This is a genomic window from Paraburkholderia nodosa, from assembly GCF_001718195.1.
GTDB lineage: Bacteria > Pseudomonadota > Gammaproteobacteria > Burkholderiales > Burkholderiaceae > Paraburkholderia > Paraburkholderia nodosa_A.
Genome location: NZ_MCNV01000044.1, coordinates 1 through 40,842 on the forward strand (window position 1 = coordinate 1; position 40,842 = coordinate 40,842).

Annotated in this window: 40 protein-coding genes and 1 pseudogene; 12 read left to right on the forward strand and 29 right to left on the reverse strand. The window is 65.5% G+C overall.

Annotated elements, in window-relative coordinates; genetic code table 11:
- Positions 1-271 (forward strand): transposase (locus BFD71_RS36850; protein WP_141710666.1); only part of this gene is annotated, 271 nt, incomplete at its 5' end.
- Between the two features lie 63 nt (positions 272-334).
- On the opposite strand, the gene gap is transcribed toward BFD71_RS36850, so the two are convergent.
- The gene (gene gap / locus BFD71_RS36855) at positions 335-1,345 is read right to left on the reverse strand and encodes a type I glyceraldehyde-3-phosphate dehydrogenase (protein WP_069269122.1); all 1,011 of its coding nucleotides are present in this window, start codon (positions 1,343-1,345) and stop codon (positions 335-337) included.
- Between the two features lie 137 nt (positions 1,346-1,482).
- On the reverse strand, positions 1,483-3,525 hold the full coding sequence (gene tkt, locus BFD71_RS36860) for a transketolase (protein WP_069269123.1): 2,043 nt from the start codon (positions 3,523-3,525) through the stop codon (positions 1,483-1,485).
- Between the two features lie 379 nt (positions 3,526-3,904).
- On the opposite strand from tkt, the gene speE reads away from it, so the two are divergent.
- From speE to BFD71_RS36875, 3 genes are all read left to right on the forward strand, one after another.
- Positions 3,905-4,768 (forward strand): polyamine aminopropyltransferase, encoded by an 864-nt coding sequence (speE, locus tag BFD71_RS36865; RefSeq protein ID WP_069269124.1) that lies wholly within the window; start codon positions 3,905-3,907, stop codon positions 4,766-4,768.
- A gap of 106 nt (positions 4,769-4,874) precedes the next feature.
- Positions 4,875-5,303 (forward strand): VOC family protein, encoded by a 429-nt coding sequence (locus tag BFD71_RS36870; protein ID WP_069269125.1) that lies wholly within the window; start codon positions 4,875-4,877, stop codon positions 5,301-5,303.
- 4 nt (positions 5,304-5,307) lie between these two features.
- On the forward strand, positions 5,308-6,048 hold the full coding sequence (locus tag BFD71_RS36875) for a 16S rRNA (uracil(1498)-N(3))-methyltransferase (protein ID WP_069269126.1): 741 nt from the start codon (positions 5,308-5,310) through the stop codon (positions 6,046-6,048).
- Between the two features lie 86 nt (positions 6,049-6,134).
- Here the strand turns inward: BFD71_RS36875 and BFD71_RS36880 are convergent, their stop codons facing one another.
- The 3 genes from BFD71_RS36880 to BFD71_RS36890 all read right to left on the reverse strand — a co-directional run bounded on the left by BFD71_RS36880 (position 6,135) and on the right by BFD71_RS36890 (position 9,696).
- Positions 6,135-6,692 (reverse strand): barstar family protein, encoded by a 558-nt coding sequence (locus BFD71_RS36880; RefSeq protein ID WP_069269127.1) that lies wholly within the window; start codon positions 6,690-6,692, stop codon positions 6,135-6,137.
- A 7-nt stretch (positions 6,693-6,699) separates the two neighbouring features.
- Complete coding sequence (locus tag BFD71_RS42980) at positions 6,700-7,131, reverse strand: ribonuclease (RefSeq protein WP_083245699.1); 432 nt, start codon at positions 7,129-7,131, stop codon at positions 6,700-6,702.
- 270 nt (positions 7,132-7,401) lie between these two features.
- Positions 7,402-9,696: an NADP-dependent malic enzyme gene (locus BFD71_RS36890; RefSeq protein ID WP_069269128.1), complete on the reverse strand. Its 2,295-nt coding sequence runs from the start codon at positions 9,694-9,696 to the stop codon at positions 7,402-7,404.
- 189 nt (positions 9,697-9,885) lie between these two features.
- Between BFD71_RS36890 and thiL the strand changes: the two genes are divergently transcribed.
- The 6 genes from thiL to BFD71_RS36920 are packed head-to-tail and all read left to right on the forward strand — an operon-like array spanning position 9,886 to position 15,051.
- A complete protein-coding gene (gene thiL / locus BFD71_RS36895) occupies positions 9,886-10,875 on the forward strand; it encodes a thiamine-phosphate kinase (protein ID WP_069269129.1) in 990 nt (329 codons plus the stop codon).
- On the forward strand, positions 10,865-11,449 hold the full coding sequence (locus BFD71_RS36900) for a phosphatidylglycerophosphatase A family protein (RefSeq protein WP_069269130.1): 585 nt from the start codon (positions 10,865-10,867) through the stop codon (positions 11,447-11,449). The genes thiL and BFD71_RS36900 overlap by 11 nt, the downstream gene beginning before the upstream one ends.
- 34 nt (positions 11,450-11,483) lie before the next feature.
- The gene (locus BFD71_RS36905; RefSeq protein ID WP_069269131.1) at positions 11,484-11,984 is read left to right on the forward strand and encodes a CinA family protein; all 501 of its coding nucleotides are present in this window, start codon (positions 11,484-11,486) and stop codon (positions 11,982-11,984) included.
- Positions 11,985-12,039: 55 nt separating this feature from the next.
- A complete protein-coding gene (locus BFD71_RS36910; protein WP_069269132.1) occupies positions 12,040-12,588 on the forward strand; it encodes a cupin domain-containing protein in 549 nt (182 codons plus the stop codon).
- A 29-nt stretch (positions 12,589-12,617) separates the two neighbouring features.
- Positions 12,618-14,060, forward strand: a complete 1,443-nt coding sequence (locus BFD71_RS41860; RefSeq protein ID WP_069269133.1) for a hypothetical protein — start codon at positions 12,618-12,620, stop codon at positions 14,058-14,060.
- Entirely contained in the window at positions 13,993-15,051 is a 1,059-nt protein-coding gene (locus BFD71_RS36920) for a response regulator (protein ID WP_069269134.1), read from the forward strand. Before BFD71_RS41860 ends, BFD71_RS36920 begins: the two co-directional genes overlap by 68 nt.
- 98 nt (positions 15,052-15,149) lie before the next feature.
- On the opposite strand, the gene pyrF is transcribed toward BFD71_RS36920, so the two are convergent.
- From pyrF to BFD71_RS36990, 14 genes are all read right to left on the reverse strand, one after another.
- Entirely contained in the window at positions 15,150-15,965 is an 816-nt protein-coding gene (gene pyrF, locus BFD71_RS36925) for an orotidine-5'-phosphate decarboxylase (RefSeq protein ID WP_069269135.1), read from the reverse strand.
- 173 nt (positions 15,966-16,138) lie between these two features.
- Positions 16,139-17,215 (reverse strand): aldose 1-epimerase, encoded by a 1,077-nt coding sequence (locus tag BFD71_RS36930; protein WP_256095085.1) that lies wholly within the window; start codon positions 17,213-17,215, stop codon positions 16,139-16,141.
- 405 nt (positions 17,216-17,620) lie between these two features.
- A complete protein-coding gene (locus tag BFD71_RS36935) occupies positions 17,621-18,541 on the reverse strand; it encodes an SMP-30/gluconolactonase/LRE family protein (protein ID WP_069269137.1) in 921 nt (306 codons plus the stop codon).
- Entirely contained in the window at positions 18,538-19,350 is an 813-nt protein-coding gene (locus BFD71_RS36940) for an SDR family NAD(P)-dependent oxidoreductase (RefSeq protein WP_069269138.1), read from the reverse strand. Before BFD71_RS36940 ends, BFD71_RS36935 begins: the two co-directional genes overlap by 4 nt.
- A 33-nt stretch (positions 19,351-19,383) precedes the next feature.
- Positions 19,384-20,412 (reverse strand): L-arabinose ABC transporter permease AraH, encoded by a 1,029-nt coding sequence (araH, locus tag BFD71_RS36945; RefSeq protein WP_069269139.1) that lies wholly within the window; start codon positions 20,410-20,412, stop codon positions 19,384-19,386.
- 23 nt (positions 20,413-20,435) lie between these two features.
- A complete protein-coding gene (gene araG, locus BFD71_RS36950; RefSeq protein ID WP_069269140.1) occupies positions 20,436-21,947 on the reverse strand; it encodes an L-arabinose ABC transporter ATP-binding protein AraG in 1,512 nt (503 codons plus the stop codon).
- A 105-nt stretch (positions 21,948-22,052) separates the two neighbouring features.
- Positions 22,053-23,054 (reverse strand): arabinose ABC transporter substrate-binding protein, encoded by a 1,002-nt coding sequence (locus BFD71_RS36955; protein ID WP_069269141.1) that lies wholly within the window; start codon positions 23,052-23,054, stop codon positions 22,053-22,055.
- Between the two features lie 152 nt (positions 23,055-23,206).
- Positions 23,207-23,986, reverse strand: coding sequence for an SDR family oxidoreductase (locus tag BFD71_RS36960; RefSeq protein ID WP_069269142.1), 780 nt, complete (start codon positions 23,984-23,986; stop codon positions 23,207-23,209).
- Positions 23,983-24,660: a 2-dehydro-3-deoxy-6-phosphogalactonate aldolase gene (locus BFD71_RS36965; protein ID WP_069269143.1), complete on the reverse strand. Its 678-nt coding sequence runs from the start codon at positions 24,658-24,660 to the stop codon at positions 23,983-23,985. Before BFD71_RS36965 ends, BFD71_RS36960 begins: the two co-directional genes overlap by 4 nt.
- Positions 24,661-24,749: 89 nt before the next feature.
- On the reverse strand, positions 24,750-25,775 hold the full coding sequence (locus BFD71_RS36970; protein WP_069269144.1) for a 2-dehydro-3-deoxygalactonokinase: 1,026 nt from the start codon (positions 25,773-25,775) through the stop codon (positions 24,750-24,752).
- Positions 25,772-26,719: an IclR family transcriptional regulator gene (locus BFD71_RS36975; protein WP_069269145.1), complete on the reverse strand. Its 948-nt coding sequence runs from the start codon at positions 26,717-26,719 to the stop codon at positions 25,772-25,774. The genes BFD71_RS36970 and BFD71_RS36975 overlap by 4 nt, the downstream gene beginning before the upstream one ends.
- 499 nt (positions 26,720-27,218) lie before the next feature.
- Complete coding sequence (locus tag BFD71_RS36980) at positions 27,219-27,608, reverse strand: RidA family protein (protein WP_069269146.1); 390 nt, start codon at positions 27,606-27,608, stop codon at positions 27,219-27,221.
- Between the two features lie 84 nt (positions 27,609-27,692).
- Entirely contained in the window at positions 27,693-29,174 is a 1,482-nt protein-coding gene (locus tag BFD71_RS36985) for an N-acyl-D-amino-acid deacylase family protein (protein ID WP_069269147.1), read from the reverse strand.
- 34 nt (positions 29,175-29,208) lie between these two features.
- Entirely contained in the window at positions 29,209-30,141 is a 933-nt protein-coding gene (locus BFD71_RS36990) for a MurR/RpiR family transcriptional regulator (protein WP_069269148.1), read from the reverse strand.
- Between the two features lie 127 nt (positions 30,142-30,268).
- On the opposite strand from BFD71_RS36990, the gene BFD71_RS36995 reads away from it, so the two are divergent.
- Positions 30,269-31,549 carry an amino acid deaminase gene (locus BFD71_RS36995; RefSeq protein WP_069269149.1) on the forward strand — a complete coding sequence of 427 codons (1,281 nt, stop codon included), beginning with the start codon at positions 30,269-30,271 and terminating at the stop codon, positions 31,547-31,549.
- 22 nt (positions 31,550-31,571) lie between these two features.
- On the opposite strand, the gene BFD71_RS37000 is transcribed toward BFD71_RS36995, so the two are convergent.
- Both BFD71_RS37000 and BFD71_RS37005 read right to left on the reverse strand, forming a co-directional pair.
- Positions 31,572-32,048: a MarR family winged helix-turn-helix transcriptional regulator gene (locus tag BFD71_RS37000; protein WP_069269150.1), complete on the reverse strand. Its 477-nt coding sequence runs from the start codon at positions 32,046-32,048 to the stop codon at positions 31,572-31,574.
- A gap of 74 nt (positions 32,049-32,122) precedes the next feature.
- On the reverse strand, positions 32,123-33,718 hold the full coding sequence (locus BFD71_RS37005) for an MDR family MFS transporter (protein ID WP_069269151.1): 1,596 nt from the start codon (positions 33,716-33,718) through the stop codon (positions 32,123-32,125).
- Between the two features lie 123 nt (positions 33,719-33,841).
- Here BFD71_RS37005 and BFD71_RS37010 point away from each other — a divergent pair, with 123 nt between their 5' ends.
- Positions 33,842-34,717, forward strand: a complete 876-nt coding sequence (locus tag BFD71_RS37010; protein WP_069269152.1) for an EcsC family protein — start codon at positions 33,842-33,844, stop codon at positions 34,715-34,717.
- Here BFD71_RS37010 and BFD71_RS37015 read toward each other — a convergent pair.
- From BFD71_RS37015 to BFD71_RS41865, 8 genes and pseudogenes are all read right to left on the reverse strand, one after another.
- Positions 34,687-35,655 carry an alpha/beta hydrolase gene (locus BFD71_RS37015; RefSeq protein ID WP_069269153.1) on the reverse strand — a complete coding sequence of 323 codons (969 nt, stop codon included), beginning with the start codon at positions 35,653-35,655 and terminating at the stop codon, positions 34,687-34,689. The genes BFD71_RS37010 and BFD71_RS37015 overlap by 31 nt on opposite strands.
- Positions 35,656-35,798: 143 nt before the next feature.
- Entirely contained in the window at positions 35,799-36,233 is a 435-nt protein-coding gene (locus tag BFD71_RS37020; RefSeq protein ID WP_069269154.1) for a CHRD domain-containing protein, read from the reverse strand.
- Positions 36,234-36,817: 584 nt separating this feature from the next.
- Positions 36,818-37,468: a hypothetical protein gene (locus tag BFD71_RS37025; protein WP_256095086.1), complete on the reverse strand. Its 651-nt coding sequence runs from the start codon at positions 37,466-37,468 to the stop codon at positions 36,818-36,820.
- 477 nt (positions 37,469-37,945) lie between these two features.
- Positions 37,946-38,431 (reverse strand): ASCH domain-containing protein, encoded by a 486-nt coding sequence (locus BFD71_RS37030; protein WP_069269156.1) that lies wholly within the window; start codon positions 38,429-38,431, stop codon positions 37,946-37,948.
- Between the two features lie 17 nt (positions 38,432-38,448).
- Complete coding sequence (locus BFD71_RS37035) at positions 38,449-38,877, reverse strand: GNAT family N-acetyltransferase (RefSeq protein ID WP_069269157.1); 429 nt, start codon at positions 38,875-38,877, stop codon at positions 38,449-38,451.
- 207 nt (positions 38,878-39,084) lie between these two features.
- Positions 39,085-39,594 (reverse strand): GNAT family N-acetyltransferase, encoded by a 510-nt coding sequence (locus tag BFD71_RS37040; RefSeq protein WP_069269158.1) that lies wholly within the window; start codon positions 39,592-39,594, stop codon positions 39,085-39,087.
- A 130-nt stretch (positions 39,595-39,724) separates the two neighbouring features.
- Positions 39,725-40,201, reverse strand: a complete 477-nt coding sequence (locus tag BFD71_RS37045; RefSeq protein ID WP_069269159.1) for a GNAT family N-acetyltransferase — start codon at positions 40,199-40,201, stop codon at positions 39,725-39,727.
- Between the two features lie 475 nt (positions 40,202-40,676).
- A pseudogene (locus tag BFD71_RS41865) lies at positions 40,677-40,842 on the reverse strand (IS5/IS1182 family transposase); the annotation flags it as partial.

Below are 40,842 nucleotides of genomic sequence, written 5' to 3' on the forward strand. Positions count from 1 at the left end.
CGGGGTAGCGCCCTTCAACCGCGACTCGGGAGCGTTTCGCGGCAAACGAATGATCTTCGGCGGACGTGCCGCTGTCAGGCGCATGTTGTACATGGCGACGTTAGCGGCCGTACGCTTCAACCCGGTCATTGGGGCCTTCTACCATCGGCTCGTCGCCACCGGCAAGCCGAACAAGGTTGTTCTGGTTGCCTGCATGAGAAAGCTGCTGACTATCCTCAACGCCATCGCAAAAACAGGAAAGCCGTGGGATGAATCCATCCACACGGCTTGACAGGTAAGACAGTTGCTCATTACCGCCCCGAGGGGCGGTCTTTTCATGCAGCGTCGAGCGTGCTTACTTCGCGTTCGCGAGCGCCACAGCCGTGTCCAGCATGCGGTTCGAGAAGCCCCACTCGTTGTCGTACCAGCTCGACACCTTCACGAGACGGCCCGAGACCTTCGTGAGCGTGGCGTCGAACGTCGACGACGCCGGGTTGTGGTTGAAGTCGATCGACACCAGCGGTGCGTCGTTGTAGCCCAGGATGCCCTTGAGCGCGCCTTCCGACGCTTCCTTCATGATGGCGTTGACTTCTTCGACCGTCGTGTCGCGCTTGGCGATGAACGACAGGTCGACGATCGACACGTTGATGGTCGGGACGCGGATCGCGTAGCCGTCCAGCTTGCCGTTCAGTTCCGGCAGCACGAGGCCGACAGCCGAAGCCGCGCCCGTCTTCGTCGGGATCTGGCTGTGCGTGGCCGAGCGCGCGCGGCGCAGGTCTTCGTGGTACACGTCGGTCAGAACCTGGTCGTTCGTGTACGCGTGGATCGTCGTCATCAGGCCGGTTTCGAGGCCGATCTTGTCGTTCAGCGGCTTGACGAGCGGTGCCAGGCAGTTGGTCGTGCACGATGCGTTCGAGATGACCGTGTGTTCGGCCTTCAGCACGTTGTGGTTCACGCCGTAGACGATGGTCGCGTCGACGTCCTTACCGCCCGGCGCCGAGATGATCACCTTCTTCGCGCCGCCCTTCAGGTGCGCGCTGGCCTTTTCCTTGGTCGTGAAGAAGCCCGTGCACTCCATCACGACGTCGACGCCCAGCTCGCCCCACGGCAGTTCGGCCGGGTTGCGGTTGGCCAGCACGCGGATACGGTCGCCGTTGACGACGAGGTAGTCGCCGTCGACCTTCACTTCACCCGGGAACTTGCCGTGTGCCGTGTCGTACTGCGTCAGATGCGCATTGGTCTTCGCGTCACCCAGGTCGTTGATCGCAACGATCTGGATGTCGTGCTTCTTGCCGTTCTCGTAGAACGCGCGAAGCGTGTTACGGCCGATGCGGCCGTAGCCATTGATAGCGACGCGAATGGTCATGGTTTATCTCCTAAGGGCTGAAAAATTCTGAAACCAGCGCTGCGCTGGCGCCGACTCCGGGCTGCGGCGGCCCGGCGGGACGCTCAAGGCAGCGGGCCCGCCAGATCTTGCCGATCAGGCGGGCCCGTTACGCATGCTTAGTTGTCGAGCGCGGCCTTGGCCGTCGCGACGACATGATCGACCGTGAAGCCGAAGTGCTTGAACAGCACGCCAGCCGGGGCCGATTCGCCGAACGTGTCGATGCCGACCACGCCGCCTTCAAGGCCCACGTACTTGCGCCAGAAGTCGGTCACACCGGCTTCGATCGCGACGCGGCGCACGCCCTTGGGCAGCACGCGCTCACGGTAGTCGGCGTCCTGCTTGTCGAACACGTTGGTCGACGGCATGGACACCACGCGGGCGCCGATACCTTCGCGCTGCAGCGCTTCGACGGCCTTCATCGCCAGTTCGACTTCCGAGCCCGTGGCGATCAGGATGATCTTGCGGCTCGGGATGTCGTCGTTCCAGTCCTTGAGGACGTAGCCGCCCTTGGCGATGTTCGCGATTTGCGCGTCCGTGCGCTCGTTGAACTGCAGGTTCTGACGGCTGAAGATCAGCGACGAAGGACCGTGATGCGAGATCGATTCGGTCCAGGCCACCGCGGTTTCCACGGTGTCGGCCGGACGCCAGAGCGTCATGTTCGGGATCAGGCGCAGGCTTGCGACCTGTTCGATCGACTGGTGCGTCGGGCCGTCTTCGCCGAGACCGATCGAGTCGTGCGTGAAAACGAAGATCGACGGGCATTTCATCAGCGCGGCCACGCGCAGCGCGTTGCGGCTGTAGTCCGAGAACGTGAGGAACGTGCCGCCGAACGCCTTGTAGCCGCCGTGCAGGTTAAGGCCGTTGAGCGCCGCGCTCATGCCGAACTCGCGCACGCCGTAGTTGATGTGGTTGCCCCACTGGATGCCGGTCTCGCCGGCCTTGGCAGCGCGCACGGGCTTCGAAGCCTTCCAGTTGGTGAGGTTCGAGCCGGTCAGGTCGGCCGAGCCGCCCAGCAGTTCGGGCAGTGCGGCGGCGAGGCCTTCGATGGCCTGCTGCGAAGCCTTGCGCGTGGCAACCGTTTCCTTGCGCGAATCCGCGCCGGCGACGATCGCGGCGGCTTTCTGCGCCCAGTCCGCGGGCAGCTTGTGCGCCATGCGGCGCTCGAACTCGGCGGCTTCGGTCGGGTACTTCGACTTGTACGCGGCGAACTGCTCGTTCCATGCCGCTTCGAACTTCGCACCGGCGTCCTTCGCGTCCCAGTCTGCGTAGACTTCCTGCGGCAGCGTGAACGGCTCCCACTTCCAGCCCGCCGCTTCGCGCCACTTGGCGATTTCTTCGGCGCCAAGCGCCGCGCCGTGCACGTCGTGGCCGCCCTGCTTGGTGGGCGCACCCTTGCCGATGATGGTCTTGCAGCAGATCAGCGTGGGCTTGTCCGAGGCCTTGGCCTTCTGGATAGCCGCGTCGACCGCGTCCACGTCATGGCCGTCCACGTGCGGGATCACGTTCCAGCCGTAGGCTTCGAAGCGCTCCGGCGTGTTGTCGTGGAACCAGTTGACGACGTCGCCGTCGATCGAAATGCCGTTGTCGTCGTACAGCGCGATCAGCTTGTTCAGCTTGAGCGTGCCGGCGAGCGAGCAGGCTTCGTGCGAGATGCCTTCCATCAGGCAGCCGTCGCCGAGGAACACATACGTGTGGTGATCGACGATCTTCGCGTCGGCCTTGTTGAATTCCGCAGCGAGCAGCGCTTCGGCCAGCGCCATGCCGACCGAGTTCGCCAGCCCCTGGCCGAGCGGGCCCGTGGTCGTCTCGACACCCGGCGTGATGCCGAACTCGGGGTGACCCGGCGTCTTCGAGTGCAGCTGACGGAAGTTCTTCAGTTCCGCCATCGGCAGGTCGTAGCCCGTCAGGTGCAGCAGCGAGTACAACAGCATCGAGCCGTGGCCGTTCGACAGCACGAAGCGATCGCGGTCACTCCAGAGCGGGTTCGTCGGGTTATGGCGCAGATGGCGCGACCACAGTGCAACGGCGATCTCGGCCATGCCCATGGGCATGCCGGGGTGACCGGAGTTCGCTTGCTGAACGGCGTCCATGGACAGCGCACGAATGGCGTTGGCCATCAACTGGGTGGTAGCGGGGGAGGCGGAGGACGAGGTCGTCATGTCGAGTCCGGAAGTGTGCAAAAAGCGGCGTGGGCGGCGCAGGTCGCGAACAGCGCAAATTGCGAGGGCAAACTGCGGCGCACACAGCAGCGCGGGAGTCCGGAAGCTCGGCAAATCGCCCGCTCAGGCGCACATGCGGCGCCAGGAGACGCGAAACGGCCGGAGCAAACGGAGAGGGCTGCAAAGCGGAATATTCTAGCAGATCATGGGGATGAACCCTGGCCGTAAGGCGCGCGGTATGCGCCGCACGCGCAGTCGTCCTCGCGTTGGCCTCTCGCGCGGCCCAGGTCCGGTTCACACCCCTATAATGGCTCTGTTGGCCCTATTTACTGCGGGATTTTCGCGTGCTCAGGCGCAACGGCAACACACCTCGACTTCCGTGACCGACTCCCTCCTCTTCCATCCTGCGGCAGACGCGCTCTACGGTTTTCCTGGCGCGCGCCGCCTCGCCGCGGCCGATACGCCGTGGCAGCGCATCGAGGTCTGGGACACGCCGCAACTGGGCTGCCTGTTCACGCTGGACGGCCGCCCGATGACCTCCGCCGGCGACGAGTTCATCTATCACGAATGCATGACGCACCCGGCCGCGCTCACACATCCCGCGCCGCGCGCGGCGCTCGTGCTGGGCGGCGGCGACGGCGGCGCGGCGCGCCAGTTGTTGCGCCACCCGGACATCGAGCGCATCGTCGTGGCCGAACTGGACCCGGACGTCGTGCGCCTGACGGGCGACTATCTGCCCGAGGTGCGCGGCGACGCCTTCGAAGATCCACGGGTGGAACTCGTGATCGGCGACGCGGCCGCGTTTGTCGCCTCCGCGCAGGCGCGCTTCGACCTCGTCGTATTCGATCTGACTCCGCCTGACTCGCCGGCTGCGGGCCTCTATACCCCGACGTTCTATGCGGCGCTCAAGCGCGTGATGAGCGCCGACGCGCTCGTCTCGCTCCATCTGGGCTCGCCGTTCCATCATGCGCAGCGCGTGGGCGCGCTGCTCGGCGGACTGCGCGCGGCCTTCGCCGTCGTGCGACCGCTTGCCGCCTACGTGCCGCTCTACGGTTCACTGTGGCTCATGGCGATCGCGAGCGACACGCTCGACCCCGCCGGAGTCGACGAGACCACGTTGCAGGCGCGCGCCGCCGGGCGGCAACTCGAAGGCTTGCGCTACTACGACCCGCGACTGCACGTGGCGCTGTTAAAGGGTTCATGCACGGCCCGCGATAAACTAGGCAAATTCCTGCCGCTCTAGGGCTCCTGCCCGTGGAGAACGGCCGGTCCCATAGCGCTTTTGTCCCGCGCGCCCTCGCCCGGAGCGGCACGGCGCATCATCCGAACCGCGAATCTGGAGAGACTCGATGACCGCACCCCGTCCTGCCGGCGTGCCATGGCTGACCCCGTATCTGACAGTACGCGACGCGCGCGCGTCGATGGACTTCTATCGGGCAGCACTCGGTTTTGCGGTACGCGACAGCGTGGAGGACGACGGCGCGATCATGCACGTGGAAATGACTTACCACGATCAGTTGATCGTCATGTTCGCGCCGGAGGGCGCGTTCGGCTCGACCGCGCGCACGCCCAAAAGCGCACAGACTGTCGCGCCGCAATCTTTTTATCTGTATGTCGACGATGTCGACGCGGTTTATGCGCGGGCGCTCGAAGCCGGCGCGAAATCGCTGAGCGAGCCGCAGGACCAGTTCTGGGGGGACCGTTTCGCGCAGGTCGAAGACCTCGACGGTTACCGCTGGGCGCTTGCTCGGCACTTGTCCCGATTCAATGAGAAATAGTTCTATGCCCCGCTTTTTCGTCGGCAGCGCCCTGCAATCCGACGAGGTTGTCACCCTTCCCGACGAAGTCACGCGTCATGTCCAGGTGCTGCGCCTGCAGCCCGGCGACACCATCGTGTTGTTCAACGGTCTTGGCGGCGAGTACAGCGCCGAGATTGTCGGCATGGAGCGCCGCGACACGCAGGTGCGCATCGGCCCTCGCCGCGACTTTGAAGCCGAGCCGCCTTACCGCGTCACGCTCGCTCAGGGCATTGCCGGCAACGACAAGATGGACTGGCTGATCGAAAAGGCCGTCGAACTGGGCGCGACGAACTTCGTGCCACTCACCGCAGCGCGCAGCGTCGTGCGGCTTTCCGGCGAGCGCGCCGTGCGCCGCCAGGCACACTGGCAGCGCATTGTGCAGGCCTCGTGCGAACAATGCGGACGCAACCGCCTGCCCGACGTCGCGCCCGCGCGTGACATCGCCACATGGCTGGACTCCTTGCCCGCGCGCCCCGGCGAAGGCGAACTGCGCCTGCTGCTCTCGCCGCGCGCCAACGTCGCGTTCTCGACCTTGCCGGTCGAGCCGCCTTCGGGCGAAGTGACGGTGCTGATCGGGCCTGAGGGGGGATTTTCGTCGCAGGAAGAGGAGGCGGCGCTCGACCGCGGCTTCCTCGCCGTGGGGCTCGGACCGCGCGTGCTGCGCACCGAAACGGCAGGCATCGCCGTGCTCGCGGCGCTCGCCGCACGCTGGGGCGGCTGGTAAGCGCAGCGGGTAAAAATGACAAAGCCCGCCGGAAGGCGGGCTTGCGATTTTCTGTCGCATGCGCGCGACGGAACGTGAGCCGAAGGTCAGGCGAACGAATAAAAAACGCGGAACGGCACCTTGCGCTCGGCCCAGTATTCCGAAGCCTCGCGAAAGACGTCGAGCAGCGTTTCCCGGCCGTCCTTGTCGAACTTCTGGGCAATCGGCAGTCCTTCCAGCACGATCACGAAACCGGGCTGCTCGCCGGCTTTCTGCACCAGATCGGTCAGGCAGTCGTACAGGCCGTCGTAGTTCTTGCCGAAATGCTTCGGAAACAGAAACGAGGTGGCAATCGTCTCGAGTACTTCCTGCCTGGTTTGCGCATTCGCGCAGAACGCATAGAGGAAATGCTGCTGCAGCCGCTGGGCTTCGTCCGAGAGATCCTGAATGCGAAACGCCCGGATCGACTGGACAATATTCGGCTGCACGGTCGAAAACAGGCTCATGGCCCCCTCGTTCGATGAAAGCCCCGCCTCATCCTGGCGCGCCTCGCTGTCGTGCTTCAACTGCATGACGCGCTGGAACAGGTTGCCCTCCCCGGACGCGAACAGATCGCTCGCGACCCGGGGGTCGTGCGCGTAAACGTTATCGCTCATGCCGCTCATCCCGGTGTCAATCAATAATTCGCCTGAAACTGGCGTAGTGGTCGTCGGAGTAGTAACAGTTGTCGGTCCGCTTGCGTGGACCACCGCAAACGATGCGCTTGGCACCGCGGTTGTGCGCGCCCGGCGTCGGGACCGTGTACTCGTGATAGTAGCCCCGCCGCTGCGGTGGCAATATCCGCTCAAAATTCCCGAAAACGACGCCGTCCTTCTCGAAAGGGAACGGGCCGCCCGCCGCGATCAGGCTCAACGTGCCCACCGCCTCACGCGGAAGTTCGTTGACCGAAATGCTGCCGACCGGATTACCCGCCTCTTCCGGCTGACTCGTGCGCGCCTGAGCGCCACCTGCCGCGAACGCTGCGGTTGCGACCAGCGCCACCGCTGCGGCGCGCCGCAAGCCAGACAAACCGCCGCCGAAACAATGAGTTAGACGAGGCGCCATCACCTGGTTCCCGCTTCCCTGGTTACGTGTTCGACGACCATGAAAGGTGTAAGGGTATCGCTAATGATGCCTGGAAGCAACGTTAGTCAGGCGAGGACGACTACAGCTTGACTCCCCACGAGGGTCAAACTGGTAAATTTTACAATCTCATTGCGCGCGATTTTGCTCGCTCGAGCCGGGTCTCGCGCTCAAAAAAAATCGGCGTGCTCACAGGAGCACACCGATTTTCAGGTCCGCGTCACCGGGCGCCGGCGACTCGCAGGACTGAGCTTAACGTGCCGCGTTCACGTCCGCGACGAGCAGCGCCGTCATGTTGACAATGCGGCGCACCGTGGCGGAAGCCGTCAGCACGTGCACCGGCTTGGCTGCGCCGAGCAGGATCGGCCCGATGGCGATGTTGTTGCCTGCCGCCGTCTTGAGCAGGTTGTAGGAGATGTTCGCCGCGTCGATATTCGGCATGATCAGCAGATTCGCTTCGCCTTCGAGCGTCGACTCCGGCAGGATCTCCTTGCGCAGGTTCGCGTCGATCGCCACGTCGCCGTGCATTTCGCCGTCCACCTGCAGGTCCGGCGCGCGCTCCTGGAGGATCTCGAGCAGGTCGCGCATCTTCTGGGCGCTCGGCGCGTTGCTCGAACCGAAGTTCGAGTGCGAGCACAGCGCGATCTTCGGCTCGATGCCGAAGCGGCGCACTTCCTCGGCCGCCATGATGGTGATTTCCGCGAGCTGCTCCGGCGTCGGGTCGACGTTGACGTGCGTGTCGGCGATGAAAATCTGCCGGTTCGGCAGCACGAGCGCGTTCATTGCCGCGTAGACGTTGCAGCCGGACCTCTTGCCGATCACCTGGTCGATGAAGTGCAGGTGGCGGTGCGTCGTGCTGACCGTGCCGCAGATCATGCCGTCGGCTTCGCCCTTTTCCACGAGCATCGAGCCGATCAGCGTGGTGCGGCGGCGCATTTCGAGTTTCGCCATTTGCTGCGTGATGCCCTTGCGCGCCATGAGCTTCGCATAGGTCTGCCAGAACTCGCGGTAGCGCTCGTCATGGTCGGTGTTCACGACCGTATAGTCCTGGCCGGCGTGCAGGCGCAGGCCGTAACGCGCGATGCGCTGCTCGATCACCGAGGGGCGACCGATCAGGATGGGCTTCGCGAGCTTTTCGTCGACCACGATCTGCACCGCGCGCAGGATGCGCTCCTCTTCGCCCTCGGCAAACACGATGCGCTTCTTCTCCGGCTCCACGGCGCGCGCGAGCTGGAAGATCGGCTTCATGGTCGTGCCGCTGTGGTAGACGAACTGCTGGAGGTGCTGCTCGTAGGCGTCCATGTCCTCGATCGGACGGGTCGCGACGCCCGAGTCCATTGCCGCCCTGGCCACAGCCGGCGCGATCTTGACGATCAGGCGCGGGTCGAAGGGCTTCGGAATCAGGTACTCGGGCCCGAACTGCAGATCCTGGATGCCGTAGGCCGTGGCCACGACATCGCTTTGCTCCTGGCGCGCCAGTTCCGCAATCGCGTTCACCGCGGCGATTTCCATTTCACGCGTGATGGTGGTCGCGCCCGCGTCGAGCGCGCCGCGGAAGATGAACGGAAAGCACAGGACGTTGTTCACCTGGTTCGGGTAATCCGTGCGGCCCGTGGCGAGCACGGCGTCCGGACGCACTTCGAGCGCGAGCTCCGGCAGGATTTCCGGCGTCGGATTGGCGAGCGCGAGAATGAGCGGCTTGGCCGCCATCTGCTTGACCATGTCCTGCTTGAGCACGCCGCCAGCCGAAAGGCCGAGGAAAATGTCGGCGCCTTCGATCACTTCGGCAAGCGTGCGCGCGTGGGTTTCCCGCGCGAATCGCTCCTTGTCCGGGTCCATCAACTCGGTGCGGCCCTTGTAGACCACGCCCGCCAGGTCGGTCACGACGATGTTTTCGAGCGGCAGGCCGAGGTCGACGAGCAGGTCCAGACACGCCAGTGCGGCGGCGCCCGCGCCCGAGGCGACCAGCTTCACGTCCTTGATGTCCTTGCCCACGACCTTCAGGCCGTTCGTGAAGGCGGCCGCCACTACGATGGCCGTGCCGTGCTGGTCGTCGTGGAAGACCGGAATCTTCATGCGCTTGCGCGCTTCGCGTTCGACGATGAAGCACTCGGGCGCCTTGATGTCTTCGAGATTGATGCCGCCGAACGTGGGTTCGAGCGCGGCGATCACGTCGACGAGCTTGTGCGGGTCCGACTCGTTGAGTTCGATGTCGAACACGTCGATGCCCGCGAACTTCTTGAAGAGCACCGCCTTGCCTTCCATCACCGGCTTCGAGGCGAGCGGTCCGATGTTGCCGAGGCCGAGCACGGCCGTGCCGTTCGACACGACGCCCACGAGGTTGCTGCGCGCCGTGAAGCGCGCGGCGTTGAGCGGATTTTCGACAATCGCCTCGCACGCGAACGCGACGCCCGGCGAGTACGCGAGCGAGAGATCACGCTGATTGATCATCTGCTTGGTCGGCGCGATCGCGATCTTCCCGGGCGTAGGGAACTCGTGATAATCGAGGGCGGCTTCGCGAAGCTTGTTCGTAGCGGGATTCGACATGGGGAGGCAGGACGTGGGTGCGGATTAGAATGACAACTCGAACGCTAAGTTTGACCGATTGTAGCGCCAATCCCTGGCAGCATTCCTTTCAGTTCGGGCGCAAGTCCGGCGACCGCGATGGGGGGAAAAGCCATGCCAGGGTGCCCTATGCGGCGACGGCCATACCCCAACTGACATAACCCTTTCGTCATGCTTTCCGAGTTCTCCCTGATCGACCGATATTTTGCGCGTCGAGCGCGCACGAACACGCAACGCGCCACGCTGGGCATTGGCGATGACTGCGCGCTCATCGCGCCCGCCGCGGGCGAAATACTGGCCGTCTCGACCGACATGCTGGTGGAAGGCCGCCACTTCTTCCCCGACATCGATCCGCACGCGCTCGGCCACAAAGCGCTCGCCGTCAATCTCTCCGATCTCGCCGCGATGGGTGCGCAGCCGCTCGGCTTCACGCTGGCGTTCGCGCTCCCCAAGGCGGACGAGGACTGGCTAGCCGCTTTCAGCGCGGGCCTCTTCGAGCTGGCCGACCGCTTCGACTGCGAGTTGATCGGCGGCGATACCACGGCAGGGCCGCTGAACCTGTGCCTGACAGTGTTCGGCTCCGTGCGTCAGGATGCCGCACTTCGGCGCGACGCCGCCCACGCGGGCGACGACATCTGGGTCTCCGGCACGCCCGGCGACGCGCGCGCGGGTCTCGGCATGATGCGCGGCGAATGGCCGGTGCGCGAGCAGGACGCCGCGCCGTTGCGCCGGGCGCTCGAATACCCTGAACCGCGCGTGGCGCTGGGCCTCGCGCTGCGCGGCGTGGCCCGCGCGGCGCTCGACGTATCGGACGGTCTGGCCGGCGACCTGCGCCATATCCTGGAACGCTCGCACCTCGCCGCGACGATCGACGTCGACGCCTTGCCGCTCTCGCCTGCGCTCGCGCGCCTGCCGCGCGACGTGCAGCTGCAATGCGCGCTCGCGGGGGGCGACGACTACGAACTGTGTTTCACGGCGGCGCCCGCGCAGCGCGACGCGGTCGAGGCGGCCGCGCAACAGGCGGGGGTGCGCGTCACGCGCATCGGTACAATGACTTCCCGCACTTCGCCGCAAGCCGCCCCCGAGATCGCCTGGCGCGACGCGGGCGGCACGCCGCTCAATCTGACGTTGCAAGGTTTCGATCACTTCCATGCAGACTGATCCCACGCCCTCGCCCGCCGGTCAGCCGGCTCCTCCGGCAGGCTCGGCAAGCAACGCCGCCGCACCCGGCACGGGCGCTCAGGCCACTCGCCCGCGCCGCGCCGACGCGCCGTTCATGCTCACCCATCCGCTGCACATCGTTTCGCTCGGCTTCGGCTCGGGGCTCTCGCGCCTCGCGCCCGGCACGGCCGGCACGCTGTTCGCCTGGGCGTCCTTCGAGGTGCTCAACCGCTATCTGACGGTGACGGAGTGGGGACTGCTGATCTTCTTCGGCTTCTTTGCGGGCATCTGGATCACGGCCTTCACGGCGAAGAAGCTGCGCACGGACGATCCCTCGGCCATCGTCTGGGACGAGATCGTGGCGTTCTGGCTCGTGCTGCTCATGATCACGCCCGTCGCTTTCGAGGGCCGGCTGTGGGCCTTCGTCGTCTTCCGGTTTTTCGACATGGTGAAGCCGCCGCCCATCCGCTATTTCGACCGGCGCTTCAAGGGCGGCCTCGGCATCATGCTCGACGACATCGTCGCCGCATTCTTTACGCTGCTCGTCATCGCGCTCTGGCGCATGTCGGTGTAGCGCCACCTCGCCGCCAACCCAACGGATTGCTGCAATGGCTACCGATTCCGTCGTCCACCAACTCGCCATCCGCGTCGGCAACAAGCTGCGCGACGGGCGGCTCATGCTCGCGAGCGCCGAATCCTGCACGGGCGGCATGGTCGCCACCGCCATCACCGACATATCCGGCAGCAGCGTCTGGTTCGAACGCGGTTTCGTCACCTACTCGAACCAGGCGAAAACCGAGATGATCGGCGTGCCGCCCGAACTCATCGAAAAGCACGGCGCGGTGAGCGAGCCGGTCGCGCGCGCGATGGCTGAAGGCGCGCTCAGCAACAGCCGGGCACAAGTTTCGCTTTCCATCACCGGCGTCGCTGGACCGGGCGGCGGCACGCCGGAAAAACCGGTCGGCATGGTGTCGTTCGGCTGGAGCAACCGGCTCCATACGAGCGTGGAGACGCTGGTCTTCAAGGGCGACCGCGAACAGATCCGCGTGCAGGCCGCCGCGCACGCGTTGCGCGGGCTGCTCGCGTTCATCGACGAACAGGAACGCTAAAACCGGCCCGCGCCTCGCCGGCGCGCCGGCCGGGCCCACCAAGGAGGCCCATGCCATGGCAGCCGCGAATACCGCAGTCGAAGCATTGATCCGCCGCTTCGGGCTCGAACCACATCCCGAAGGCGGCTACTACAGCGAAACCTATCGAGCCGACAAGCTCGTGCGGCGCGACGGCGCAGCCGCCGCAGAGGGCACGCGCGCAGCCTCGACGGCCATCTACTTCCTGCTGGCGGAAGGCGCCTATTCGGCATGGCACCGCATCCGCTCCGACGAGCTCTGGCACTTCTACGCGGGCTCCCCCCTCGAGATTCATTCGATCGATGAACGCGGCGTGCTCTCCACGCGCAAGCTCGGCCACGCGCTCGACCATCCGGGCACCGTGTTCCAGGCGGTGGTGCCGGCCGGACACTGGTTCGCGGCGCGCTGCTGCGATCCTTCGACCTATGCGCTCGTGGGCTGCACGGTGGCGCCCGGGTTCGAGTTCAGCGAGTTCGAGATCGCCGATGTGAACGCGCTCGCCGATAAATACCCGCTGCATCGATCGATCGTCGAATTGTTCCGCAAACCGGCATCCGTTGCGGCTGCAGCCGCGAAGAAAGATTAGGGGCGCGGCGTCCGGGGACGCGGATTCGCATGATGCCCAGCTTCGGCCGCCGCCATGGCGCCCCGCCCACTTCGCCGTACGCCGCGCTCGAGGCGCTCCAGCGCAACCTCAGGCGTGAACGGCGCGTCTTCGCACTGCTCACCGGCCTGCTGATCCTTGCAGCGCTGTGCATGGCCGCCGCCGCGCTCGGCGGCACCGGATTCAGCGCGCTGCGCGCACAGGCGCTGGAAGCGAACACCCTCAGTGCGAAGGCCAACGCGCGGCTCGACCGGCTGTACGCCCTGCTCGGCAGTGCAGGCGCCGTCCTCGTGCTCGAGACCGCCTCGACATCGACGGCACCGTTGAGCGCCGAGCCAACCTCACGCTGCGCGACGATCTTCGAAGGCATGGCCGGGTCGCCCGATCTGAGGGCGGTGTGCGAGCACATGGCGGGGATACTCGAGCGCGTCTCGTCCGATGTTCCCATCATGTTGCTACGCGCCGACGGCAGCGCGGCCTATAGCCGTGGTGTCGCCCCCAAGGGGGCGCATTTGCGGCCGGCGCAAGCCGCGCGCACGCTGGCCGATGCCGCGCTCCTGCAGATCACGACCCACGGCCTGGATCCGGTCGCGGCAGCCAGAGGGATCAAGGTCGTCTGGTTCCGCCCACCCGAAGCGCTGGGCTTCCCGCCCGATCTCGTGCTTGGCGCGTTGCCGGTGCTCAGGAACGGTACGCTCTACGCGTTCACGATCACGAGCGTCGATCTCGACTCGCTCCTCATCGCCGCCAGCACCAGCGTCCCGTCGATCACCCCCACGCTGTTCGGCGCTGACGGCATCATGCTTGCCGGCCCGCTGCCGCCTGCTGACGCGCAGTCTCTCGACCGACGCCTTGCGAACCTTGCCCCCGGCACCTTCCACGTACTCCCCCGCTTCGGCGTCGCGCTGCGCGAAGCGCCGCTCGTGCATGGCTTCGGACACTTCATGGTGGCGCTGTCGTGGGGCGAGCTCTTCGCGATCACGCGCACGCCCGTCATCATCGTCCTGATGCTGACGGCCGCGCTCATTGCCATGCTCACCTTGCTGTCGCGCTACTGGAATCGCCGGGTGCTGACGCGTACCTACGACGAAGCCACGCGCGCGCTCGAAGGCGAGTTGCTCAATCACCTGCTCGTGCACGCCACGCCGGTGGGTCTGTGCATCGTCCGGCGCAGCAACTTCGAGATCGTCGTGGCGAACCAGATGGTGCGCGATGTTCTCGGGATAGACGCGCACGCCACGCGCTTGCCGAACGCAGTGTGTGTCGCGTTCGAGCAGCACGGGCCATGGCCCGGACCCGCGAAACACGATGACGAGACCACGGTGTATGAGTTGCCGTATTCGCTGGAGCGGCCCGGCAAGGAAGCGCTCCATCTCGCCATCACCTATGCGCCGGCCACGATGCACCACGAGCAGCACGCCGACCTTCCTGAGCCTCGAAGCGCCACCGCGTGACGGCACGCTCGACTACCTGCTCGTGACCGACGAATTCGCCAGCGAAGACATCGCTTCGCTATGGCCTGATCAAGCGAAAATCATATGGCTGCGACAGGACGGACCACTCGTCCCGCTCGAACTCGACGGCGGCGCACTCGTGGTGAGCCTGTACAGTCTCGCGGGCATACGCGCCGCGACGCAGAAGCGGATTCGCAGCCGTGCGGCGGCAGCGCAAGCACAGCAACCCGCAGCGGACCAGCCCGCGACAGATGAGAATTTCGCATCGCTGACTGCGCTGATCGCCGAGGACAACCGGCTCAATCGCGCACTGCTGCGCGACCAGTTGCGCATACTCGGCGCCACCGTCATCGAGGCGAAGGACGGCGAGGAGGCGCTGGCGCGACTCGACGAGCGGCCAGTGGACCTCATCCTCACGGATCTGAACATGCCGGGCATGAACGGCTACGCGCTGCTGGACGCCGTACGCGCAAAGCGCCCTCATCTACCGGTCTACGCGGTGAGTTCGGATGCGCTGCCTGAGCAGATCGCGCAGGGGCGCGCGTTGGGCTTTAGCGACTATCTCACCAAGCCGGTCGCGCTTGCGGAACTCGTCCGCGTGCTGGCCGTCGTGTCGGCGCAGATCAGCGTCGCGGCGAGCGCGACACTCGCAGAGGATTCCGAATCAGATCCACAAGCCCGGCCGCCCCGTTTCCCGCCGCTGCCTGCCGCGCTCGCCGATATTTTCATCGCGCAGGTGGATCACGATATCGTCGATTACGCGCAGATCGCCTCGCAGCGCGACTTCGCGCGGTTGAACGACTGGGCGCATCGCGTGTCCGGCGGGCTGGCGGTGCTGGGTCCTTCGAGGATCAATGAAGCCTGCATGGAGTTACGCGCGACGATGCGCGATGCGGGCGGATGGACTGAGGAGGTCGGCGGACTGGCGGCCGCCGTGGCGGCGGAACTCGAAGCACTGCGGGCGCTCGCGCGGCGCTCGCATTCGGGTTAGCCGCGCGGGCGTCGTCAACGTGACGCCCGCTCGCAAAGGCGGTGACGGTAAAGGCGCGAGCGCTCAGGAGCGTCTACCTGTCACCGCGGAAACCCATCTCAACGATACGCGTTGATCCGGTCGCGCGTTTCTTTCGCGGCCGTTGCAGCCGCCTGCGCGTAGTCCTCGCCCTTGCTCGCGTAGATGATCGCGCGCGACGAGTTGATGAGCATGCCCGTGCCGTTCGCCGTGCGGCCCGCCTTCACGGTCGCCTCGACGTCGCCGCCCTGCGCGCCGATGCCGGGAATCAGCAGCGGCATGTCGCCCACGATGCTGCGCACGGTTTCGATTTCCTTCGGGAACGTCGCGCCCACCACGAGGCCGAGTTCGCCGCTCGCGTTCCATTTGTTCGCGGCAAGGTCCGCCACCACCTGATACAGCGGCTTGCCGCCGGTCTCGAGGAACTGCAGGTCCGAGCCGCCGGGGTTCGACGTACGGCACAGCACGATCACGCCCTTGCCCTTGTGCGCGAGCCACGGCTCGATCGAATCGAAGCCCATATACGGGTTGACCGTGACTGCATCGGCCTTGAAGCGCTCGAAGGCCTCTCGCGCGTACTGCTCGGCGGTACTGCCGATATCGCCGCGCTTGGCGTCGAGGATCACGGGCAGGCCCGGGTGCTTCTCGTGGACGTGCGCGATCAGCGCTTCGAGCTGGTCTTCGGCGCGGTGCGCGGCGAAGTAGGCGATCTGCGGCTTGAACGAGCACGCGTACGCCGCGGTGGCGTCGACGATCTCGCGGCAAAACTCGAAGATCGCGTCGCTGCGGCCGGCCAGCGCGGCGGGAAACTTCGTGGGCTCTGGGTCGAGGCCCACGCACAACAGCGAGCCGGTGCGCTGCCACGCGGCGCCGAGGGTCTGGATGAAGGAAGTCATGGTGGTTGCTCGCGGCGAGCCAATAGGAGAAAACGGCGCGTATTTTACCCGCCCCGGAAGATGAGGCCGCGCCACGGCGCCCGAATCGGCCTGCGCCCAGCTCGCGCACGATGCATCGCCGCAAGCGCGTCGCGCGCGTTTTCGACGCGCGCTACGCCCAACTCATGACCGTCTTAGGTCCGTGCGCGCACGCCCTTGCCCCCTCTCGCACCCGTGCGGCCGCGCGCGCCGACGCGATGCGGGCTCGCTGACGCGCGCATGTCCATGCGCTCCACGGTGAAGGAAAAGCGCCGCACGAGCCGCTCGCCGTGCGCGAGCACGGTCATGCCGTGCGCATCGCCGCCGCCAGTCAGGTTCACGGCGTTGATCGGATGATCGACGGGTTCGAAGCAGAAGAAGTCTGCGCCGGGAGGCGTGTAGAGCACGTAGTAGTCGGTATTCGCGCAAATCGAGAGCGAGAGCCTGCGGCGCTCCCACACCACCGCCGCGCGTCCGCTCCAGCCGCTGAACGCATGATTGACGAGTTGCGCAGGCAGCGGATAGGCGACGCCGAACTGCCAGGCGGGCGGCGCGGGCACGTGACGCACCGGCAGCCAGTCCTGGCCCGAGAGCCACAGGCCGCTCGCCGGGGCCGACAGCTCGGTGCTCGTGTCGCGCGCAAGAAACGGATGCACGCCGAGACCGAACGGCAGCGCCTCGCGGCCCGTGTTCTCCACTTCCAGCGTCATCGCGAGCGTCGCGCCGTCGAGCGCATAGGTGAGCGCCGCGCGGTACGAATACGGCTCGCCGTCGCTGCGATCGAGCACGAGGCGCACGTTCTCGCGATCGGCGCTTTCGATGCTCCAGGGCGCGAGCCAGCCGTCACCATGGATCGGCAGCGGTTCGCTAGCGCGATTGCGCGGCACTTCGATATCGCGGCCGCCAAAGTGAAAACGCCCTGCGCCGATGCGGTTCGAGTACGGCAGCAGCGGGTAGCACGCGAGTTCGTTCGGGTCCATGCGCGCGCTCACGCGCTCGCAACGACGAAACACGGGCTCGAACGCGCCTTCGCTGCGCCAGTCGAATCGCGTGATTCCGCCGCCCAGTTGGGGCGCGACGTCGAGCCTCAGATACGCGTTCGCGAGCGTCACGCACGCCACGTCGCTCGAGCCCGCCGCGCCGATCGCAACCGCGGAGGTGCTCGGCCCCGGCAAAACCGGATGCGTGGCGGCTTCGAGCCGCGCGCGGCGCGCGGCGGCCGCTGGTGACACGACCGGTGACACAGACGGAGCGGAGGTAGCGGTGGGCGGCGCGCTTGCAGCAGCGGCGCCTGCGGAAACGGTGGAACGGGTAGGTCGACGCACAGCGGAATTCGCGACGTTCATAAGATGCTCCTCGAGAGGCATGTTTGATTGCCGCCGCAAAAGGCGGCTCACCGGTGGCCTGTCGACACCGCGCCTATGCGCGGGCCTGTGGCCGCTTCTTGTGTTCGCCCTTCTAGTGGTACTGGCAAAGCCAACTGCACACTGTCGATCGACTGCATCTGTTGCCGAACTACAACGACTGGCCGTCTCTTCATGCCGCCTGCCCGCAGCGGCGCTTCGCACTATGCGTGCGCATGTATCGTCTGATGAAAATCCACGCGCGCCTTTGTGCAAGCGCCCGATACCCCGGACTCAAGCGCGCCTGCGCCCCTGAAACCGCGGTTCTTCAAGGCCCTGGCGGCCAATTCGAACCGAAAACACGCCGCCCGCATGCGGCTCGCGCGCGAGGGCCTCCGCCTCCATTTCCTCGCGCGCGCTCGTGACATAAAGCGTGTCCAGAAGCGCACCGCCGAGCGTAACGCAGCTTGGCTGCGCTGTGGGAATCTTTACGCGTTCGGTTTCGACGCCATCGGCGCCATAACGCACCACGCGCTCGCCGCCCCACTGCGCGTTCCAGAGGCCGCCTTGCGCGTCGACGGTCGAGCCGTCCGGCACGCCGGTGTCGTCGGTGAGCGTGACGAAAGTGCGCTCGTTTGCAATCGTTCCGTCTGCGCCGTAGTCGCACGCGCGAATCTCGCGCGTGAGCGTGTCGCAGTAATACATGGTCGATCCGTCCGGGCTGAACGCGATGCTGTTCGAGATCGCGGGCGCGGGCAGCGGCAGACGTTCGAGCGTGAGATCGTGGTTCAGGCGATAGAAGCCGCCGATCGCCTGCCTCGGCGTTCCTTCGTATTTCGTGCCGAATACGAAGCGGCCCTGGCGGTCGCAGCGTCCGTCGTTCAGGCGCGTCGGCACGCCGGGTTCGACTTCGACGATGGTTTCAATCGCGCCCGTCTCCAGGTCGAAGAACGCCAGCTGCGAAGCGAGGCCGAGGAGCAGCGTGCGCTCGTCTTCGCACAGCGCGAAGCACGCGAGGCGCTCGGGCATCTCCCACGTGACGTGTTTGGCGCCGGACGCATTCGCGTCGTAGCGTTGCAGGCTTTTGCCCGAAATATCGACCCAGTAGAGCCGGCCGCTGCGCGCGCACCACGTCGCGCCTTCGCCCAGCTCGCATTTCGCGTGGACGAGCAGTTCGGCCACCGCTTCGTCCGAAGCGCTTTCCTTTGCGCTCATGCCCAGCCTCCGTCAACGACGATGTCCTGCGACGTGATCATGCGGCTGTCGTCGGCGCCGAGGAAGAGCGCCATGCGCGCGAGGTCTGCGGGCAGCAGTTCCGCGTCGATGCACTGGCCGCGCTTGATGGACTCGCGGCCTTCGTCGGTGAGCCACAGGCGCCGCTGCTTCTCGGTCATCACCCACCCCGGCACGAGCGAATTCACGCGGATGCCGTACGGGCCGAGGTCTCTCGCGAGACCGCGCGTGAGCCCCTGCACCGCCGACTTGCTCATCGTATAGACCGGCATTTCCGACTGCTTGAGCATCCAGCTGATCGAGCCCAGATTGATGATCGAGCCCGCGCGTGCGGCCTTCATGTCCTGGGCCACCGCCTGCGCGGCGAATAGCTGATGGCGCAGGTTCACGGCCACGCCGGCGTCGAACGACTCCGGCGTGACTTCGGCCAGCGTGTGGCGTTTGTCGTTGGCCGCGTTGTTCACGAGCACCTGAATCGGCCCGAACGCCGCCTTCACATCGGCGATGGCGGCGCGCAACGCCGAGATATCGGTGAGATCGACGTTGGCGAAGAGCGGCTTGTGGCGCGAATCGCCGAGTTCGTCGGCGAGCGCCTGGCCCGCGCTCGCGTCGATGTCGAAGAACGCCACGCGTGCGCCCTGCGCGGCGAAGTGCTCGACGAACGACGCGCCGATGCCGGTCGCGCCGCCCGTGATCAGCACCACGCGGTCGGTCAGGCTCGGATAGCGCGCGTAGTTTTCGTGCGCGTGGCGCGCGAGCGCGTTAGCGGGCGAATTTGCGTTGGACGACATCGTTTTGGTTTCCTTATGAAACTGTCAGCGAACTCAATCGCGAGCGCCGTGATTCTTGAGCTGGTCGAGCAGCACCGCCGCGAGCAGGATCGCGCCGCGCACGAGGTACTGGTAGAACGCGTCGATGTTGAGCAGGTTCATGACGTTCTCGACCGTACCCATGATCAGCACGCCGATCACCACGCCCGAGATGGTCGCGCGGCCGCCCAGCAGCGACACGCCGCCCAGCACGCACGCCGAAATCACGTTCAGCTCGAAGCCTTCGGCCGCATTCGGCTGACCCGACGTGATGCGCGAAGCGAGAATCACGCCCGCGAGCGCCGTGACCGCGCCCTGGATCAGGAAAATCCACACGCGCGTGCGCTCGACCTTGATCCCGGCCAGACGCGACGCTTCCGGATTACCGCCGATGGCGAGCGTATTGCGCCCGTACACCGTCTGATTGAGCATCACGCCGAATACGATGAAGCAGACGAGCGTGACCCAGATCGGCAGTTGCACGCCGAAGAGCGAGGCCGTGCCCATGGCGATGAACGTGTCCGACGACACGCCCACGGCCTGGCCGTGCGAAGCGATGAAGCCGAGGCCGCGCACGATTTCCATCGTGGCGAGCGTGGTGATCAGTGCGTTGATGCGCAGATACGCGATCACCGCGCCATTCACGAAGCCGATCGCGGCACCCGCCGCAACAGCGGCGACGATGGCGATGAACGTGTTGTTCGTCGCGTTGAGCACCATCGCGCAGAGCACGCCCGCGAACGCGACGATCGAGCCCACGGAAAGGTCGAAGTCGCGCGACGCGAGACAGAACATCATCGTGCAGGCCACCATGCCGATCTGCGAGACCGACAGTGCGAGGCCGAGCATGTTCTCGATCGAGAAGAAGTGATCGACGGTCAGCGACATCACGATGAACATGACCGCGAAGATCACGATCAGGCTGTACTCGGTGATCTGCTGCCACCACTTCTGCTTGTCGGTGGGACTCGGAATCAGCGCGTCGGCGACGCTCTTGGCGGCGCTGTTGGCAGACTCGGCCGCCAGGTTTTCTCTTGCTTGCATTTCAGTCACTCCTCCCCATCCACTCATGCAGCCTTGGCCTGCGTGCGCTTGGGCAGCGCGAGGTCAAGCACCGCGTGTTCGCTCGCCGCGCTGCGCGGCAACTCGCCCGAAATGCGGCCTTCGCGCATCACCACGATGCGATCCGACACGCCGAGCACTTCCGGCAACTCCGACGACACCATCACGATCGCACAGCCGCGCGCGGCGAGCTGGTAGATCACGTTGTAGATTTCATGCTTCGCGCCGACGTCGATGCCGCGCGTCGGTTCGTCGAGAATCACGACCTTCAGGTCGGGCTCGGCGAGCCAGCGCGAAAGAATCGCTTTCTGCTGGTTGCCGCCCGAGAGAAAGCGGATTTTCTGGCGGCGGCTCGGCGTCTTGATCTTCAGCAGCTTGATGAAGCGGTCCGCCGTTTCCGCTTCCTTCTTGCGGTCGAGGAACATGCCCGCGCGCAAAAAATGGCGACGGCAGCTGATGTTGATGTTCTCCGACACCGTCGCCATCGCAACGATGCCCTGCTCCTTGCGGTCTTCCGGGCACAGCACGATGCCGTGGCGAATCGCGTCGCTCGCGCTTTTCACGCGAATGGTCTTGCCGTCCAGCTCGATCTCGCCCGCGCGCCGCTTGTGCGTGCCGTAGATGAGCTGCATCAGCTCGCTGCGCCCCGCGCCCACGAGCCCGAAGAAGCCGACGATCTCGCCCGACTTCACCTCGAAGCTCGCCGCTTCGTTGAGCGGATGCCCTTGCACGCCGCGTACGGCGAAACGCACGTTGCCATGCTCGCGCGGCGAATAGTTGTAGATGTCGCTGATCTCGCGGCCCACCATTTCGGCCACGAGCGTTTCGCGCTTCACCGCTTCGAGCTTCTCGTGCGAGGCGACCTTGCGGCCGTCACGGAAGATCGTGCAGGCATTGCACAGCTCGTAGATCTCGTCCATGCGGTGCGAGATGTAGATGAGCGCGCGATTGTCGGCCCGCAGCTCGCGCACGAGCTTGAACAGCACTTCGGTCTCGCGGTGCGAGAGCGAGCTGGTCGGCTCGTCGAGCGCGATCACGCGCGCGTTGCGCAGGAGCGCCTTGCAGATTTCCACCATCTGGCGCTGCGCGATCGAGAGCTTGCGCAGTTTCGCGGCCGGATCGAGATCGACGCCCATCGCGGCAAGACGTTCGCGCACGAACTTGCGCGCCTCGCCGCGCTTCACCCAGCCGAGCGCATTGGGCAACGCGCCGAGCAGCAGGTTTTCCGCGACGGTCAGGTCGGGCACGTACTGCAGTTCCTGGTGAATCACCGCGATGCCCGCGCCGATCGAGGCCGCCGCATCGGCGAAGTGCACCTCGTTGCCGTCCATCAGGATGCGGCCGGAATCGGGCTGATACTCGCCGCCGAGAATCTTGAGAAGCGTGGACTTGCCCGCCCCGTTCTCGCCCATCAGGCCATGGACTTCCCCTGCATTCACCTCGAACGACACGCCGTCGAGCGCGCGCACGCCTGGGAACACCTTGCCGATATTGTCAAAACGCAGTGTCGCTGACACTTCGGTTTCCTCTCATTCGATACGCTGCGGGCGCGGCCTTCATGCCTTTCGGGCCTGCTGGCCGCCCCGCAGCGGGAAACACCCTAAACCACTACTATCCAGCGCTTACTTCGACGCGAGACCCATCTGCTGACGCACGCTCTCCACGTTGTCGCGCGTGGCCAGCATGCCGGTCGTCAGCGTGAGCAGCGGCGGTTCCTTGCCTTGCGTGATCCACGAGTACATCAGGTCCGAGGTTTCCTCGCCGTGGCGCTTCGGGCTGATGATGACGGTGCCATAGAAGCCCGTCGGCTGCGGCTTCTTGAACTCGTTGAGCGCCGAGTCCGAACCGCCGATGCCGATGCCGATCATGTTGTCGGCCTTGAAGCCGCGGCCTTCCGCTGCGCGCACGGCGCCGAGCACGGCTTCGTCGTTCAGGCCGTATGCCACCCAGTGCTTGTACTGCGGGTTCTTCGTGAGCGCGATGTTGGCGGCGTTGAAGGCGTTTTCCGTGTCGGTCTTCGCTTGCGGCGCCTGGACGATGTTCGCCTTCGGGAAGCCCGCGGCCACGAGCGCGTCGGTCGCGCCCGACGTGCGGTCATGCGCCGTCGGCAACTGCTCGTAGGTCACGTCGATGGCGCCGACGTCCTTCATGTCCCAGCCGCGCTTCTTGATCTCGGCGGCGATGCCGTCGCCCACCTGCTTGCCGATGTTGTACGCCGAGATGCCCATGTGCGGCACCGACTCGATCGGCTTGCCCGCGCCGTCGACGAGACGGTCGTCTACCGTCATCATCTTGAGCTTGTCGGCCTTCGCCTTGGCGACGATGCCCGGTCCGAGCTTCACGTCAGGCGTGCAGATGATGAAGCCCTGCGCCTTTTGTGCGGCCAGGTTGTCGATCGCGCTCATCACCTTCTCACCCGAGGGCGCGCCGATCTTCACCAGCGTGAAGCCCTTCTCCTTCGCGGCCGCTTCCGCGAACTTCCATTCGTCCTGGAACCACGGCTCTTCGGGCTGCTTCACGAGGAAGCCGATCTTCACCTGGTCGGCGGCCTGCGCGACGGGCGCTTGCGCGAACATGGCAGTGGCGGCTGCAGCCACCAGCGTCAGAAAGATGCGTCGTTGCATGTTGCTAGTCTCCTGTCTTCTTCAGTCACGGGAAGGGTATCGGCCGCCTCTTCTTTTACCCGTCGATGCGCGCGGCCAGCGCCTCGGCGGATTCCTGCACATTCGTTCCAAGCTCGTTTTCCTTCGTGCTGCGAATTACTTTTTCAACGCGCTCATTCGTGATGGAGCGCCGTGCGGCCGCCATCGATCGTGATACAGCTCGCGTTGATGAACGGCGCTTCGTCCGAGGCGAGGAACACCGCCGTCATCGCGACTTCCTCCGGTCGGCCAATGCGTTTCATCGGCGGCAACTCGAGCGTCGCCTTGCGCGCGGCTTCCGGGTCGGGCTGCGCGTTCCACCAGTCGTGCGTGAGCTGCGTTTCGATGTAACCCGGCGCGATGGCGTTCACGCGCACGTTCTTCGGCGCGTACTCGATGCCGAGTGCGCGCGTGAGCCCGATGACGCCGTGCTTCGCCACGGGGTAAGGGAAGCAGCCCGGAATGATCTGGAACGCGTGCGTCGAGGCGATGTTGATGATGCTGCCCGCACACCGCTCGACCATGCCCGGCAGCACCGCGCGGCAGCCGTTCCACACGCCGTCCAGATCGACGGCGAAGCAGCGGCGCCAGTCGTCGTCGGTCATCGTGAGCGGGTCGGCGAACACGTTGATGCCGGCGTTGTTCACGAGCACGTCGACCGGGCCGAACGCGCGTTGCGCTTCTTGCACGGCGGCGCGCACCGAGGCGGGCTGCGTCACGTCGGTTTGCACGGCGAGCGTTCGCGCGCCTTCATATGCGTTCGCAATCTCGCGCGCCGTTGCAACGGCCGTCGCGCCATCGAGCTCCGCGAGCGCGACGGTGGCGCCCTCGGCCGCGAACGCGCGCGCGATCGCCGCGCCGATGCCGCGTCCGGCGCCGGTTATGAGCGCGACCTTGCCCGCGAGGCGATTCACTTTTGCGCTCCTCGCGCAGCTTTCCAGCCTTCGATGAAGGCCAGTGCGTTCGCATGCGTGGCCGCCGCGTCCTGGCCCGGCTTGTAGAGCGCGGAGCCGAGGCCGAAGCCGCTCGCGCCCGCGGCCAGCTGCGGGTCCATGTTGTCCGGCTTCACGCCGCCCACGGGCAGCAGCGGCACGATCGGCGGAATCACGGCGCGCCATGCTTTCGTCACGGCCGGGCCGAGCTGCTCGGCGGGGAACATCTTGAGCGCGTCGGCACCGTGCTTGAGCGCCGCGAACGCTTCGGTCGGCGTGGCGACGCCGGGCACGCACGCGAGGCCCTGGAGCTTGGCGGCGAGGATCACGTCGGTGTCGGCGTGTGGCATCACGATCAGTTCGCCGCCCGCTTCGCGCACGTCGCGCACGCGCTCGGTGGTGAGTACGGTGCCCGCGCCGATCATCGCGTCGTCGGGCAGCGCCTCGCGCAATGCCGCGATGCTGTCGAGCGGCTGCGGCGAATTGAGCGGCACCTCGATCAACCGGAAGCCCGCGTCGTAGAGCGCGCGGCCATGCTCGGCGGCCTCGGCGGGCTTGATGCCGCGCACGATCGCGACCATCCCGCAGGCGCCGAACGCGGCGACGAAGCCGGCGTGCGGCGTGTAAGGGGCGGGCAGATTCAGTTCGGGTTCCATGTCGGCTTCCTGTTGCCTGGCTTCCTGTTGCCTGGCTTCGTGTCTGGTTCGGTTCAGCGGGTTCGATTCATCGGCCCATCGGCGCGCACTTAGCGCGGCGTGACGAGCCCGGCCTGCACGGCGATGCGCCAAAGCCCGTGTTCGGTCGCCTGGCGCACGAGATGCGCGCCGCTGCATCCGAATGCGGCAAGCGCCATGCGGTAACGCTCGCACAGCGCCTCGGCGCCGATCAGCTGCGGCGCGCAGCCGGCGAGCGTCACGTCGCGCCGCGCCAGCGCCGCTTCGAGGCCCGCCAGCTCATGGCCGATCACGAGGCCCGATAGATAGTCGGGCTGCTCGTCGGCGGCGAGCTGGGCCGTGAGGCCGAGCGTGCGCGTGCTGAACGCGGTGGCCAGCAGCCCCACGCAGCCCTGCTCGCGCGCCACGCTCACGCCGCGCAGAAACGCCGCGGTGTCGGGCTCGACGGGATGCTTCATCGTGCGGCCGAGGATCGTGTGCGCGCACAGCGCCGCGTAGACCTCACCCGTCATGAAGGTATAGAAGCGCGCAATGCGCTCGCCCTCCACCACCACCCATTTCGCGTGCGTGCCGGGCAGTCCGACTAGCGCCGTTTGCGGCTCGGCGTCGTCACCCGCTGCGCCGAGCGCGCCAAAGATTTGCGTTTCCTCGCCGCGCATCACGTTGGGCAGCGCACCCGGCTCCAGCACGCCCGGGACCACGGCGACTTCGGCGCCGCATGCGGCGCGCACGCGCACGATGCCGGCCACCAGCGCCTGAGCGCTCGCGGGCGTTTCGACATACGGTGCCTGCACCCAGCCCTGGGCGCTGCCGACCATCCCCGCGGCCAGCACGGGCAGCGAGGGGGCTTGCGCGAGCCACACGCCGCACGCTTCGTCGAAGGCGGCGTCGAAGCCGCCTTCTTCGGCGGGCACGGGCAGGTTCATGATCCCCGCCGTCGAAACGCGTGTGGCGATCACCTGGCCCGCCGCATCGAACAGATACGCGCGCAGCGAGGTCGTGCCCCAGTCGAGCGCGATGAGCGCGGCTTCGCGAGCGATCGCGGCGTCGCCGGCATCGATCGCCGCGCCGCTTACAGGCTTCTCGCGTGCTTTCATCGACGAATCCTGCGCGTGGTGGGCTGCGGCGCGCGCCAGCCCAGTTCCTGCGAAATCGCGCGTGCCTCGCGCTGCACGACGGGAATCAGTTCGTCCATGCGCTCGAGCGGCATGTAGGGAATCGTGCTCGCCACCGAAAGCGCCGCCACGATCGCGCCGGAAGCGTCGCGCACGGGCGCCGCCACGCAGCGGATCGAAATTTCGTTCTCCTCCAGATCGAACGTGTACCCGCCCGCCGAATAAGTCGCCATGCGCTTGAGGAAGGTATCGGGTTCGAGGCTGTGATCGGGACGGAAGCTCACGCCGGCGAGCGTGCGGCGCGAAGCGTCGAACAGGTCGCGCCACGATTGCGGCGCGAGGTCGAGCATCATCGCCTTGCCGATGCCCGTCGACGCGAGCGGCATGCGGTGCCCCACGCGCGAGCGCATTTCGAGGCCCCGCTGGCCGGGAATCTTGTCGATGTACAGCACGTCGTCGCCGTCGCGCACGCCGAGGTGGATCGTGTCGAGCGTTTCGTCGGCGAGCGCCTGCAGATGCGGGCGCGCAACGGCCGTGAGCGGCATCTGCTCGAGTGCGATGGTGCCGAGTTCGATGAGCTTCGGCCCGAGCAGGTAGCCGCCCTGCACCTGGCGCAGATAGCGCGCCTGCACGAGGCTCGAAACGAGACGGTGCGTGGTGCTGCGCGTCGTGCCGAGCACCGCGCCGAACGAGCGCAGGTCGCGTACGCCGGCGGCGGCCGCTTCGAGGATCGCGAGGCCGCGCAGGAGCGTCTGGGTGCCGGCCTGCTGCATCGAGCCGTCGAGCAACGTGCTCGCGACGCCGATTTCATCGGCGGCGGGGCGGGCTTTCGGCTGCGCTTGCGCGGGGGTTGCCGCGGCGTTTTTTGCGGGCGCGGCCTCGTCGGGGAGATTCGCGGCGAGTGTGGAAGACATCGCTTTGTTCATGGCGAGGGCGATGAAAAGAGACGATCGAAAGGCGCGTGCCGTCAGGCGGCGCGCGAACCGTGCTTCGGGAGACGGCCCGCCGCGCGGGCGGCCGGGACTCGGACAGGTAGCGGCGGGCGGCGCGTGGCCGCGCAAAGCGCTGGCTGAAGCATGGCGAACGTCTCCTTTGCGGTCCGGTTCGCTCCGCGTGTTACGCGTGCGCCGGATTTATCTGGGTCTGCCGACGATGTCTGCCGCGCTGTGACAGTCGCGGCTTATCGGATGGACTGATTGTAGGCAGGTTTTTTCGAGTTCTCCAATATGTGATTGGGTCGCTCATATATTGGGAAAATAGACACATGGGAGTGCCATCTGCCGAATGCCTAATGAGGGACAGAATTCAGCACGGAAAAGCCCGTCGGCATGACCAGCAAGAAAAAACGGCTGCCGGATGATTCCGGCAGCCGTTTCGTGCGGCACTCAATGAGGCTTTCGCGTATCGCTCGCCAAATCCGCGCCCTTACTTCCCCGCCGGCGCCTTGTAAGCCACGCAGTCGACTTCGACCTTGCAGTCCACCACCATGCTCGACTGCACACAGGCGCGTGCGGGCGGATGCTCGCCGAAGTACTCGCGGAACACCTTGTTGAACGAGGTGAAGTCACGCGCGTCGTCGAGCCACACGCCGCAGCGCACCACGTGCTCCGCGCCATAGCCCGCTTCCTTCAGGATCGCGAAAAGATTCTGGATGGCCTTGTGCGACTGCTCGACGATCCCGCCGCTGATCACTTCGCCGCCTTCCATCGGCGTCTGGCCCGAGACGTACAGCCAGCCGTCGGCTTCCACGGCGCGCGCGAACGGCAGATGCTGTCCGCCCTGGCCCTTGCCGCCTTCCGCTCCAATTCGTTTCATCGTTTGCTCCTTTGAGATCGTACGGCGCGCGCAGCTTTTTGGGCCGCGTACGCCGGGGGTCGAAATTCGATAGATAAAGCCGGTTTAGAAGGCCATTGCCTCGGCCTGCGCCTCGCGTTTGCCGCGCGCGACGAAGTGGCCCGCGCGCTCGCCCGTGGGTTGCCCGTCGCGATACGAAAGCACGCCGTTCACCCATACCGCGTCGATGCCCTCGGCCACCTGCTGCGGCTTCTCGAACGTCGCCGCATCGCGCACGCGCGTCGGGTCGAACAGCACGAGGTCGGCGTGCCAGCCCACATGCACCTCGCCGCGCTGCGAAAGGCCGAAGCGCCGTGCCGAAAGGCCCGTCATCTTGCGCACCGCTTCTTCGAGCGGCAGCAAGGCCGCGTCGCGCGCGTAGTGGCCGAGCACGCGCGGAAATGCGCCCCACAGGCGCGGATGCGGCAGCGGATCGTTGGGCAGTCCATCCGAGCCGACCATCGTGGCCGGATGCGAAAGAATGCGGCGCACGTCGTCTTCGGACATGTTGTGGTACACCGCGCCCGCCGGCTGCAGACGCTTGCCCGCTTCCTGCTGCGACACGCCCCACCCGGCCGCGATGTCCTTGATGAGCTTGCCCGCCTGCTCCGGGTGCGGCGTGGACCACGTGATGGTGATGTCGATGTCGCCCGTCACCTGCTTGAGATCCAGCGTCGACGAGCTGCGGCTATACGGATAGCAGTCGCACCCGACCGGCTGATACTTGCGCGCGCTTTCGAGCGACGCGAGCACCTCCGTGCTGCGCCCCCAGTTGGTGGGCCCCGCGCACTTCAGATGCGAGATCACCACCGGCACGCGCGCATGCTGGCCGATGTGGTACGCCTCGTTCATCGCTTCGAGAATCGCGTCGAACTCCGTGCGCATGTGCGTCGTGTAGAGCGCGCCGGCGGCGGCGAGCGGCTGGGCAAGCGAGGCGACCTCTTCGGTCGAGGCCTCGAACGCCGAGCCGTACGCGAGGCCCGTGGAAAGGCCGAGCGCGCCGTGCGCGAGCGCGTCTTCGAGCTGCGCGCGCATCGCCGCGATCTCGTCGCCGGTGGCGGCGCGCTTCAGGTCGTTCATGTGGTTGTTGCGCAGCGCCGTATGGCCGATCAACGCGCCGACGTTCACGGCGGGTCGCGCCGCGTTGACGGCGTCGACGTACGCGGAGAACGTCGGATAGCTGAACGCGTCGCGCTCGCCGAGCAGGTTCATCGGGTCTGGCGGATCGCCCTTTAACGTCACCGGCGAGGCGCTGATCCCGCAGTTGCCGACCACCACCGTCGTCACGCCCTGGCTGATCTTGGGCAGCATTTGCGGCGCGCGGATCACGTGCGTGTCGTCGTGCGTATGGACGTCGATGAAACCGGGCGCGAGCGCGCGCCCATTGGCCTCGATCACCTCTTCCGCGAGCCAGTTCGACAGGTTGCCGATCGCGACGATGCGTCCGTCGCGCAGCGCCACGTCGCGCTCGACGGGCGGCGCGCCGGTGCCGTCATACAGCATCGCGCCGACGATCAGCGTGTCGGCGGCTTCGGGGTGCGAATGCATACGCGTCTCCTCAGGATGGCTCTTGGGTGGACGCTCAGTCACCGAGCGGCTGGCGTTCGCCGCCGCCGCGATGCGCGTCCAGCGTGTGTTTCATGCGGCGCAGCAACTCGCGGCTTTCTTCGGGTTGCGCGAGCGCCAGTTCGGTCACGAGCACGTCGAGTGCCATCATCATCGCGTAACGCGACGACGACGGCTTGTAGATGAAATCGGTCTCGCTCGCGACGATCGGCACGAGCCAGTCGGCGAGCGCAGCGAGCGGCGAAGCCGGCGCGGTGAGCGCGACGAGCTTCGCGCCGTAGTCGCGCGCGATGCGGCACGCGTCGACGAGTTCGGGCACGCGCCCTGTTACGGAAAGCGCGACGACGACGTCTTCGGGCGAAAGCGTGCTCGCCACCATGCGCTGCAGCAGGCTGTCCTGGTACGAAGCCACCGGGCGGCCCAGGCGCACGAGGCGAAAGCGCATTTCGTCGGCGAGCGCACTCGAGCCGCCGCCCATGCCGAACACGTAGATCATGCGGGCCTGGGCCAGCGCCGCGGCGGCTTGCGCAAACGGCGCCTGGCACAGCAGCTCGTGGTTGCGCGCGAGCGCCGTGTGAATTTCGTCGTAGACGCGCGTGGCGGGCGGTTCGGCTTCGCCGTTCGCGTCGGCGGCGCGCGGCTTGCCCGCGCCTTCGGAAGCGCCAGTTGCCGCACCGCGCAGGAAGCGATCGCCCACGGCGGCCGCCTGGGCGAGCCGCAGCTTGAGTTCGCGCACGTCGTGGCAGCCCACCGCCTTCGCAAAGCGCGTGACGGAGGCGACGCTCACGCCCGCGCGCTGCGCCAGCTCGCCGATGCTCGCCCGCGCGGCGCTGGCAAGATCGTCGAGAATGAGCGCAGCCACGTCGCGCTCGGCGGGACGCAATTCGGGCACGCATTGCGCGATACGCGCGACGATGTCGAAGCGGGCCGGATCGGCGGCGGTGTTCATTGCAGGGAGTCTGTTAATAAATAACAATTCACGAAGCGATGTTACTTTGTGTACTATCTCCGAGTCAACGCCGGTCCTGAAGATGCCGGTGTAGCGGAGCCGCATGAAGCATATGGAGCGAAGGGAAATGAAAGTTACAAACTATCAGAGTGCAACGATCGACCCGAACAGCAAGGGCCTTGGCAACGTACCGGGCGCGAGCGTGCCGCTCGGGGACGCCGGGCGCCTCGAATGGAATTTACTCGAAGAGGACGTGAGCCTGCCCGCTGCGGTGCTGTATGCCGACCGCGTCGAGCACAACCTCAAGTGGATGCAGGACTTCGTCACGCGCTATGGCGTGAAGCTCGCGCCGCACGGCAAGACGACGATGGCGCCGCAGCTCTTTCGCCGCCAGATCGACACCGGCGCGTGGGGCATCACGCTCGCCACGGCGCACCAGACGCGCGCCGCCTACCGCGGCGGCATCTCGCGCGTGCTGATGGCGAACCAGCTCGTGGGCCGCCGCAACATGGCGATCATTGCCGAGCTGCTCAGCGACGCGACCTTCGAGTTCTTCTGCCTCGTCGATTCGGTCGAAGGCGTGGAGCATCTGGGCGAGTTCTTCCGCGCATCGGGCCGCACGCTGCAGGTGCTGCTCGAACTGGGCGTGCCGCGCGGCCGCACGGGCGTGCGCGACACCGACACGCGCAACGCCGTGCTCGCGGCGATCGCGCGCTATCCCGACTCGCTCAAGCTGGCGGGGGTGGAAATCTACGAGGGCATCCTCAAGGAAGAAAGCGAAGTGCGCACCTTCCTGCGCGACGCGCTGAACGTCACCCAGGAACTGGCCGCCGCGGGCCGCTTCGCGCGCACGCCCGCGCTGCTTTCGGGCGCGGGCTCGGCCTGGTACGACATCGTCGCGGAAGAGTTCGCGCCCGCCACGCAGGCGGGCGCGATCGACGTGGTGCTGCGCCCCGGCTGCTACGTGACGCACGACGTGGGTGTCTACAAGCAGGCTCAGTCGCAGATCCTCACGCGCAACCCCGTGGCGCGCGAAATGGGCGTGGCGCTGCTGCCTGCGCTACAGCTCTGGGCCTATGTGCAGTCGATTCCGGAGCCCGGCCGCGCCATCATCGGCTTCGGCAAGCGCGACGCCGCGTTCGACGCGGGCTTTCCGGAGCCGTCGCGCCACTATCGCCCCGCGAACGGCGGCGCGCCGCGCGAAGTGGCGGCAAGCGAAGGCTGGGAAGTGTTCCAGATGATGGATCAGCACGCCTACCTGAAGATTCCGGCGGGCGCGGACCTCAAGGTCGGCGACATGATCGCGTTCGATATCTCGCACCCCTGCCTCACGTTCGACAAGTGGCGTCAGGTGCTGATGGTCGATGCGAAATATCGTGTGACGGAAGTGATCGAAACGTTCTTCTGAGGCAGCGCGCATCGGTGCAGGCTCAGCCCGCTTCGGGCTCGGCCTGCGGAGCCTGCGCGAGCGCGGCCGCCGCCATAGCGGCCTCGCCGATGCGCGCCTCCATCATCCCCAACGCGCTCGACAGCGCCGCGAGCGCATCGTCGGGCAGCGACATCGTCACGTCCAGGAACGCGTTGCGGCGCGGCAGCCCCTCTTCGGTCACGGCGCGGCCGGTGTCGGTCAGTGTCACGTTGGTGATGCGGTTGTCGCGCTCGTCGGCGCGGCGCGCGATCCAGCCGAGCGCCTCCAGCGCTTTCAATTGGCGCGTGAGCGCGCCCGGGTCGACACGCAGCCGCTCGACGAGCCGCTTTTGCGACGACTCGCCGTCCTGCTCGTAAAGCGCGAGCAGAATGCGCCAGCGCGGCAGCGGATGGCCGACCTGCGCCTCGAACGCCGACATGAACGTCCGGTAGGTCCGACCAAACTGCTGCATGACGGCGATGCGATCCTGAATTTCCATGCTTTGTCTTCCTGCCGGCATCATCGCCGCGCGTTTGCCGGGTCCGTGCCGGTGCCCGCCAGGGGCGGAACGTCTCAATCCGCGTGAATCACGGGCTCCAACTTGCGCTGCAGCTTGACGGGCGGCACGCGCCGGGTTTGCCAGATCGACACCACCGCAATCGCCGCCGCCACGGCAATGCCCAGGTGAATCGCGCCCACGAGGGCCTCGCGCGCGGCTTCGAGCAGCGGCGCGCCATTATGCCCGGCGTTGGCGAGATCGGCGATCAGTGAAGCCTGCGCGTCGCGGTTGATGAGGATCTGCGGGTCGGCGAGCTGCGGCAGCCAGTGCGTGGCGTGGTCGGCATCCAGCGCGCGTTGCACGCCGCTCGAGTAGAGCTGCGTGACCATCGTGCCGGTGAGCGCCGTGCCGATCATGCCGCCGATCATCCGCAGTGACTGCAACAGCGCGGTGGCGATGCCCAGATGCTCGCGCCCCGCGGTCTGCTGCGCGAACACCGTGAGGTTCGGCATGACGAAGCCAAGACCGATGCCGGCCACGATCATGAACGCCATGAGCAGGCCGCGCGGCGTGTTGCGCGTGGCGAGGGCCACGGCGAAGCAGGCCACTGCGAGCATTGCGAAGCCGATGTAGAGCATCAGGTTCGGGTTGCGGATGCGCGAGACGATGCGCCCGTTCGCGATACTGCCGATCGTGATGAACACCACGAGCGGCGTGATGACGACGCCCGCTTCCTTCGGCGTCATGCCGAAGCCGCCCTGGAACAGGAGCGGCGCATAGAACAGCAACGAAAACATCGTGAAGCCGCCCAGCACGGCGAGCGTGAAAAGCGCATTCAGGCTCGCGTTGCGGAACATGTCGACGGGCAGGATGGCTTGCGGGCAGCGCCGCTCCCATTGCCAGAGCGCCCAGCCGGCCGCCAGCGCGAGGGCGAGCAGGCCGATGGCCGAAGCGGTGAGACCGCGCCCCGGCAGGCGTTCCACGAAAAGTTGCAGGCTGCCGAGCGCGACCGCGATGAGGAGCGCACCTGGCCAGTCGAGCCGCATGCGCGCCTCGTGCGCGACGTGGCGCAGATGCGGCAGATACTTCCAGACGAAAAACAGCGAAAGCAGGCCAACGGGCAGATTCACGTAAAACACGGAACGCCAGCCGTAGTACTGCGTGAGAAAGCCGCCGAGCGACGGCCCGACCGCGTTGGCGATACCGAATGCGGAACTCATGAGGACCTGCCAGCGCAGGCGCACGACCGAGTCGGGGAAGAGATCCGGAATGCAGGCGAACGCCGTGCCGACCAGCATACCGCCGCCGATGCCTTGCAGCCCGCGCGCAATCACGAGGAACAGCATGCTGTTGGCCGCGCCGCACAGCACGGATGCGGCGGTGAAGACGACGATCGACGCGATCACGAACGGCTTGCGCCCGTAATAGTCGCCGAGCCGCCCGAAAATGGGGACAGTGATGACCGAGGTGAGCAGATAGGACGTGGCGACCCACGCGTAAAGCTCGAAGCCGCGCAATTCGGCGACGATGGTCGGCAGCGCCGTGCCGACGACGGTCTGGTCGAGCGCGACGAGCATCGTCACGAACGAGACGCCGAGCATCGCGAGCAGCGACTCCCGGAACGGCAGAACCTGCCCGCTCGAATGGTGGGCGGCGGTATGAACGGCCATTTTTTGATCCAGCAACGGTTGACGCGTCAAAGATCGACCATCATAGCACGGTCCGATCCACTACACTGGGGCGTCGAACGGCGGCGATGCCCTCGCCGTCGTCGCTAAAATTCCGGGAGCGCCATGGAACCCACGACCGAACCGACCGCCGCAGATCCGGCCCGCACGGGCGCCATCGCGGCCTTCACAGAGGCCGATCTCGACGCGCTGCGGCGCGCCAAACATGAGCTCGAAACGCCGCCACTCGGCATGAAGCTCGCAGCGATCGTGGGTGCGCCGGTAGAAAAGCTGATCGCGCGGCTGCCCGGCGTCGCGAACGACAAGGTGACCGAGGCGACGCAAGCCGCGCTGCGCAAGTGTCTGCAGCTCGCGCTGAAGACGCTCGGCAAGCCAGGCGCCCTCTCCACCGCGGAACCACGCACGAGCAAAAAACCGAGCAACCTGCTGCACAAGTTCGCGGTGGCGACCACGGGCGCGGCAGGCGGCGCGTTCGGCCTTTTCGCGCTGCCGGTCGAGCTGCCCGTCACGACCACGCTGATGTTTCGCTCGATCTGCGACATCGCGCGTAGCGAAGGCGAGAATCTGGCCAGCACCGACACGCAGTTGCAATGTCTGACCGTGTTCGGCATGGGCGGCCGCTCGGCCGCCGACGACGAGGCCGACTTCGGCTATTTCATCGCGCGCGGCGCGCTCGCGAAGGCGGTATCGGCGGCGTCGTCGGAAATGGCAACGAAGGGCTTCGCCGCACACGGCTCGACCGCGCTCCTCAAGCTCATGCAGACCGTGGCCGCGCGCTTCTCCGTGCAGGTGAGCGAGCAGGTCGCGGCGAAATCGATACCCGCCATCGGCGCGGTGCTCGGCGCCATGGTCAACACCGTGTTCATCGATCATTTCCAGCAGGTGGCGCATGGGCACTTCACCGTGCGCCGGCTCGAGCGGCGCTACGGCGAAGCCGCCGTGCACGCGGCCTATGACGCGATCGATGTCTCGCTCGATTGAGGCGGCTGCGGTTTCTCGTCGCCGCGCGCCGGCACGGGCGTCACGCGGAGCACGAAGCGCGCGGCGACGTCGAGCGTGCGGCGCGCTTCGGGCATGAACGGCGCATAGATCGGCCAGATATGCGGCATGCCGCTGGCAATCTCGCACTCCACCGACACACCGTCGGCGTGCGCGCGCTCGGCGACGCGGCGCGTGTCATCGAGCAGCGTTTCGGAGCTGCCCACGAAGAGGCTGAGCGGCGGCAAGCCGCGAAAGTCGGCATACAGCGGCGACACGTAGGGATCGGTCGCACTGGCCGCGCCGAGGTAGAACGGCGCGATGCGCTCGAATACCGCGCCGCTGAACATGGGATCGCGCCCGTCGTTCTCGCGTATCGAAGCGCCCGTCGCCGCAAGATCGGTCCACGGCGAAAAGAGCACGGCGCCGGCGGGAAGCGCATCGCCTGCGTCGCGCAAGGCGACGAGCGTCGCAAGCGCAAGTCCGCCGCCAGCCGAATCGCCGCCAATCACGATCGAGCCGGGCTGCGTTCCTTGCGCCAGCAAATGGCGGTACGCGGCCATTGCGTCCTCGAGCGCGGCGGGGAACGGGTGTTCGGGCGCGAGGCGATAGTCGAGGGAGAAGACGTCGGCGCCGGCGCGCTTGCCCAGACCAAACGAGATCGCGCGCTGCGAACGCGGCGAGCAGAAGTAGTACCCGCCGCCATGCAGATAAAGGAGCGTGCGATGCGCGGGCGAGTGCTCGCGGATGAGCCACTCGCCGCGCATCGGAACATCGGAGGCGTCGTACTGCTCGCGCAGGCGCCAGCCGCTCGGCACGCCCGGGGTCCAGATGCGCCTCGCCGTCAGCATGCGCACGCGCGCGACGTTGATCGACTTGCGCGTTTGCGGCCGGAAGGTGCGGCGCAAGAACCTGCAGATCAGCCTGCTTTGCCAGCTCATCGGCTCAGCCCCTCCGCAGCCCTCAAACTGGCCTCGACCAGCACTCGGCGGCGGTCGGTCGACGGCGTCCCGCAATCAGACTTCGATCGCGGGAATGCGCGGCGCGCACGGTGCGGAGAGTGAGGCGAACGATCGAGGGCCGGTCAATTGGCGGGCAGCACCTGACCGCGAATCTCGCCTGACGGGTTCTGCGCCGTATGAATGTTGAAATACCACTGTCCGCCCATCAGCTGGGTGACCTGCTGCTCGTTGAGCGTGGCGGAGCCCTTGATCGGACTCGCCAGTTCACCCTTCGGAATCGGTACCTGCACGTTGGCGTTCTGTCCGACCGGCGCCGGGCCGTGGAAGTGCGCGGCGGCAGCCGGGCCGGAGAGGCCTTCATAGGTGATCGTCCAGTTCAGCGTTTTCGTGGACGTGTCGAAGGTGGCGTTGAGCATGCCGTGACCCTGGCTCACGCGCGGCGGGACTTCGCTGGACGGTTCGAGATCGGCCTTAAGGGCAACGGTGTCGGCATACGCGGCGCTGGAGGCAAGGACACACAGAGCGAGAGCGAGCTGCAGCGGACGAAGCAAATTCATGGAATTTCTCCTGTTTTTGTGGCGCGCTGCACCAGAAGGCGCAAAACCGCGCTCTCACATGCTAGAGCAAATCGGCTGGGCGCGTCCGCTGCGCCGATGTCGGCCCAACGTAAGCTGCGTGCAATAAAAAATGCGCCGCAGGCGACGCCTTGCAACCCAGGTGCTCCCTTCCTGCCATTGGGTATTGCCACCGAATGCCTGGAAGCGATGGCGAAGAACCGTTCGAGGTGCATGGGACGCAACACCGAATTGATTTGCATAGCGAAGTGTATTGGCGCCATCGTTTGACGAACCACCATTTGACAACGCGCACGTCCCGGCAAGAACACGCTCGTTCATCGACTTCACGGCCGAACCATTTCGCCGCCATGACACCGCGGCAGCAAGCGCGATTACCTGCACTTCCTGTAATAGTTAATTGATCGAAATTGTCTCGATTTCTCGTCGCACGGCGTCTAAGCTACCCAGTGCGAGAAGTGACTCTTCATCGAAGGGTCTCCAAGCTTGAACGCGGCTTCGGCCGCGTTTTTTTTCGCCTGTTTTTCCGCTCTATTGCCCTGCGCCAGTCGATTTCCTGATGTACATCATTCACGCGAGCAGCGCGACCTGCTGCTCGATTCCGACCAGCATCGCCTGGCAAGTGCGGATGAGCGCATAAGTTGACCGGCAGTGTGACCGTTCATATGACCGCGAAACGTCTCGAGCTCCGCGAGCAGCGCAGGGTACTGCAGCACGCCCACCGCACCGGCAAACCGGTGATGCCATTCGCGCAGGCCCGCGACATCGGCTTGTTCGAGGAGCGGCGGCAAGGCATCCAGGTCGTCGCGCATCGCCGAAACGAACGAGCCGAGCAACGTCTTCACGGTCGCCTCGCCGCCCCAAACCTGGATCATATGCGCGAGATCCAGCGGCTCGAACGCCCGCGCGTTTGCAGGCTTTTCCGCGAGCTTTCCGTCGCGTCCCGGTGAAGGCGACCCGGAAGCCCGCGACGCTGCTTGCCCCGCCCCTTGTCCGTTCGCGCCTGCCTCGCGCACAACTTCGCCCTGCACGGTGCGCTGTATGCCCTCCACGCCGAACCAGCGCGCGAGATGCTCGCGCAGCGTGGCCACGCGCGTGGGCTTGACGAGGCAATCGTCCATGCCCGCTTCGCTGCATTGACTCAGGTTCTCGGGCGCCGTATTGGCCGTGATGCCGAGTATCGGCAAGCGCCGCGCGCCGTGCGCCTTCTGTTCCATTTGGCGTACGGGCCGGGCGAGATCGCAGCCCGATACGTTCGGCATATGACGCACATGTCCAAGAATTCGAAAAGTGGACAAGCTATATTTCCGTAAATTCAAATACTTAGTTCAAGTCACCGTGTCCATCAAAATTTTTGAAAAATGGACTAATCGCGAGCCGCTGATGTCCATTTTTTTGTTGGGCGCGCAAATCCGAGAATGAGCCGTATCGGGAGTCGGCCTCCTAAATCCAACAGAGACCGGGCGGAAGACCGTAGGGCGCCAAGGCGATTGCACCGCTGCACGCGGCAACTCAAAGACTACCCGCAGTCGCGCCATAGGTGCGCGCGGATGCGTCAGATTTGGTGCGACTGAACTACATTCGCGCAAAGTCGCAGCACTTCGCCGGAAGCGCTTGGCCGTAGCTGGCCGACTGACGCCTATGCGGCCGGCCGGAGCCGACCCACAAGAGACGATGAGCGTGCCCGTGAGCGGTCATTCATTTTGGGTAACCGATGCTAGCTTATAAAGAACCTCGAATCGTTCGCACACGATCGGCATGGATTTATCAACATCGGCAGTCCGTCCGATTCGCTGGCACTCTTCGACGAAGAATCTCCAATGCTCCCGTTGCCAATACGTCAGCGAGCGATCGCCTTCTCCTTCGCTTGCTGCGAAATCAGGGGGCACGCAATCGAACGGAATGATCTCGACGTTCGTGGCTCGACGAATCAGAGTCGGTCGACCACTCCAGTCAAGCACAATCTCGATATCTCCGACCTTCGGAACTTCCTCACCGTCGAACTGCCACGACCAGAGTAGGCTGGATGTGCCATGCTTCGCGCCCGCGAGAATAAGACCGATGAGCGAATCTGAAAGTGCTTTTGAGTCACCGAAGCCACCAATTCGAACGTCACCACGCGGTAGCTGTATGTCCCATTCGGCCAACCTGTCGATTAACGACTGTACGCGCTTATCCATTCTCGCTTGTCCGTTATCTAGCTCTTGATCCGTAGGGTCATCGTGAGGTCGTCAACTGAGCGCCCCGAAATGCGAAACCGGTCATTGCGTCGTCCAACTTCTTCAAAGCCCAAGGACTGATAGAGGCCGATCGCAGCGTGGTTGTCGGTGAAGACAGATAGGTCTATCCATTCGATTTCATTACGCGTAGCAAATTCAATGGCTCCCTGCATCAACCGCCGGCCCAAGCCTCTCCGATAAAAGCTCTCCTCGACGCCGATGCCGAGGCTAGCTCGATGTTTCTCTGACGGTATGCTGGAGCCGGTCAGGTCAAGATGTGCGACGAAGCGTGAATCGGGACTTTCCACCGCCCACACCCTCATCCACGCCGGCTGAGGCAAAGCGGTCGTCAGACCTTTTTCGAAGCGAGCGCGGCGGTCAGGTGATTCGAAGTCAACGGCTTCCATAGGCGAGAAAAAAGGGGCGTCCGCCGCGCCCCGATTCAGCGATCTGCCGGTTCAGATGCTCTGTCCAACGCGTGAAGTCGGCAGGCGTTAGCGAAATGATTTTTAGCATCCTCGGTGCCTTGAATGATTCACACGATTTGGATTGTCGCCGATTTCTGCGGCGAGACCGGCGACCGCTCGTGCCCCACGTCGGGAAAAGAGATTGGGCTAGTGGATTACCATGTCGGCAAGCAACGCCCATCGCTCATGATCTCGCCATTCACCGTTGATGCGAAGATAGCGTCGTGAGAAGCCTTCCTTCTCAAATCCCAGTCGGCGCACCAAAGCTATCGACTTTTGGTTTCCGGGCTGTATGTTTGCTTCGAGGCGATGCAGTCCAAGGTCATTGAAGGCGTAGTCAACTGCGGTTCCGAGCGCGTCGGTCATTAACCCTTTCCGGCTAAAGCTCGACATTCCGTAGTAGCCGACATAAGCGCTTTGAAAAGCACCCGCGACGATTTCGTTAATATTGACGACGCCGACGATCTGCCCAGAAGACTGTTGTGCCACAAGACCGACGTTTGGCCCAGTTAGACACCGCGCAAACCAGTTATCAAAGCCCGCTTGGTCCGTGAAGGAGGTGACCCACGGTAGGTGGTAGTGCTGATTCGCGCGATTGGCGGAGATTAAGTCGGCAGCGTCGGCGCGGACTACACGACTGAGTTGGATCAAAGGCATGAATATATCGGGAAGGGTCGTTTAGCTCGTCAGTCGAGAGGAAAGATACCTGATTCTCTTCCCCGAAAAAAATACTACAGAGCCACGAAGCCTTCTTGGCCGCACTACGTCCCACTACCGAGTGCGCCGATTAGCCGCCGACGATGACAAGCTTCGTCATCGGCACGCACGCCAATTCCAGTCCGCGCGCGGTACGGTACGTCGAAACCGAATCGCCTGACCAACCACAACTGCGATAGAACGGGGCCGCGTTCAGCGTCGCATCGAGCCGCATTGCGCCAAGGCCTTGATCGGCGGCCAACGCTTCAAGAAAATCCAGCATCTTGCGTCCAATGCCGCGACCCATATGAGACGGTCGGACGAAGATCGCGTCGACTTGCCCGCTTTCGAGCGTAAGCATCCCTGTTCCGACGACCGATCCCTGATCGACGGCAACATAGAAGTCAGATTCGACAACGCCGGCCCATTTGTCGGTCGGCGTGCCGTCAACCCACGCCGAAAGGGCTGCTTTGGGATAGTGTTTAGCGCACGCAGCATGCACCGACGTTTTACGGATATCCCACGCGTCGAACACGTCATCACAGTTGGCTTTTCGTATCGTCAGCATGCAGCGCTCCTCGGTTCGAGCGGCGAAGTCGGCACGTCGGAAATGTCACCAAGAACGGAAACACGTACTCTGTGTTGCATGCAATCACTCCTATTTGCGCCAACGCAATTCGGAGCGGCGGAAAAGACACGGCCCCGTCATGACTGGCGGGGCCGTTGAGGAAGTCTGTGTACGGTGTATGAACGTCACGATTCCCACGACTCGCCATTGGCGGTCATGGTGCACATCATGAAATTTCGCGCGTCGTAGTTCATGACCGGAGGTTGCCGTTCTGGAGCGTAGCTGTCAATAGCGATTCGGAAATTGTTAGCGATTCAGGCAGTCGTCACGAGCGGCTCAAATTGGCCGAGGCCGTGTAAAAACGCGCAGAACGGCCGACCGGTGACGCGCGGTTGGGCACGCAGTTACGTTAGGCCGAGACGCAGGCAGGTGACGTGATCGTTTTTACTGGCAAACGACATCGGCGCGTGGGAGTTCACGCGCCTGCGAGCTTCATTGCACGCATCGTCTTTGCGAACCCGAGAATCCTGATGACCCGTTTTAGGTTGTAGGCCAGCACGTGCAAACTCATTTCAGCAGCGACATGACCAAGTCCGCGCGTCTGGAAGTGCGTCGAACCCATCCAGTGCTTGAGCGTGCCG

Excerpts from the sequence above, each read along its gene's own strand:
- BFD71_RS36900 (WP_069269130.1), top strand. The coding sequence starts at position 10,865 with ATGCAGACTGATCCCACGCCCTCGCCCGCCGGTCAGCCGGCTCCTCCG.
- BFD71_RS37030 (WP_069269156.1), bottom strand. The coding sequence starts at position 38,431 with ATGGATAAGCGCGTACAGTCGTTAATCGACAGGTTGGCCGAATGGGAC.
- BFD71_RS36890 (WP_069269128.1), bottom strand. The coding sequence starts at position 9,696 with ATGTCGAATCCCGCTACGAACAAGCTTCGCGAAGCCGCCCTCGATTAT.
- BFD71_RS36905 (WP_069269131.1), top strand. The coding sequence starts at position 11,484 with ATGGCTACCGATTCCGTCGTCCACCAACTCGCCATCCGCGTCGGCAAC.
- BFD71_RS36870 (WP_069269125.1), top strand. The coding sequence starts at position 4,875 with ATGACCGCACCCCGTCCTGCCGGCGTGCCATGGCTGACCCCGTATCTG.
- thiL (WP_069269129.1), top strand. The coding sequence starts at position 9,886 with ATGCTTTCCGAGTTCTCCCTGATCGACCGATATTTTGCGCGTCGAGCG.
- BFD71_RS36995 (WP_069269149.1), top strand. The coding sequence starts at position 30,269 with ATGAAAGTTACAAACTATCAGAGTGCAACGATCGACCCGAACAGCAAG.
- BFD71_RS36965 (WP_069269143.1), bottom strand. The coding sequence starts at position 24,660 with ATGGAACCCGAACTGAATCTGCCCGCCCCTTACACGCCGCACGCCGGC.
- BFD71_RS36875 (WP_069269126.1), top strand. The coding sequence starts at position 5,308 with ATGCCCCGCTTTTTCGTCGGCAGCGCCCTGCAATCCGACGAGGTTGTC.
- gap (WP_069269122.1), bottom strand. The coding sequence starts at position 1,345 with ATGACCATTCGCGTCGCTATCAATGGCTACGGCCGCATCGGCCGTAAC.
- BFD71_RS36975 (WP_069269145.1), bottom strand. The coding sequence starts at position 26,719 with ATGAACAAAGCGATGTCTTCCACACTCGCCGCGAATCTCCCCGACGAG.
- BFD71_RS36935 (WP_069269137.1), bottom strand. The coding sequence starts at position 18,541 with ATGAGCGCAAAGGAAAGCGCTTCGGACGAAGCGGTGGCCGAACTGCTC.
- BFD71_RS37015 (WP_069269153.1), bottom strand. The coding sequence starts at position 35,655 with ATGAGCTGGCAAAGCAGGCTGATCTGCAGGTTCTTGCGCCGCACCTTC.
- BFD71_RS36970 (WP_069269144.1), bottom strand. The coding sequence starts at position 25,775 with ATGAAAGCACGCGAGAAGCCTGTAAGCGGCGCGGCGATCGATGCCGGC.
- BFD71_RS36940 (WP_069269138.1), bottom strand. The coding sequence starts at position 19,350 with ATGTCGTCCAACGCAAATTCGCCCGCTAACGCGCTCGCGCGCCACGCG.
- BFD71_RS36880 (WP_069269127.1), bottom strand. The coding sequence starts at position 6,692 with ATGAGCGGCATGAGCGATAACGTTTACGCGCACGACCCCCGGGTCGCG.
- BFD71_RS36955 (WP_069269141.1), bottom strand. The coding sequence starts at position 23,054 with ATGCAACGACGCATCTTTCTGACGCTGGTGGCTGCAGCCGCCACTGCC.
- BFD71_RS36990 (WP_069269148.1), bottom strand. The coding sequence starts at position 30,141 with ATGAACACCGCCGCCGATCCGGCCCGCTTCGACATCGTCGCGCGTATC.
- BFD71_RS41860 (WP_069269133.1), top strand. The coding sequence starts at position 12,618 with ATGATGCCCAGCTTCGGCCGCCGCCATGGCGCCCCGCCCACTTCGCCG.
- tkt (WP_069269123.1), bottom strand. The coding sequence starts at position 3,525 with ATGACGACCTCGTCCTCCGCCTCCCCCGCTACCACCCAGTTGATGGCC.
- BFD71_RS37045 (WP_069269159.1), bottom strand. The coding sequence starts at position 40,201 with ATGCTGACGATACGAAAAGCCAACTGTGATGACGTGTTCGACGCGTGG.
- BFD71_RS36910 (WP_069269132.1), top strand. The coding sequence starts at position 12,040 with ATGGCAGCCGCGAATACCGCAGTCGAAGCATTGATCCGCCGCTTCGGG.
- BFD71_RS36980 (WP_069269146.1), bottom strand. The coding sequence starts at position 27,608 with ATGAAACGAATTGGAGCGGAAGGCGGCAAGGGCCAGGGCGGACAGCAT.
- araH (WP_069269139.1), bottom strand. The coding sequence starts at position 20,412 with ATGCAAGCAAGAGAAAACCTGGCGGCCGAGTCTGCCAACAGCGCCGCC.
- BFD71_RS37020 (WP_069269154.1), bottom strand. The coding sequence starts at position 36,233 with ATGAATTTGCTTCGTCCGCTGCAGCTCGCTCTCGCTCTGTGTGTCCTT.
- BFD71_RS37035 (WP_069269157.1), bottom strand. The coding sequence starts at position 38,877 with ATGGAAGCCGTTGACTTCGAATCACCTGACCGCCGCGCTCGCTTCGAA.
- BFD71_RS37000 (WP_069269150.1), bottom strand. The coding sequence starts at position 32,048 with ATGGAAATTCAGGATCGCATCGCCGTCATGCAGCAGTTTGGTCGGACC.
- BFD71_RS36920 (WP_069269134.1), top strand. The coding sequence starts at position 13,993 with ATGCGCCGGCCACGATGCACCACGAGCAGCACGCCGACCTTCCTGAGC.
- BFD71_RS37040 (WP_069269158.1), bottom strand. The coding sequence starts at position 39,594 with ATGCCTTTGATCCAACTCAGTCGTGTAGTCCGCGCCGACGCTGCCGAC.
- BFD71_RS36985 (WP_069269147.1), bottom strand. The coding sequence starts at position 29,174 with ATGCATTCGCACCCCGAAGCCGCCGACACGCTGATCGTCGGCGCGATG.
- BFD71_RS42980 (WP_083245699.1), bottom strand. The coding sequence starts at position 7,131 with ATGGCGCCTCGTCTAACTCATTGTTTCGGCGGCGGTTTGTCTGGCTTG.
- pyrF (WP_069269135.1), bottom strand. The coding sequence starts at position 15,965 with ATGACTTCCTTCATCCAGACCCTCGGCGCCGCGTGGCAGCGCACCGGC.
- BFD71_RS37010 (WP_069269152.1), top strand. The coding sequence starts at position 33,842 with ATGGAACCCACGACCGAACCGACCGCCGCAGATCCGGCCCGCACGGGC.
- BFD71_RS37025 (WP_256095086.1), bottom strand. The coding sequence starts at position 37,468 with ATGGAACAGAAGGCGCACGGCGCGCGGCGCTTGCCGATACTCGGCATC.
- BFD71_RS37005 (WP_069269151.1), bottom strand. The coding sequence starts at position 33,718 with ATGGCCGTTCATACCGCCGCCCACCATTCGAGCGGGCAGGTTCTGCCG.